The 57671-nt window shown below is 34.9% G+C and carries 51 protein-coding genes, 6 pseudogenes and 2 riboswitches (1 of these 59 running past the window's edge); of the genes and pseudogenes, 51 read left to right on the forward strand and 6 right to left on the reverse strand.

Annotation, left to right across the window (positions count from 1 at the left end; genetic code table 11):
* The 4 genes and pseudogenes from AC2CGN_RS23365 to AC2CGN_RS23380 form a co-directional block, all read left to right on the forward strand.
* Positions 1 to 226, forward strand: a pseudogene (locus AC2CGN_RS23365) (hypothetical protein); the annotation flags it as partial.
* 291 nt (positions 227 to 517) lie between these two features.
* Positions 518 to 841: a PadR family transcriptional regulator gene (locus AC2CGN_RS23370; protein WP_484516632.1), complete on the forward strand. Its 324-nt coding sequence runs from the start codon at positions 518 to 520 to the stop codon at positions 839 to 841.
* Positions 834 to 1403, forward strand: coding sequence for an HAAS signaling domain-containing protein (locus AC2CGN_RS23375; RefSeq protein ID WP_484516558.1), 570 nt, complete (start codon positions 834 to 836; stop codon positions 1401 to 1403). Before AC2CGN_RS23370 ends, AC2CGN_RS23375 begins: the two co-directional genes overlap by 8 nt.
* Entirely contained in the window at positions 1400 to 1960 is a 561-nt protein-coding gene (locus AC2CGN_RS23380) for an NDxxF motif lipoprotein (protein WP_484516560.1), read from the forward strand. The genes AC2CGN_RS23375 and AC2CGN_RS23380 overlap by 4 nt, the downstream gene beginning before the upstream one ends.
* 676 nt (positions 1961 to 2636) lie before the next feature.
* Here AC2CGN_RS23380 and AC2CGN_RS23385 read toward each other — a convergent pair.
* Positions 2637 to 2774 (reverse strand): transposase, encoded by a 138-nt coding sequence (locus tag AC2CGN_RS23385; protein ID WP_484516562.1) that lies wholly within the window; start codon positions 2772 to 2774, stop codon positions 2637 to 2639.
* Positions 2775 to 3084: 310 nt separating this feature from the next.
* Between AC2CGN_RS23385 and tnpA the strand changes: the two are divergent.
* Positions 3085 to 3560: pseudogene (gene tnpA / locus AC2CGN_RS23390) on the forward strand (IS200/IS605 family transposase).
* Between the two features lie 111 nt (positions 3561 to 3671).
* On the opposite strand, the gene AC2CGN_RS23395 reads toward tnpA, so the two are convergent.
* Entirely contained in the window at positions 3672 to 4034 is a 363-nt protein-coding gene (locus tag AC2CGN_RS23395; protein ID WP_484516564.1) for a helix-turn-helix domain-containing protein, read from the reverse strand.
* A gap of 150 nt (positions 4035 to 4184) precedes the next feature.
* Here AC2CGN_RS23395 and AC2CGN_RS23400 point away from each other — a divergent pair, with 150 nt between their 5' ends.
* The 12 genes and pseudogenes from AC2CGN_RS23400 to gcvPB all read left to right on the forward strand — a co-directional run bounded on the left by AC2CGN_RS23400 (position 4185) and on the right by gcvPB (position 13784).
* Positions 4185 to 5180, forward strand: coding sequence for a DGQHR domain-containing protein (locus tag AC2CGN_RS23400; RefSeq protein ID WP_484516566.1), 996 nt, complete (start codon positions 4185 to 4187; stop codon positions 5178 to 5180).
* Between the two features lie 527 nt (positions 5181 to 5707).
* Positions 5708 to 6085: pseudogene (locus AC2CGN_RS23405) on the forward strand (ATPase, T2SS/T4P/T4SS family); the annotation flags it as partial.
* Positions 6063 to 7136: a competence type IV pilus assembly protein ComGB gene (gene comGB / locus AC2CGN_RS23410; protein WP_429982405.1), complete on the forward strand. Its 1074-nt coding sequence runs from the start codon at positions 6063 to 6065 to the stop codon at positions 7134 to 7136. The pseudogene AC2CGN_RS23405 and the gene comGB, both read left to right, overlap by 23 nt.
* Before the next feature lie 10 nt (positions 7137 to 7146).
* Entirely contained in the window at positions 7147 to 7488 is a 342-nt protein-coding gene (comGC, locus tag AC2CGN_RS23415; RefSeq protein ID WP_429987673.1) for a competence type IV pilus major pilin ComGC, read from the forward strand.
* The gene (comGD, locus tag AC2CGN_RS23420; protein ID WP_484516569.1) at positions 7485 to 7931 is read left to right on the forward strand and encodes a competence type IV pilus minor pilin ComGD; all 447 of its coding nucleotides are present in this window, start codon (positions 7485 to 7487) and stop codon (positions 7929 to 7931) included. Before comGC ends, comGD begins: the two co-directional genes overlap by 4 nt.
* Positions 7924 to 8241, forward strand: coding sequence for a hypothetical protein (locus tag AC2CGN_RS23425; RefSeq protein ID WP_484516571.1), 318 nt, complete (start codon positions 7924 to 7926; stop codon positions 8239 to 8241). Before comGD ends, AC2CGN_RS23425 begins: the two co-directional genes overlap by 8 nt.
* On the forward strand, positions 8234 to 8659 hold the full coding sequence (comGF, locus tag AC2CGN_RS23430) for a competence type IV pilus minor pilin ComGF (protein WP_484516572.1): 426 nt from the start codon (positions 8234 to 8236) through the stop codon (positions 8657 to 8659). Before AC2CGN_RS23425 ends, comGF begins: the two co-directional genes overlap by 8 nt.
* Complete coding sequence (locus tag AC2CGN_RS23435) at positions 8637 to 8837, forward strand: hypothetical protein (RefSeq protein WP_286923665.1); 201 nt, start codon at positions 8637 to 8639, stop codon at positions 8835 to 8837. Before comGF ends, AC2CGN_RS23435 begins: the two co-directional genes overlap by 23 nt.
* 19 nt (positions 8838 to 8856) lie before the next feature.
* Positions 8857 to 9372, forward strand: a complete 516-nt coding sequence (locus AC2CGN_RS23440; RefSeq protein WP_286923664.1) for a shikimate kinase — start codon at positions 8857 to 8859, stop codon at positions 9370 to 9372.
* A 144-nt stretch (positions 9373 to 9516) separates the two neighbouring features.
* Positions 9517 to 9609: riboswitch (glycine riboswitch) on the forward strand.
* A gap of 243 nt (positions 9610 to 9852) precedes the next feature.
* Positions 9853 to 10956 carry a glycine cleavage system aminomethyltransferase GcvT gene (gene gcvT / locus AC2CGN_RS23445; RefSeq protein WP_484516574.1) on the forward strand — a complete coding sequence of 368 codons (1104 nt, stop codon included), beginning with the start codon at positions 9853 to 9855 and terminating at the stop codon, positions 10954 to 10956.
* A 25-nt stretch (positions 10957 to 10981) separates the two neighbouring features.
* The gene (gene gcvPA, locus AC2CGN_RS23450; protein WP_484516576.1) at positions 10982 to 12328 is read left to right on the forward strand and encodes an aminomethyl-transferring glycine dehydrogenase subunit GcvPA; all 1347 of its coding nucleotides are present in this window, start codon (positions 10982 to 10984) and stop codon (positions 12326 to 12328) included.
* Positions 12321 to 13784 (forward strand): aminomethyl-transferring glycine dehydrogenase subunit GcvPB, encoded by a 1464-nt coding sequence (gene gcvPB, locus AC2CGN_RS23455; RefSeq protein ID WP_369593215.1) that lies wholly within the window; start codon positions 12321 to 12323, stop codon positions 13782 to 13784. Before gcvPA ends, gcvPB begins: the two co-directional genes overlap by 8 nt.
* Positions 13785 to 13986: 202 nt before the next feature.
* On the opposite strand, the gene AC2CGN_RS23460 is transcribed toward gcvPB, so the two are convergent.
* The gene (locus AC2CGN_RS23460) at positions 13987 to 15216 is read right to left on the reverse strand and encodes a DUF418 domain-containing protein (RefSeq protein WP_484516577.1); all 1230 of its coding nucleotides are present in this window, start codon (positions 15214 to 15216) and stop codon (positions 13987 to 13989) included.
* Between the two features lie 183 nt (positions 15217 to 15399).
* Here AC2CGN_RS23460 and AC2CGN_RS23465 point away from each other — a divergent pair, with 183 nt between their 5' ends.
* The 3 genes from AC2CGN_RS23465 to AC2CGN_RS23475 all read left to right on the forward strand — a co-directional run bounded on the left by AC2CGN_RS23465 (position 15400) and on the right by AC2CGN_RS23475 (position 20758).
* Entirely contained in the window at positions 15400 to 16008 is a 609-nt protein-coding gene (locus tag AC2CGN_RS23465; protein WP_484516579.1) for a TetR/AcrR family transcriptional regulator, read from the forward strand.
* A gap of 98 nt (positions 16009 to 16106) precedes the next feature.
* A complete protein-coding gene (locus AC2CGN_RS23470; RefSeq protein ID WP_484516581.1) occupies positions 16107 to 17426 on the forward strand; it encodes a metal-dependent hydrolase family protein in 1320 nt (439 codons plus the stop codon).
* 161 nt (positions 17427 to 17587) lie between these two features.
* Positions 17588 to 20758 (forward strand): hypothetical protein, encoded by a 3171-nt coding sequence (locus tag AC2CGN_RS23475; protein WP_484516583.1) that lies wholly within the window; start codon positions 17588 to 17590, stop codon positions 20756 to 20758.
* A gap of 53 nt (positions 20759 to 20811) precedes the next feature.
* Here the strand turns inward: AC2CGN_RS23475 and AC2CGN_RS23480 are convergent, their stop codons facing one another.
* Positions 20812 to 21729 carry a DMT family transporter gene (locus tag AC2CGN_RS23480; protein ID WP_484516585.1) on the reverse strand — a complete coding sequence of 306 codons (918 nt, stop codon included), beginning with the start codon at positions 21727 to 21729 and terminating at the stop codon, positions 20812 to 20814.
* A gap of 242 nt (positions 21730 to 21971) precedes the next feature.
* Here AC2CGN_RS23480 and AC2CGN_RS23485 point away from each other — a divergent pair, with 242 nt between their 5' ends.
* From AC2CGN_RS23485 to AC2CGN_RS23535, 11 genes are all read left to right on the forward strand, one after another.
* The gene (locus AC2CGN_RS23485; RefSeq protein ID WP_429985666.1) at positions 21972 to 22463 is read left to right on the forward strand and encodes an Lrp/AsnC family transcriptional regulator; all 492 of its coding nucleotides are present in this window, start codon (positions 21972 to 21974) and stop codon (positions 22461 to 22463) included.
* A 344-nt stretch (positions 22464 to 22807) separates the two neighbouring features.
* Positions 22808 to 22966: a competence pheromone ComX gene (gene comX, locus AC2CGN_RS23490; protein WP_429985665.1), complete on the forward strand. Its 159-nt coding sequence runs from the start codon at positions 22808 to 22810 to the stop codon at positions 22964 to 22966.
* Positions 22957 to 25296 (forward strand): sensor histidine kinase, encoded by a 2340-nt coding sequence (locus AC2CGN_RS23495; protein ID WP_484516587.1) that lies wholly within the window; start codon positions 22957 to 22959, stop codon positions 25294 to 25296. The genes comX and AC2CGN_RS23495 overlap by 10 nt, the downstream gene beginning before the upstream one ends.
* Before the next feature lie 164 nt (positions 25297 to 25460).
* Positions 25461 to 26138 carry an endonuclease V gene (locus tag AC2CGN_RS23500; RefSeq protein WP_484516634.1) on the forward strand — a complete coding sequence of 226 codons (678 nt, stop codon included), beginning with the start codon at positions 25461 to 25463 and terminating at the stop codon, positions 26136 to 26138.
* 59 nt (positions 26139 to 26197) lie between these two features.
* A complete protein-coding gene (locus AC2CGN_RS23505; protein ID WP_484516589.1) occupies positions 26198 to 26722 on the forward strand; it encodes an SMI1/KNR4 family protein in 525 nt (174 codons plus the stop codon).
* Positions 26723 to 26751: 29 nt separating this feature from the next.
* A complete protein-coding gene (locus AC2CGN_RS23510; RefSeq protein WP_484516591.1) occupies positions 26752 to 28272 on the forward strand; it encodes an SMI1/KNR4 family protein in 1521 nt (506 codons plus the stop codon).
* Between the two features lie 140 nt (positions 28273 to 28412).
* Positions 28413 to 31265 carry a hypothetical protein gene (locus AC2CGN_RS23515; protein WP_484516592.1) on the forward strand — a complete coding sequence of 951 codons (2853 nt, stop codon included), beginning with the start codon at positions 28413 to 28415 and terminating at the stop codon, positions 31263 to 31265.
* Positions 31266 to 31461: 196 nt separating this feature from the next.
* Positions 31462 to 32784: a hypothetical protein gene (locus tag AC2CGN_RS23520; RefSeq protein WP_484516593.1), complete on the forward strand. Its 1323-nt coding sequence runs from the start codon at positions 31462 to 31464 to the stop codon at positions 32782 to 32784.
* A 343-nt stretch (positions 32785 to 33127) separates the two neighbouring features.
* The gene (locus AC2CGN_RS23525; protein ID WP_484516595.1) at positions 33128 to 34351 is read left to right on the forward strand and encodes an MFS transporter; all 1224 of its coding nucleotides are present in this window, start codon (positions 33128 to 33130) and stop codon (positions 34349 to 34351) included.
* A 32-nt stretch (positions 34352 to 34383) separates the two neighbouring features.
* On the forward strand, positions 34384 to 35799 hold the full coding sequence (locus tag AC2CGN_RS23530; protein WP_484516596.1) for a M20 family metallopeptidase: 1416 nt from the start codon (positions 34384 to 34386) through the stop codon (positions 35797 to 35799).
* 81 nt (positions 35800 to 35880) lie between these two features.
* Positions 35881 to 36849, forward strand: coding sequence for a glutaminase (locus AC2CGN_RS23535; RefSeq protein ID WP_484516598.1), 969 nt, complete (start codon positions 35881 to 35883; stop codon positions 36847 to 36849).
* 99 nt (positions 36850 to 36948) lie between these two features.
* Here the strand turns inward: AC2CGN_RS23535 and AC2CGN_RS23540 are convergent, their stop codons facing one another.
* The gene (locus tag AC2CGN_RS23540) at positions 36949 to 38298 is read right to left on the reverse strand and encodes an amino acid permease (RefSeq protein ID WP_484516600.1); all 1350 of its coding nucleotides are present in this window, start codon (positions 38296 to 38298) and stop codon (positions 36949 to 36951) included.
* Between the two features lie 156 nt (positions 38299 to 38454).
* A riboswitch (glycine riboswitch) is annotated at positions 38455 to 38531 on the reverse strand.
* 394 nt (positions 38532 to 38925) lie between these two features.
* Here AC2CGN_RS23540 and AC2CGN_RS23545 point away from each other — a divergent pair.
* On the forward strand, positions 38926 to 39840 hold the full coding sequence (locus tag AC2CGN_RS23545) for a tetratricopeptide repeat protein (RefSeq protein WP_484516602.1): 915 nt from the start codon (positions 38926 to 38928) through the stop codon (positions 39838 to 39840).
* Between the two features lie 181 nt (positions 39841 to 40021).
* Here AC2CGN_RS23545 and AC2CGN_RS23550 read toward each other — a convergent pair whose 3' ends face one another.
* Positions 40022 to 40405: a rhodanese-like domain-containing protein gene (locus AC2CGN_RS23550; RefSeq protein WP_283868640.1), complete on the reverse strand. Its 384-nt coding sequence runs from the start codon at positions 40403 to 40405 to the stop codon at positions 40022 to 40024.
* A 253-nt stretch (positions 40406 to 40658) separates the two neighbouring features.
* Between AC2CGN_RS23550 and AC2CGN_RS23555 the strand changes: the two genes are divergently transcribed.
* The 19 genes and pseudogenes from AC2CGN_RS23555 to AC2CGN_RS23645 all read left to right on the forward strand — a co-directional run.
* Positions 40659 to 41489, forward strand: coding sequence for a lipoate--protein ligase family protein (locus AC2CGN_RS23555; protein ID WP_429982319.1), 831 nt, complete (start codon positions 40659 to 40661; stop codon positions 41487 to 41489).
* Positions 41490 to 41693: 204 nt separating this feature from the next.
* Positions 41694 to 42485, forward strand: a pseudogene (locus tag AC2CGN_RS23560) (ribonucleotide reductase N-terminal alpha domain-containing protein); the annotation flags it as partial.
* A gap of 209 nt (positions 42486 to 42694) precedes the next feature.
* On the forward strand, positions 42695 to 43546 hold the full coding sequence (locus AC2CGN_RS23565) for an LAGLIDADG family homing endonuclease (protein WP_484516605.1): 852 nt from the start codon (positions 42695 to 42697) through the stop codon (positions 43544 to 43546).
* A gap of 76 nt (positions 43547 to 43622) precedes the next feature.
* Positions 43623 to 45404: pseudogene (locus AC2CGN_RS23570) on the forward strand (vitamin B12-dependent ribonucleotide reductase); the annotation flags it as partial.
* Between the two features lie 147 nt (positions 45405 to 45551).
* A pseudogene (locus AC2CGN_RS23575) lies at positions 45552 to 45706 on the forward strand (TnsA endonuclease N-terminal domain-containing protein); the annotation flags it as partial.
* Positions 45707 to 46854: 1148 nt separating this feature from the next.
* The gene (locus AC2CGN_RS23580) at positions 46855 to 47370 is read left to right on the forward strand and encodes a kinase (protein ID WP_484516606.1); all 516 of its coding nucleotides are present in this window, start codon (positions 46855 to 46857) and stop codon (positions 47368 to 47370) included.
* Positions 47371 to 47594: 224 nt separating this feature from the next.
* Positions 47595 to 48029 (forward strand): hypothetical protein, encoded by a 435-nt coding sequence (locus tag AC2CGN_RS23585; RefSeq protein ID WP_484516608.1) that lies wholly within the window; start codon positions 47595 to 47597, stop codon positions 48027 to 48029.
* Between the two features lie 333 nt (positions 48030 to 48362).
* A complete protein-coding gene (locus tag AC2CGN_RS23590) occupies positions 48363 to 48629 on the forward strand; it encodes a hypothetical protein (protein WP_484516610.1) in 267 nt (88 codons plus the stop codon).
* Entirely contained in the window at positions 48607 to 48951 is a 345-nt protein-coding gene (locus AC2CGN_RS23595) for a PfkB family carbohydrate kinase (protein ID WP_484516612.1), read from the forward strand. The genes AC2CGN_RS23590 and AC2CGN_RS23595 overlap by 23 nt, the downstream gene beginning before the upstream one ends.
* A gap of 784 nt (positions 48952 to 49735) precedes the next feature.
* Positions 49736 to 50395 (forward strand): CPBP family intramembrane glutamic endopeptidase, encoded by a 660-nt coding sequence (locus AC2CGN_RS23600; RefSeq protein ID WP_484516614.1) that lies wholly within the window; start codon positions 49736 to 49738, stop codon positions 50393 to 50395.
* Between the two features lie 588 nt (positions 50396 to 50983).
* The gene (locus AC2CGN_RS23605; protein WP_286923631.1) at positions 50984 to 51511 is read left to right on the forward strand and encodes a sigma-70 family RNA polymerase sigma factor; all 528 of its coding nucleotides are present in this window, start codon (positions 50984 to 50986) and stop codon (positions 51509 to 51511) included.
* Positions 51501 to 52508 (forward strand): LCP family protein, encoded by a 1008-nt coding sequence (locus tag AC2CGN_RS23610; protein WP_429985645.1) that lies wholly within the window; start codon positions 51501 to 51503, stop codon positions 52506 to 52508. Before AC2CGN_RS23605 ends, AC2CGN_RS23610 begins: the two co-directional genes overlap by 11 nt.
* A 518-nt stretch (positions 52509 to 53026) precedes the next feature.
* Positions 53027 to 53209, forward strand: a complete 183-nt coding sequence (locus AC2CGN_RS23615) for a helix-turn-helix domain-containing protein (protein ID WP_283868624.1) — start codon at positions 53027 to 53029, stop codon at positions 53207 to 53209.
* Positions 53199 to 53897: a response regulator transcription factor gene (locus tag AC2CGN_RS23620; RefSeq protein WP_484516617.1), complete on the forward strand. Its 699-nt coding sequence runs from the start codon at positions 53199 to 53201 to the stop codon at positions 53895 to 53897. Before AC2CGN_RS23615 ends, AC2CGN_RS23620 begins: the two co-directional genes overlap by 11 nt.
* Before the next feature lie 2 nt (positions 53898 to 53899).
* Entirely contained in the window at positions 53900 to 54823 is a 924-nt protein-coding gene (locus AC2CGN_RS23625) for a sensor histidine kinase (protein WP_484516619.1), read from the forward strand.
* Positions 54824 to 54920: 97 nt separating this feature from the next.
* Complete coding sequence (locus tag AC2CGN_RS23630; protein WP_484516621.1) at positions 54921 to 55700, forward strand: ABC transporter permease; 780 nt, start codon at positions 54921 to 54923, stop codon at positions 55698 to 55700.
* A 15-nt stretch (positions 55701 to 55715) separates the two neighbouring features.
* Entirely contained in the window at positions 55716 to 56639 is a 924-nt protein-coding gene (locus AC2CGN_RS23635) for an ABC transporter ATP-binding protein (protein ID WP_429982300.1), read from the forward strand.
* On the forward strand, positions 56632 to 57369 hold the full coding sequence (locus AC2CGN_RS23640; protein WP_484516623.1) for an ABC transporter permease: 738 nt from the start codon (positions 56632 to 56634) through the stop codon (positions 57367 to 57369). The genes AC2CGN_RS23635 and AC2CGN_RS23640 overlap by 8 nt, the downstream gene beginning before the upstream one ends.
* Positions 57370 to 57371: 2 nt before the next feature.
* Positions 57372 to 57671 carry the 5' portion of an ABC transporter permease gene (locus AC2CGN_RS23645; RefSeq protein WP_484516625.1) on the forward strand. It continues 438 nt past the right edge of the window, so the window shows 300 of its 738 coding nt (coding positions 1-300); its start codon is at positions 57372 to 57374; the stop codon falls past the right edge of the window.

Genomic DNA, 57671 nt, shown 5'->3' on the forward strand with positions numbered 1-57671 from the left:
AGGTCTTATAAATGCATTGAATAAAATTATTCCTGAGGTTTATAAAGAAGATAATTATAAAGGTTGGAAAATAGAAACCATAGCACATCTTTCAAAAGCACCACATCCGGAAGCATATTATGCAATGGCGAAATATTATTGTGGGGAGGAAATAGCTAACAATTCTTGGTTTGTGGAAGTACTATTTCTACAGTATTTACCGGCATATGATGCATCTCACAGATAAATTTTTGTGACCAAAAACAAACAAGGACAATTGTTTGCTTGGTTTAGATTTCATTAACCATTCCACAAATGGGCGCTTTTCCGTAATAAGGAAAGCGTCTTTATTCATGGAAAGGGCCATTTTGCGGTATGACACTTTTAAAGAGGGTTTGGTTATATACTGTACCTTGCAATATACAGTACCTATTGTTATACTATAACCACTTACTTTATTTTTTAGATAGGTACTGTTTATTAAATAGTACTGTTTATTAAAGAGTATAAAACAATGAAGAGACGAGGTGAGTATACGTTGAACGTGCAATTTAAAAAAGGCGTTCTAGAACTATGCGTGCTTGTACTGCTGGATAAGAAGGATCGATATGGATATGAACTCGTCCAGAAAATTTCTGACCAAATTGAAATATCGGAGGGTTCTGTTTATCCTTTATTAAGAAGGCTAACAAAAGAAGAATATTTTACTACATATTTACAAGAATCCAGTGAAGGTCCCTCAAGAAAATATTATAGGCTTACAGAAAAAGGTCGTGCATATTTACATCACTTAGTGGACGAGTGGAGGGAATTCTCTGAGGGAGTTAATCAATTAATTAAGGAGGGAATCTCCCATGAGTAAAAAACAATTTTTATCAATTTTGGAAAAGTATTTAAGGAAGCTACCCAAAAATGAAAAAGAGGAAATCTTACAAGATTATGAGGAATATTTTACGATTGGTGTAGAGGAAGGAAAAACAGAAAGTCAGATTGTAGAAGCCCTTGGTTCACCTAAACAATTAGCTAAAGAATTAAACGCTGTTTATTCTATTAAGAAGGTTGAAGAGAATAAGAGCATTAGAAGTATGTTTTCAGCATTGTTGTCAATTATGGGATTAGGTGTAATGAATTCTATTATTATTATTATGAGTTTATTTATGCTACTAATGCTCTCACCATTTATATTAGCTTATATCATTGGTGTACCCATTATGATTCTATCTCCACTGATTTTAATTGTAATGGTATTTGTTAATGGATTTAGTACAATTGGATTTGGAGAGGTTTTCGAAGCCGGAAAAGGGTTTATTTTAGGTTCTTTTTTCGCATTCCTAGGTTATTATATAGGGAAATCTTTTGTTAGACTATTTATTAAATACTTGAGATGGAACACATCAATTGCAAGGAGGAAGAAATTATTATGAGAAAATTGTTTTTTAGTTTTTTTATTCTATTTATATTAAGCGCATGTTCGCAGAGGGAAAATATTGATGCTATTGAGGATGAAGAAGAGGATGAAGTTCTTTCTATACAGGATGTGAAGATTCCTAATGTTATTTTTACTTCTGAAAAACAAAATAGTGTAATTAATGAAGAGGAAATGAAATTAAGTATAAAGACCTATCTAGATAGTTTTGAAGAGTTATCTAATGCTAGTGAACCATTTCAAGATTATATAGATGAAGAAGAAAAATTAACTACAGAAGAACTAGAGAAATTAGACAAAATTAACAAACTTACAAAAGAAAATGATGAGAACTTTTCTAACTATATTTTAAATAATACATTACCTGAAGGTTATCTAGAAGAGTCAGAAAGAATTAGCGAGTACATTACAGCTTTAAATGAGCTCCTCCCAAAAGTAAACATTAAATCAATAATTGACAAAGGTAAAGTAGTGAATGGCAGAGAACAAAAAAAAATAGAAGATTTCCTTGATAAGAAAAATATTGATACTAAAGCATTTGGACGGGAACATTAAGATGTAGCTTTGTAATAAAGTTTGATCAAAAACATCTCACAAACCAGCATTTTTCTATAAATAAAAAGACTCCATTTTGAAAAAAGTTGTATAGCCCCTGTAATTGAAGTATAGGAACGATAAAAAAATGCTGGTATACAGCTTAATAAATTGTCTCTATATACAGGTTTTATTCAGATAACACACTCTGAAAAATCTCGAAAAGTTTATCGTAGCTATGTTTATATAGATTTCTAAACTCAACTGCCTTGATATTCAGTTGGGTTTTTATTCTTTTAATTTGGCATTTTATAAAAAATCTTGTTGAAGGTTATGGAAGGGGGAAATCATCACCCGCATTTGCAGTTGCGAAGGGAGAGGAAATGCATGTTAGAACGAACGTACCGAATGGCAAGTTCGCTGTGCATTTTAACGCCTTTTGTAAACGAGTATTGAAGAAGTTAACAAGGAACTTTCATTAGAGTATGACTAATGAGTATAGGATTTAATAAACATCTTAGTTATTCCATTAAAGGGCGCAATTGTGGAACAACATAGCTGAAAAATGATCAAACTTTTTTATAAAAATCTCATACTTATCTAAAGAGAGTAAATCCATTTTGATCAAACTTTTTTCAAAATGGAGTTTTTGATGTTGCTATTAGATAAGGATTAAGGAATATTTTTTAATCAATCTTTATTCCAAAGCTACAATCGGATCTTTTGTTGGGCGACCAATGCTGTATGGATAAAAAACTTCCAATTGTTTCGATACAAAATTCCAGTCCATCACTTGATCCATCTTCACTAACTGATGCGAGGAGGCGTACATCATCTCGTAGAACTTTCGATTCTCCTCAATCTCTTCTGGAGTATGTAACGTACATAAAAAATCCCCTCACTTCACTTATTTCATTAATGAGAGGATTTTATTGGAATGTTCACATTTTGTCTATAGACGATTTTGTTTTTCAACAGAATGTAGCTTGTGATTATAAAAATCACAAGCTATTTTATTGTATCTTTTGAAAACCCCTTGCTATGCGAGGGGTTCTAAAGAGCTTCTAGCTATGGACAAGAAAAAACCCCCAGCCGTACAATGAATTCAGGTCTGGTCAACCGACTTCGTACGAAAGGGGATCCAAATGGATAATAAAAGTTTAGCACACACAACATGGAATTGTAAGTATCACATCGTTTTTGCACCAAAATATAGAAGGCAGATTATTTATGGACAAATTAAAGCAGATGTAGGTAGAATTCTTCGTCAGTTATGTGAAAGAAAAGGAGTAGAAATTATTGAAGCAACCGCCTGCCCTGATCATATTCATATGTTGGTAAGTATTCCACCAAAATTAAGTGTTTCATCGTTTGTGGGTTATTTGAAAGGAAAAAGTAGTTTAATGATATTCGATCGACATGCGAACCTGAAATATAAATATGGAAACAGGAAGTTTTGGTGTCGCGGATATTATGTAGATACAGTAGGAAGAAACAGAAAAGTCATTCAGGAATATATAAAAATCAATTGCAAGAGGATATTCTTGAGGATCAAATGAGTATGAAAGAATTTATTGATCCATTTACAGGAGAAGAAATAAAAGCAAAGAAGCGAAAATAATAAAACCACTTTAGTGGTAGCGTGAAAACGGAGTGCGGTTGGCGGACCTTTCAGTGTGTCTTTAGACATGGGCCAGTACCCCAGCGTTTCACGCGTAGAGCAAACCACCAGTTAGACTGGTGGTTCTGATTCGTTTTTATACCTCATAAAGATTTCGTTGGATATATTTAGCAACATTCTTATATCCTCTTCATTTTTATCCTCAAGAGAGTTTAATAGAATTTGTAATAATTCTTCTCTTATATTTTCGTTTTCTATTCTGTTTTCTGGAATTAGCACACTACCTGGATTCACATTTAAAGCAACTAATATTTTAGTTAAAGTTTGTAAAGTAATATTTCTTTCTCCACGCTCTATGTCAGATAAATATGGGGGCTGAAAATCACATTTTTCGGCCAGTTCATCTATTGTTAAATTTTGGGATTTCCTGATAGCTCTAATATTTCTTCCTACTCTTTTTGTTAAATTATACATGAAATCACCTCACTTTAAGATTAGGTGAGGTCAAATAAATGTGACATCCTATTAAAATATAATAAAAATAACTTTAAAGTTATTTTTGATTGATTTATATTATCTTTTAGTATTAAAATGATATTGAATATAATAAAAAGGAGAAATCAAATGAATAACGATTTAATTTCAAATATAGCAATAGAAAATGTTATTCAATCAAAAATGCGTGGTAGAGTAGCGTATCAAGGTTTTGTATCTTCACAAGTAGCTGTTACATTTTCATATTCCAAGTTGTACAACGATCCTTCAGGGAAGGGATATCAACGACCAATTAATAAGAAACGTTGTCATGATTTCGCAAACTATTTATCACAGGGAGAAGATTCTTTATATACACCTATTTTGTTAAATGCAGCAGGAAATTGGGATTTTCATGCCTATGATAAGCATCGTCCTAACCTAGGGAGATTAATCTGTAAAAAGAGAGCAACTTTAATGGACGGGCAACATCGCCTTGGAGGAATTAAAGAGTATATTAATGAAACGGATAGTACATTAAATGTCCCTTTTTTAGCATTTCATTATTTAGATGATGACGAAGAAATTAAATTATTTGATGTAATTAATACCAAAGCAAAAGGAATTGGAACATCTTTAAGCCGTTATTTAAATCGAGATAATGATGATATTAGTTGGATAGCAACGAATTTGATTTTAAAACCAGAAAGCCCATTTTTTAATAAAGGAACACTTACAGGAAAGCGGAGTAAGGAAAAGAATATCACTTTACAAAACTTATATAATATCGTGAAACTTTTAACAAAAAAATCCCAATTAGATAAATTGTCGAAGGAAAAGAAGCTTAACTTATGCTTGTTTTACTTCAATACGATAAAAGAGTTATTTCCGAATGAATGGGACGATAATAAACTTTATAAAATGACACATATAACTTGTTTAAATGCTCTTGCAATAACGGGCAATAAGATAATAAATGAAAACTATTTATCGAAATCACAACAACCAGATTCAGTTAAAATCGCTCAGATTCTATTAAATTTAAAAGAAATTGACTGGTTATCGACTGGAGACTTGAAATATCTAAAGGGAGCAGCAGGCTCAAAAATTTTAGCTAATGATATTTTGAACTGTTTAACATCATAAAAAATATAAAACACATTTGGATAATATTAAGAAGACGTGGCTAGTATGATATTTTACAAGTATTAAAATCCTTATTATTTGTTTGAGGATGCAAATTTGCTTTTGATTTTAAGTCATTTTACAAGGTTGGTGATAATGTTGTTCCTTATACAAGCACATATAGCACATCTTTGACTGTAGTATGGGGAGATTACAGAAAATCTATCATTAAAGTGTTTATTTTAAAATAGCACTTTATTATATTGTTTATAGATTAATTTATATTAAAATGATAGTATAAGAAATATACTAAACATTTTTTTTTGCAGACTTCTTATGTTCTGCGATGACTCAACAATTTCCAGTCTTTGTGACTGATTCATTTAAGGGATTACTATGCCTTTTATATGAATAGTCACAGAGGCTTTTTTGTATTTATCTTCATATAAAACGTATATCTAACCATTGGATATTGGGTGAAATTCATATAACAGTTGAAACTATTGAATGGAATAAAATTAACCTTTTTATTTGCATATATAACCACGGTTATTATGATTGGTGAAATACGTGATAAAGAAACTGCCAAAATTGCAATAGAGGCGGCCTTAACAGGTCATTTAGTGGTAAGCACCATTCATGCTAAGGATTCGGTCAGCTGTCTTTATCGACTAATCGACTTAGGTGTTTCTGTCGAAGAACTTCGTCAAACAGTAATAGGTATTGTTGCACAAATACTTTTCCAGTCACCAATTATTCAGGAAGAACGTCGCGCATTGTTTGAAATTTTAAGCGACAGTCATCTTCAAGAGGCCATTAAAGCAATCATGAAAAATACTACCTATGAGCTGCCATATGATTTAACACTTGCAGGTCAAAGAGATTTAATAGAGGGGCAAAAATATGCAACTACGAAAATACACTGACAAGATGTTAGTTGAATACAAAAAAGCTACAAAATGGCGGGTAAAGGAGCAAGCACATTTCTTTAGCCGATTAAGTGTGCTAATGCAAGAGGGTTACTTATTTCCTCAAGCAATTTCAATCCTCCTACCACACCATATTGAGGCACATGAAGAAATTCAGCAACGAATCGACGAAAAACTTAGGCAAGGGATAGGTGTTACAGGAATTTTGGAAACATTAAGGCTTGCAAGGCATCATTTAGTGGCGATTGCAGTTGCTGAAAATAATGGTCATATGATTGAGGCTTTAAAAGGAGTAGCAAAGCAAATGGCTGTAAGTGAGGCAACTAAGAAAAAATTATTGCGACTTCTCTTATATCCGGTAGTACTCATTGTATTTTTGTTGCTATTGTTTTTTGTGTTTCGTACGGTATTTTTTCCAAATATAGAAAAAATGATTTCAAGTCGAACTCCTAGCAATGATCAAACAATGATTGGGCTATCAAAAATGTTCTTGCATTTCCCAGATGCTCTTGTCTTATTAGGCATAGCTTCGATTGGTAGTATTCTGTTTTTTCAGCTCTATCTTAAACGTCAGTCAATTGCCCGTCAGCTTACAATCATCTCAAAAATCCCGCTGGTCCAAATTTATGTGCGATTATCTTTAACTAGGCAATTTGCTGCCTATTTAGGGAGTCTACTTGAAAGTGGTTTTTCATTACAGGCCAGTCTGCAAATATTGGAAGAGCAACGATTACAGCCACTTTTACAGCATTTGGCTCGATGTCTCAAAGAGCGTGTTGTTTTTGGAGATACTTTGACACAGGCTGTTCAATTAACAGCTGTTTGGCAGAGAGATTTCTCCATATTTGTTGAGCATGGTGAGAAAAGTGGCTATTTAGGAAAAGAGCTTTTACTCTATAGCGAATTATTGACAGATAAGCAGGAGCAATTATTGCACCGAATACTTGCATTTGTACAGCCAACTTTTTTTATCATCATTGCTATCTGTATCGTTGCTGCATATGTTAGTTTGCTATTACCGATTTATCATATGATTGAACTAGTATAGGAGGATAATAATGAGAAAAATAAAACAACAAGCTGGATTCACGCTTATCGAAATGTTAATTGTACTTCTAATTATCTCTATCTTAATTTTAATCACAATCCCAAATGTGACGAAGCATTTTGCCACAATCGATGAGAAGGGCTGTAAAGCCTATATCAGTATGGTACAGGGGCAGGTAGAAGCATATCGGGTGGATTTTATGGCTTATCCAACAATCGAGGATTTAGTAACAAAGGGGTATCTAAAGGAAAATGAAACGAGCTGTCCGAATAAGGAAGAAATTATGATTACAAATGAGGGGGAGGTTAAATTGGCAAATGCCTCTTCAGGATCGGACTCTAGCGGCGGATGAACGTGAACAGCTTAAAAAATGATCAAGGATATACGTTGCTTGAAATGTTAATTGTGTTATTTTCTGTGATGTGTTTAACTGCGATTGTCATGAAGTACTCATTGAAACAAGCAGAAATAAAAGAACTTGAGCGTTTTTTTACACAAGTGCAATTGGATATTCAATATATTCAAACCTATAGTATGCATCATAGGGAATACATCTCGATGAAGTTTGAAAGTTCGACAAAACGCTATATTATCAAAAAAGATTTTTATACTCATTTATATGACAGACCTTTTCCGAAAGGGGTTGAATTAATGCCGGCTTCGAGTTCCGTGCAAACCATTATGTATAACTATAGTGGCAATGTCATGACTGCAGGAACTGTAACATTTAAAACACCTCAAGGCATTAAAAGAGTTGTGATTACGCTTGGACGAGGGAGAGCTAGAGTTGAATGAGTCAGGCTATTCATTTGTAGAAACGATTTTATCCATCGGCATCCTTATGTTACTATGTGTGGCATTATTACCAATTAGCTATTCAATGAAAACAAATCTATCTAACAAAAAGCTAGAGGTTATCGCAGCAGAGACTGCCTATGAGGGTTTAAAGCAATATTGGCATTCACGGCAACAGGAAGGTTCAAAAACAATTGAAAATGTGAATTTTCATTGGATATTTGAGGGACAGGAAATATGTGTAACCTTTAAAAATACACGTGAAATACGTGAAAAATGTATACAGCTGACAGGTGAAGTCAATGAATGAGAAAGGGTATACATTACTTGAAGCTTTATTTCAATTAGTCGTGTTAGTACTAGTTATGCAGCTTGTTGTGTTAGTTATGCTTTGGTATGCCGAGATGAAAACGACAGTATTATCTGATGAACAATCAAAGTGGGAGCTATTTGTGTACGATTTAAATAGTTATTTTGAGAATATTAGTTTTTTTACGATTCGACAGAACCAAAAAAGGATAACCTTTGAATCGGGGAATACGATTCATAATATTGATTGTTATAATAATTTAATTCGTGACCAAGTAAACGGTGGGCATGTACCGATGTTAATTGGTATTAATAAATGCCAATTTCAATATGAAAATAATAGGGTCACTGTAGCTGTTGAATTTCCAAGTGGTATCCAAAAGGAGCGAACCTTCTATGTACCAATTATTGAAAAATGACAGAGGGGCTATTTTTTTAATCGCAATTGCATTATTATTTTTTGTAACTACTTTTGTTCTTACGTATTGTACGTCTTATGAAATTCAGTATCGAACATATGATTCGCTTGAAGAAATGAATGTTCGCGCTACGATAAATTTATTAGGACAAATTTTGTCAGACAGTGTAGAATCGTAGTTATAAGAAGGTGATTCGAATGCGAAAAATATATTTAGTTGGCTTTATGGGCTGCGGGAAAAGTGCGTTAGGAAGACGTTTAAGCTATTTGTTAAAGATGCCCTATTATGATATGGATCATGAAATTGTGAGACAACAGGGTATGACAATTCCTCAGATTTTTGAAAAATACGGAGAGACACGGTTTCGAGAAATAGAAACAGAATTTTTGAAAAATTTCCGTGATGAAGCTTGTATTATTTCAACTGGTGGTGGCGTTGCCGTCAATGCTGAAAACAGGAAAATAATGAGACGCAGTGGACTAGTGTTTTTTTTAGATGCGACATTCGAAGATATTTATAAGCGAATACAGCATGATCAAAACCGACCGATTGTGCAAAGTTCAACGAAAGAAGAGCTAGAGAAGCTGTATCATTACAGAAGGAAGTTTTATCGTGATGCAGGACATATTCAAGTGTTAACAGAGGGGAGAACGATCCGCCAAATTCTTGAGTATTTAGTATTCCAAGTTAAAAGGTTAAAAGGCGAACGATGATTAGTGAAAATAACTATAATATTCGTCATTTATTATAGTTTAAAAAATGTTTGCCTTTTCAATATATTTAATGTTAGGATATAGACAAATAAGTAACTAAATGTTCATTGAATACTAAATAGTACCAAGATGAATCTTGGGCGGATGATTGTGCGGGGAGAGCGCGTAGAGACGCCGCCGAAGGAGCAAGTAGCAAAGGGCTATGAATCTCTCAGGTAAAAGGACTCGTACAAGACGCAACTCTGGAGAGAGCTGTAGTATAACAATAACAGCCACCAAAGGGGAAAGCCGGCTGATTGGCAAAGAGACAATGCGAGCCAGTCTGGTGTAACTTTCAGGTGCAAGGACAGAGAATCCCGAAAAAGGGGTTCGTCTGTCTTTTTTTATGTCTTTATACGGCAAGTATAGACTGTATTCATACAAGAAGCAGACGAACTACTACTAAGTAGAATGTAACTAACAATAAGGGGGCAAAAATGAATGGCGAGTGAATTAAAACGTACACCTCTATTTGAAGAATACGCAAAATACGGTGCTAAAACAGTTGACTTTGGTGGATGGGAATTACCAGTTCAATTCTCTTCTATTAAAGAAGAACACGATGCAGTGCGTAATCGTGCAGGCTTATTTGATGTATCACATATGGGGGAAATTTTAGTAACAGGACCCGAAGCATTAGATTTTTTACAAAATCTTTTGTCCAATGATATTTCGAAAATTGCAGTAGGTCAAGCGCAATACAATGCAATGTGCTATGAAGATGGTGGTGTTGTCGATGATTTATTAACGTATAAATTAGCAGACAATCACTATTTATTATGCGTCAATGCCGCAAATATTGAAAAAGATTATGATTGGATGATGGAGAATCAACATCAATATGATGTGACGATTGACAATCAATCAGATGCCTATGCACAAATTGCTCTACAAGGTCCATTAGCAGAAGAGGTTCTTCAATCTTTAACAACGACTGATATTAGTGCCATTAAATATTTCCGCTTCCAAGAGGATGTAGAGGTTGCAGGACATAAAGCATTAGTTTCTCGTAGCGGTTATACGGGAGAAGATGGCTTTGAATTGTATGGTGCTCCAGAAGATATTAAAGCTTTATGGGGTAAAATTTTAGAGGCTGGTCAAGACAAAGGGGTTGTTCCTGCAGGTCTAGGCTGTCGTGATACACTTCGTTTCGAAGCGGGTCTCCCACTATACGGACAAGAGCTATCAGCAACGATTTCGCCACTAGAGGCTGGTATTGGCTTTGCTGTGAAATTGAATAAAGAGGACTTTATCGGTCATGATGCATTAGTAGCTCAGAAGGAAAATGGTCTTCCACGCAAACTGGTAGGAATTGAAATGATTGATAAAGGAATTCCGCGTCATGGGTACAAGGTATTTAAGGATGGTCAGGAAATCGGTGAAGTGACAACTGGTACACAACTTCCTTCCTCTAAACGTAATGTTGGTCACGCATTAATTGACAGTCAATTCGCAACAATCGGAACTGAGCTTGAAATTGAAATCCGTGGAAAGCACTTAAAAGTAATAACAGTTGAAACACCGTTTTACAAACGTTCAAAATAATAGTTGAAAAGAGGGACCTACATTTATGAAACATCGTTATTTACCAATGACGGAACAAGATCAAAAAGAAATGTTAGACGTAATCGGTGTATCCTCAGTTGATGAGTTATTTGAGGATATCCCTGAGAAAGTCCGTTTTAAAGGCCTTTATGACATTAAGGAAGCAAAATCAGAATCGGCTTTATTAAAAGAATTAACAGCATTAGCTGCCAAAAATAAGGATACAAATGCCAATGTATCATTTTTAGGTGCAGGTGTTTACAACCACTATAAACCAGTAATCGTGGATCATGTCATTTCTCGTTCAGAGTTCTATACAGCTTATACACCATATCAACCAGAGATTTCACAAGGGGAACTACAAGCGATTTTTGAATTCCAAACGATGATTGCTGAGCTAACTGGTATGGATCTCGCTAACTCTTCTATGTATGACGGTGGTACGGCATTAGCAGAGGCGGGTATGCTGGCAGCTGGTCATACACGTCGTAAGAAAATTTTAGTGTCTGAAACGGTGCATCCAGAATACCGCGATGTTGTGGCTACATATGCCTATGGTCAATCGATTGATATCGTGACTGTTCCACACAAAGATGGTGTAACAGATATTGACGCATTAAAAGCGTTGATTGATGACAACACAGCAGCTGTTATTGCACAATATCCAAACTTCTTTGGTCAAGTGGAGGACATTCAAGTAATTGGAGATATTGCACATGAAGCAAAAAGCTTATTTGTCGTTTCTTCTAACCCACTTTCATTAGGTATTTTAACACCTCCTGGTAAGCTTGGAGCTGATATTTGTGTAGGTGATGCACAAGTTTTCGGAATTTCTGAAGCATTCGGTGGTCCACACTGTGGTTTCTTTGCGGTAACGAATAAATTAATGCGTAAGGTTCCAGGTCGTCTGATTGGTGAAACAGTGGATGGCGAAGGTCGTCGTGGCTATGTATTAACATTACAAGCGCGTGAACAACATATACGTCGTGATAAAGCAACATCTAATATTTGCTCAAACCAAGCACTACTTGCACTTGCAGCTTCTGTAGCAATGACAGCTCTAGGTAAACAAGGTATTCGTGAAATGGCTATGCAAAATATCGCGAAAACACGTTATGCGAAAAATGCCTTTGAAGCAGCAGGCTTTACAGTAGCATTCCAAGGTGCACACTTTAACGAAATCGTTGTGAAAACGAATAAGTGTGTGAAAGAAATCAACAAAGGCTTAATCGAAAAGGGTATTATCGGTGGATATCCTTTAGGTCAAAATTATGACTCTCTTAAACAACATGTGCTGATTGCCGTTACGGAATTACGCACAAAAGAAGAAATTGATGCACTTGTTGCAGAAATGGGGGCTCTTCATGCATAACGAAAATCAATCACTCATTTTTGAAATTTCAAAAGAAGGTCGCGTTGGCTATAGCTTAGAAGCACTGGATGTACCTGAGGTTGACCTAGCCGATTTATTACCAGCAAACCTAGTACGTGCTGAGGCTGCGGAATTACCTGAAGTATCTGAGCTAGATATTATGCGTCATTACACGGCACTTTCTCGTCGAAACCATGGGGTAGACTCTGGCTTCTACCCACTTGGCTCTTGTACGATGAAATATAATCCGAAAATTAACGAAGCAGTTGCACGTCTTTCAGGCTTTGCCAATGTTCACCCATTACAGGATGAGTCAACAGCACAAGGTGCAATGGAGCTGCTTTATGATTTACAAACTTCTTTAGTAGAAATTACAGGAATGGATGAAGTAACATTACAACCTGCAGCAGGTGCTCACGGTGAATGGACAGCATTAATGATGATTCGTGCGTTCCATGAAGCAAATGGTGAGGGGCATCGTAATAAAGTGATTGTTCCTGACTCAGCTCATGGTACAAACCCAGCATCAGCAACAGTTGCAGGCTTTGAAACAATCACTGTTAAATCTGATGAGAATGGTCTAGTAGATATTGAAGATCTTCGTAAAGTAGTAGGTCCTGATACAGCTGCATTAATGCTAACAAACCCTAATACATTAGGTCTATTTGAAGAAAATATTATTGAAATGGCAGAGCTTATCCACTCTGTAGGCGGTAAAGTGTACTATGATGGTGCTAACTTAAATGCCGTTATGAGTAAAGCACGCCCCGGCGATATGGGCTTCGACTGCGTGCATTTAAATCTGCACAAAACATTCACAGGTCCACATGGTGGTGGTGGTCCAGGTTCAGGTCCAGTAGGCGTAAAAGCAGATTTAATTCCATTCCTACCAAAACCGGTACTTGTGAGAACAGAAGATGGAACATTCCACTTCGATTACGATCGTCCACAATCAATCGGACGTGTGAAACCTTACTATGGTAACTTTGGTATCAACGTACGTGCGTATACGTACATTCGAACAATGGGTCCAGACGGCTTAAAAGCTGTTACAGAATATGCTGTATTAAATGCAAACTACATGATGCGTCGCTTAGAGCCATTCTATGATCTACCGTATAACCGCCACTGTAAACATGAATTTGTTTTATCGGGTCGTCGTCAAAAGAAACTTGGCGTACGTACATTAGATATTGCAAAACGTCTGTTAGACTTTGGCTACCACCCACCAACAACATACTTCCCATTAAACGTGGAAGAGGCGTTAATGATTGAGCCAACAGAAACAGAATCAAAAGAAACGTTAGATGCATTCTGCGATGTGATGATTCAAATTGCAAAAGAAGCAGAAGAAAATCCATCCATCGTTCAAGAAGCACCACATACAACAGTCGTATCTCGTTTAGACGAAACACGCGCTGCTCGTACACCAGTGCTTCGTTATCAAAAGGCATAGAACTACAAGCGTCCGATAAGTATCCGTACTTATTGGACGCTTTTCTTATGGTTTCTAGCGGATAGAACAGTTAGAGTGGTGGATAGAATGAGCAAAGTGGTGGATAAGAGCGATAAAGTGGTGGATAAAATGAATAGAGTGAAGGATAGAAGAGGCAGATCTTGCTGGACAAGTTTGTAGGAAGCATAAAAAAGAGCAAGAATTATTTGCTCTTTTCTTTTATACCTAAATAAGTAAATGACCTCCAAATATACTCTAATGGTCCGAAGCGGAATTTGGATAACCATAGCTTACTAAGTATTATTTGTAATACAAAAATAACAATGGCAATTAAGATAGCTGTCGTTAAGTGTAGTTTGCCGTAAACACCAAACGCAAATGGTCCAAATAAAAACGTACAAATAACGGATTGACTGATATAGTTTGTAAAGGCCATTCTTCCTGGGTATGCGAGCCATTGCAATACTTTCTTTCCATGTAATGTTTGATAAATGAAAAGGAGGCTAATGGCATAAAAGATAGTAAGAAGTGGTGAGCTCATATATTGAATCAATGGTGTGGCTGATGGATTGTCTAAAACGAAGGGAAGTATCCAACTCAGTGTTCCACCCAAAATTAAAGTGATGAGCCACGTAATGAAAAAGCCTTTTCGTAACTCTTGAAAACGATGAATCCATTTTTTCTTTGCAACCGCTGCCCCAAATAAGAACATAAGTAAGAAGGGGAGATTGGTGAATATATACAATAGAGGGTTGCCTAAATAAAGAACGTAGAGCCCATTTCGCATTGTATAAAAAATTCTTTCCATTAAATTTGCATCGAGTAATTCTTGGATAGTCCCGTTTTGATGGGCATCTATCGTAGCTTGCATAAGCTGACGATTTTCCTCTGACATCGTCATGGTCATCGTTGGATCAGTGGATAGAGCACCCAGCGTTAAAAGCCCAAAAAGTAAACTATATAAAGCAACACTGATAAGTAGCATAGCATTTGGCTTTAACTTATGCATTAGAAGGAGTAATAATCCTAAAATCGCATAGTCTGTTAAAATGTCCCCAAACCAAATGAAATAGGCGTGGATACAGCCGAAGATAAATAAGGCAATAAGGCGTCGACTATATATGCTCCAAAAATTTAATTGTTTTGCAACGGCTCTTTCCTGCATAATCACCATTCCAAAGCCGAATAGCATGGAAAAAAGCATTACAAACTTACCATCGATAAACATAGCAAGCAAATCCTTCACTAAATAATCTGCCTGGTTCCAAAAAGAGGTCCATTCATTGTTAAAGCTTGGATCCTCCTGCATGTAAACGGGGTAAAGAAACCAAACAATATTCGCAAGTATGATTCCTAGTAAAGCGAACCCTCTTAAAATATCAAGTGCTTCTATCCGCTCTTTGGCAGATATAGGAGAAAGCTTTTGTTTCATTTCCATCCATCCTTTTGTTGTAATTTGATTTTTTATCTATTTAGTGATTTTAAATCCTATTTATCAGGATTTTATAAGGAAGAAATGATTTGGTTCAAAATTTTAACAGATTTATTGACAAATAGATGACGAATAATTAATATAATAATGAATATATTATTCATTATTGAGAGGGCGTTTATATTGCAAGCAAAAAAGGATGAAGTGAAGAATGAAATTGAGTCTGCTGCACTCAAGCTGTTTTTTAAAAAGGGCTACATAGATGCTAAAATGAGCGATATAGCGAAGGAGATTAATATCTCAGTCGGAAATATTTATACCTATTTTAAAAATAAAAAGGAACTGTTTTATGCTGTTGTCTCACCAACACTAGTGGATTATTTAAAGAATGTTTTAGTGGAAAGCATACATCTCTATAATCAGGCATATTTTGATGGAATTAAAATTGCTGAAAACGTTGCATTGTTAGAAGAACAAATGAATGCCTTAACCAAATATCGTATGCAGATTGTTATTATTTTTGAGCGAAACAAAGGAACAATCTATCAAAATTCTAAAAATGAGCTAATTGATTTAATGCTTGAAACGAAAAGACCCTATTTAAAAAATAGTTATAAGAGCTATGAAATCAGTAGTGAGGAAAATATAATTTTGTTGGATATTATCTCGAATAATGTAATAGATATGCTGTTAGATTTATTAAAACGGGAACTAAGTGAAGATAGTCGTAAACGAATTTTTGAGGCATTGACTATCTATCGATTATATGGCATGAAAAATTTAAATGAATAGTTTAAAAAATGTAGGTGAAAAACCTCCACCTACATTCTATTTTAGCTCAAAAATGAATTAATTATTCATTTTTGTATACTACTTAATGGAGGATTAATATGAACAAAAGATTAGCATTGAAAAATTGTCATATCATTCATGGAGATAGTAATAAGTCTATTGAAGATAATATGACCATTTTAATAAATGAAAATGGCATCATTGAACATATCGGAAAAACGAAGGAATTGAAGATTTCTAAAAACTATAAAACCATCAATTTAGCTGGTAAATATGTGATGCCAGGATTAATAAATGCACATGTACATCTTTTCTCAGATGGAAAACCATTTACAATGTCATCGAATGAAAGCATGTTGAAAACGGGGCATAAGCTGTTAGATACAAAAATGGGTAGAGCATTATTAAAGAAACGAATGAAGAGAAATGCCCTAAATGCTTTACATGCTGGTATTACAACGATGCGTAGTGTGGGTGAATTCTTTTACACGGATGTGCATTTACGGGATGAAATCAAGGCAAATAAATTTATTGGTCCAAATTTGCTTGTATCCGGTTATTTTCTTAGTGTTACTGGAGGGCATGGTGCACCATACTTAGCACTAGTAAGTGATTCACCATGGGAAGGAAGAAAAAATGTAAGAATAAATAGTAAACATGGTGTTGATCTAATAAAAATTTGTGTGACAGGTGGTGTGACCGATGCAAAAGCGATAGGTGAGGCTGGTAGGTTACAAATGACGGAAGAAGAGGTAGCTGCTATTTGTGATGAGGCACATAAAATGGGTTTACTCGTAGCAGCCCATGCAGAAAGTACAGAAGGTGTAAGAATCGCCTTAAAAGGTGGGGTGGATACAATTGAGCATGGAGCTGAAATGGATGAAGAGATTATTGCCTTATATCAACATAATCCAAAAGCTTTAAGAGGTTATTCTGCTTTAATTCCAACTTGTCAGGCTGGATATCCTGTTGCGACTCTTGATCCAGCAATAACGAAGGTCAATCATATTGTCAAAGAGAATTCCAAACTAGTTTATGAGGGAATGCTTATTAGTTTAAAACAAGCCATTGCAAATCAAATCAAAATAGGTGTAGGAACTGACGCTGCTATGCCCTATGTTACACATTATGATTTATGGAGAGAGCTCAATCATTTCTTAAAGTATACAAGCCTTAGTCCAAATCAAGTTATTGATTGTGTAACGAAATCCAATGCAGAAATTTTAGGAATTGATCATATTACTGGAACTGTAGATATTGGAAAACAGGCTGACTTAATTGTTCTAGAGCGAAATCCATTAGAGGTGATACAAACATTATCAGAGGTAAAGATGGTCTTGATAAAAGGGCATTTGATAAAAAATCCTACTGTTTCTAGAATTAATAAAGTTGATAAATTGTTAAATTCTAAATTTTAATGAGAATAAATTAGCTTTTAAAAACCTACTTTTTTACTATCGATATCAATAAAAATACCTATTTATCTATGACTAGATGACTTAGGCAATTATTGCTAATATGCAAAAAATATTGCTATAATGGGTATTGATTGATACATAGTAGTAAGAGAGGCGAGAAAATGGATAAAGCTAAACTATTTTTAATGGCAGCAGCTCCAGTGGCTCTAATTGTGCCAATGGAAGTACAAGCGGCTGATGCGAGTATTGTAAAAATTACTGGAAATAATATTGAAGGGTCTGAAATAACAGCCGATACTTCATTGATTCCGAAAGATAAAGAAATTGATGCCTATCAATGGTTTTCTGTTGAGGGCGAAAACCAAACTCAAATAGGTGTAGGTCATAAGATATCGATACCAGCAGGTGCTGCTGATAAAGCCATTATTGTGAAAGTGACAACAAAAGATGGAACGGAGTATTTAAGTAACAAAATGATCGTCCATGCTACCTTGCAAGTAGCTGGAAATACCTATGTAAACGGTAAAATCTATCCGGAAATTAATAATCTCAATCCTAAACCTGTAATGAAGAGCTACCAGTGGTATTTCTTTGACAATGGTAAGAAAACACCAATTAAAGGTGCAACAAATATAGAGCTTACCGTTCCAGTTGAAGCGGCGGGGAAACAGTTAGTTGTTGAGGCAAAATCAGAGGATGGAAAAAACTATACAAGTACACCAATCTCAATCGATGCGCTACAGTTGAAGTTAGATCCTGATCCCTCTATTACGCCATTACAAATTAATGGGTATTCACCAGAAAAATTTGTATTGCCTGGAGATACATTATCCGTTGTGACGCCGACTGTTAAAGATGATACGAGAGATTTAAAAGCAGAGCAGGTTTCGTATGCTTACCAATGGATGTATAAAATGGGTGATTCCTATTCCTTTATTGCTGGAGCAACAGGTGCTACCTATAAGATTCCTACAGACGCATTAGAAAATCAAATTAATAAAATTGTAGTCCGTGTGATAGTAACGGTTGGCACAACGGAAGCAGGTCCTAGTTACTCCGAGGTGGTAGAAGTAGCAAATAATCCAGCTGAAGGATTAATGAAATCTATCGACGAGTTATTAGAAAGGAATTCAAATAAGGCTATTGTCTATAAATCTTTAGGCTTTACGCAATTTGGTAATGAGCTAACAAGCCTAACAAGTAAATATACAGCATTAACAGCAGCAGCTAAGACAAATGTGACCAATTATGATATTTTAAAGCGTGCTATAGATGATTATAAAGTAGTGAAGTCTTTAAAAAATCAAATACTAGAGGCACAAAAATTAGTGGATGGTACGGCTAAAATCCAAAAGTTCAAAGCGTTAGATTCAGAATATGAAAAGTTAGATTTATTGCAAAGAAGTATTGATATGAGCATGTATACTGACATTCAGAGTGGCTTAGGAAATGCATCACAGAATACAGATATTGCAGAGGTAATAGAGATTAATAAATTAATTTTAGGGCTTTTAGATTCACTGGTAAATGGATCATCCTATGAATTAGTAAAATATAAAAATTCACTTTCTGATTTACAGAAAAACATTAAGGCGATAGAGGATCGTATTGCCAAGCTTTCCAGTGAATATAAATCGACTGTTCAAAATCTGGATATTTTAAATACAGCAAAGGCCGATATTAAAAAAGTGCAGGCCTTTTTAGATAAAGCTAATAAAATAGATGTCAATACTACTGCCAAAAAACAGGTCGCTGCAGCAAAAAACATCCACACAGCCTACGAAAAGCTTAATGTGAAACAGCAAAGCCTAGTACCTAGTACCCTTTTCGATGTGGGTAGTAATCTTGCCAAAGCAGAGACGGCTGAGGAACAAGATGTTACCAATATTCAAAGTGTGATAGATAAATATATTACATTAGGGCCAACTACTGCGTATAAAGGAATTAATACGATAGAGGACACCAAGGAAATCAATAAAGCTCTTACAATGTATAAAACGCTGACGAAGGAAAATGCCAAAAAGATAACAGGCTATACAGAGCTTTTACAATTGCAGAAGGATATAAAAGCTGCAGACAAGGTGACGGCACAAATTGAAAAATATAAGCAACTGCTGAATACAGAAGGTATCAGTTATTCCAAACTAAATTCAACGTATAACAGTACATTGAGTGCACTCAATAAATTAACGACGCTGCAAAAATCCTTAGTGAAAAATAGTGATACATTACTCTCACCTTCAACATCTGAGCAGCCACCAGGTGGTAAACCATTGCCAGAGGCTGAGGTAAAGGCAAAGGAATTGGGAACTGCCTTTGTGGCTAAAATCAATCTTATTATTGCGGTACCAAACAGTAATTTTGCAAGCTATGCCCAAGATATAGAAAAATTAGTGAATGAGTATAAAAGCGGACTTACATCAGCAGCACGTAAATATGTGACAAATTATAATGAATTAAAAGCGGCGGAAAAAGATGTGAAAGCGGTGCAGTCATTTATAAAGAAAGCTGAAACGGCAGCAATGGAGGCTGATTTGAAAAAGCGTTATGCAAAAATTCAAGGTGTCCAAAAGGCTTATTCAAGCTTATCCGCCAACCAGCAAAAGCTTGCTGGTGCAGATGAAACCTATAAAAATTTAATTGCTTCTTTAACAAATAATGAAATATATACAGATTTGACCGAGTTAGATCAAGCGATTGCTAAGCTTTCTGACGGTAATGCAAGTATAGAGGAGATTAAACAACTAGAAGGTAAGTATAAAAATCTTTCAGCAGCGGAGCAAAAGAAAGTTATCAATTATTCAATTTTAAAACAAGCAATGGCTGATGTAAAAAAGGTAGAGGCTTTCATTACTCAATATAATAGAATGCAAGAAAACCCTGCAAAAAATAGTCCAAATGTGATAAAAGCCTTTAATGCACTGACATCACAGCAAGCAAATCTCGTTCCAAGTCAAATTCGAGATACAATTATTCAACAAGAAAAACAACAGCGTGAATCAAATGATGTAGCATTGGGGTTAGTAAGTAAAATTGACAATTTAGTGAGCTCTGGCATATATATAGCCAATCTAAAGATGGAAGTTGGTAATTTGCGCAGTGAATATGAAGGACTTTCAACAATTCAAAAAAGCTTAGTGAAAAATTATTCAAAGCTGACAAAAGCGGAAAATGATTTAGCAAAGGTTGCTGAAGTTCGTACATTAGAGGAGGCAATTTTAAACGCCGATGACAAACAGGCTGCTAGAAAGGCCTGGCAAAATGCCTTCAACAAACTCTCTAATCAGTTAGAGAAATTATATATAGAAGAGTATCCTACAAGAATCGAATAATCATATCTATAAAACCGTTATTTTGAAAAAAACATCAAAATAACGGTTTACTATTATTTTCTTTGATCCGTTAAGCTAAAATTGTCAATAGAAACTCCTTTTAATTTTTTAAAGTATGTGAATAAATAGCACCCTAAAATGACCATTAATCCTCCAACACCTTGTAGCCAAGTCAATTGTTCGCCTAAAAACAAAAACGCAAGGATGGCGGTGAAAATGGGATTGAAATTTAAGTAAATACCAGATGCTGTGCTACCTAATTTTTGTATGCCAATATTCCAAAGGACAAGGCAAACAACAGTAGAGATAACACCTGTATATAAAATTGATAAAATAAAAGAATAATTGATATTATAAATATGAAAATCAAAGATATTCATGGGTAGAAGAATAAGAAGGCCAAATAAACCTGAATATAAGGTACACATTAGGGGAGAAGTCGTTTTCATCGCCCATAAGCTACATACGGAGTATATCCCCCAAACACCTACAGCTAGTACCATCTGTAAATCCCTCATATTATAATCTGCTGAAAATAGTAAATTAATCTTTCCCTTGGACAGAACAATCAGGACACCTAAAAGTGAAATCATCATAGATAAAACTTGGCGTATATTGATTCTTTCTTTTAAAAAGAAATATGAAAAAATAGCAATGGAAATAGTATTTAATGCTGAAATTAACCCAACATTGGTTGAGGTAGTTTGTTCTAATGCTGAAAATTGGAGAAGGTTAAATAGCGCAACACCTGAGATGCCCATTAAAATTAATGGTAAAACTGCATGTGAAGAAGGGATTATTTTTTTGTCCTTCCACCAAACCATAGGCAGTAGAACAGCAATAGCAATGATCCACCTTAAGCTCGTTAATGTCAGCGGTGAAGCATGATCTACTAGAGATTTGCCAACTACAAAATTTCCTCCCCAAAGCAAGCTTGTTAAGAGTAACAATAACAAATAAAACTTTGACATATCATTTAGCTCCTTTTATTTTTCATGCTTTAGCTGAAAAATAGAAGCCATTGTGCACAATGACATTTCCTATATGAATTTGTTAATTATTATATTGTTTTTGTTGATTTTAAGGAATACTATTTTGTATAATTCAAAAAAAACGAAATAAAAGAAAATGAAATGTGTGTTTAAGGAAATAAAATTAATTTGAAAGCTATTTTTAAGCTTGTTTTTAGAATAAACATAAAAGGAGAATGTAAGTGGAATCATTTGTCAGCAAAATTTTAGATGCACTCGATATACAAATTTTAGATATTTTACAAAAGGAATCTCAAATAAGTAATGCCGAACTTGCAAGACGTGTTAATTTGTCCCCACCAGCAACACATACAAGAATAAAACGCTTAGAGAGTGAAGGGTTTATTAATAGACAGGTAGCGATTTTAAATCAGGAGAAGCTTGGATTTGATTTACTGTGCTATGTTTTTATCAGCACAAATATCCATCAAGCTGAACAATTAGATATTTTGGAAAATGCTTTAGAGGCAATGCCAGAAATATTAGAATGTCATTGTTTAACAGGGGAATACGATTATCTGCTAAAGGTAGTAATAAGAGACAGGAGGGAGCTCGATAGCTTTATAAGAAAGTTAAATAAGCTTGGTATATCAAGAATTCAGACTAATTTATCATTAAGAGAAATCAAACATTCTACAGTTTTGCCTATAACTGACGTTGAGTTTGGAAAATAGCTACAGAGTTTAATAGAGTAGTTTACTGAAAAAGTAACGGCAGATTTATTTAAAAGCTTATCTACCGTTACTTTTTCTATTGGTATGAGTCTATCTTTTTCAACAAAAATTTCAATTCATATTGAGTGTACTAATTTTGTCTTAGCATACAAATTGGCATATTAAGCAGAATGAGCACATAATCTATTATTTTTTAGGAATTTTTAGAAAATATTGTTGTGAAAATGTAAAAAGATAGTATAATGAAGGTGTAGTTACAATGTTGGTTAAAAATACCTTATTAAGGATATTATTAACATATAAATAGGTGTAACTATAAAAAACATATGAAATGAGGAGATTTTATGATTAACATGATTCAATTTTTGGAGCAAAATCCGTCAGTAGTATCTTTGTTAAAAGAAAATAAGGCTTCTCTTATTGGCATTACAGAACTTGAACAAAAGGCGATCTTAGATTCGTTTAATGAAGAACTGTGTATAGAAAATCGTTTGTGGAACTAAGGTCAACTAAATTTAAATGGTTTTGGCTTACTATAGGTATATATGTAATAATAGGGATTTATTTATTATTTACATCTTATAGTAAGCCCTTTTTAAATATTGAAATAGAAGAAAAAGACGGAAATTGGATAGTAACAAATCCATACTACAAGGATTGGGCTAACAAGTTTAAAATAGTGCCTGGAGATATTATATTAAAAGTAGATGGGAAAGATATAAAAAATATTTCCAATGTAAAGTATGAATTCGTAATACGTACAGCAAATAAATTAACTTTAGAGAAACCTAATGGTGATATAGTACATGTAAGGATAAAACCATTCGATATTCCTCAACAATTTTATTATGTATTTGTTGTACCTACTATATATTACTTCTTATCGTTAATACTTTCCGTATATTTGTACCTTAAACAGAAAAATACACCATTATTAAATCTATTAATCTTATTTATACTAACAGTTTCATTAGCATATGTAAGTATAGGTGCGTCTGGAATATTAAACAATGTGGGGATTATTGTAAATCGTAGTAGTATGTTGCTATGTCCTGTACTTTTAATACATTTTTTAAGGCTTTACTTTGATTTTTTAAATATAAAATGGTTGTTTATCAATAATATAAAGATTCTGTATGTACTCCCTCTATCAGTAGTATTTTTAAGCATTTATGGTATTACAAATAGTTCTACTCATGTTGCGCTTTCAAATATAATCTTAGGGATATTTTTCTTACTACTTATCATAATTCTTGGGATTATGATTTCAGGGAATTTTAAATATAAAATACCACAATTAAAAATATTATTGAGCAGTATTATTATTCCTTTTATGCCCTTTCTGTTTCTATACGCGTTACCAGAAGTTATCTTTCATAAACAAATACTTTCGGCAGATATTTGTTCTCTTTTTTTAGTATTAATACCTTATAGTTTTATTTGTACACAGCTCACTGAACGTCTATTTGATATGGAATACTTCATTACACGCTTACGTCATTATTTTAATTTCTCCTTTGCCTTTACGATTTGGCTAATGATTGGTCTTTATTGGATTACTGATTTATCGATTTCAAGAATGACAGAAATCTTCTTTTTTACTTTTTTGTCTTTAATCGCTCTTTTTTATATAAAAGAGAAGATCGATTATCGCAAGCGAAAAATCCTGTTTTCCACAAAGGGAGATTATATCCATCGATTGTATACAACTGTTGATAGTATAGGTAGAGTGGTGAAAATTGAAGATTTACTAGAAAGATTTGTTCAGGAAGTCTCCCTGCATCTTGAAATCCATCATGTTTATGTACTCACCTATGATTTTCATACACATGCCGTTACTTCAACGAGCAAATTAAAAGAATATACACAAAATCAAGTGGATGAAGTATTCATTGAGCAGCTACGGTTAGGGGATATTAAGAAAACGGCTCATTTTTACGTTGCCTTTATTCATCAAGATACGAATTATAAAAGAATTCTAGTTGTGGATCATAATCAATCTATTTATCTAAAAGAAGAGGAATTATTATGGCTAGAGCTAGTGCTTCTGTATTTAAATAATTTTATTGAAAATACGAAAATGGTTGAGGGTCTATTAGAACAGCTAAAGCATATGAAAGCAGCGGATAAAAACCAACTGCCATGGCTCAATAAATTACTTTGGCTGCGTTTTGAAGAAGAAAAATATCAATTGGCACAAGAATTACACGATACAAACCTACAAGAACAGCTACATATCGCTAGAGAAATGGATGTGCTTGTCCGTACGAAGAATACGGATGATCTTCAAACAAAGCTTTCGAAGATTCATGAACATATGCTAGCTTCTTTAAATGATTTAAGAGGCTATTGTGAAAATTTAAAGCCTCCTTTATTAGATACATTGGGCCTAAATGCTGCCCTTGAGAAGCTTATTCAAAAAATTCATAAACGTGCTGAATTTGTTTTAGTTTATGCTATTGATCGCCTTTACTTAGAGGATGAGCGTTTAAACTTAATGATTTATCGTCTTTTCCAAGAGCTATTGAATAATGCCTTGAAGCATTCATATGCTGATACGGTTGAAATTAATCTATTTGAAACAGACGATGGATTTGAGATTAATTATTCTGATAATGGTGTGGGCTGTAAGATGGATGATATTATTCTTGCTGATTCCATGGGGATTAGGGGAATGCAAGAACGGGTACAGGCTTTTAATGGTCAGTTCTCGATCAATACGAATTTAGGGGAAGGAATGTCCATTCGAATTATAGTGAATGAAGGAAATACTTCCACTACCTATGACTACGATATCTGTAATAAAAGGCATGCTCATAGAACCATAGGATAATCTATGAATAGTAAGCAAAACATGAATCATTTTCATACCTTCTAATCTTTTCTAATGTGCAAAATCAAGCACAAGTAAAGATTAGAAGGTTTTTGCTTTGAAATTAGGAAATTTTATGCTTAGTTAGTAGAAGAGAGGGGTTGTTAGTCTTGGAAAAAGATGAAATGGTACAAAACTTTATCGCACAACAAAATGATTTAAGAGAGCATATTTCTCTACAAAATCATTTCTTAGAGAACCAAATTAGCCTTGTAGCTGGCGTAGATATTGCCTATTGGCATAAAAATAATAAAGAATATGGAGCCTGTTGTATACAAGTTTTTGATTTTAGATCAAAAAATTTGATAGAGCAAGTTTCATATATAAATGAAATTACTATTCCTTATATTTCTGGGTTCTTAGCTTTTCGAGAATTGCCTCTTATTTTAGAAGCTGTGAAAAAGCTGAAGACTCAACCAAGCCTATATATGTTTGATGGGAATGGTTATCTACATAAGCGCCATATGGGAATTGCCACACATGCTTCTTTCTACTTAAAGAAACCAACAATAGGAGTAGCAAAAACTTACTACAAAATTGAAAATATTGATTTCACGATGCCTGAAAATATTGCTGGAGCATTTACTGATATTGTCATTGATGGAGAGGTATTTGGGCGTACGCTTAGAAGTAGAAAGAATGTGAAGCCAATATTTGTATCATGTGGAAACTGGATTGATTTAGACACAGCCACAAATATAACAATGCACTTTATTGACAAAGATAGCCGTCTACCAATCCCTGTTAGATATGCAGATATAGCTACTCATCAGGCGAGGAAATTGCATCAAGATGATGTGTGAACATGTCGATATATGTGAGAGATGTGAATGAATCTTTTTTAGAGTGAGGGGATTTGAAATTGAAAAGTCAAGCGGACAATTTATGGAAATGTATCATTGAGAAAAAGGATAGGGATGCATTGAATCTCCAGCCTGGCGCAACGGCAGAAGAAATTCAGCTAATTGAAAATACCTTAGGTGTGATTCTTCCAGAGGAGATGAAAAGTTTTTATAGTGTTTATAATGGACAAGCATGGGACGTGGGTGTAGAGTCTTTTGTTAGAAATCTAACACTTTCCTCTCTTGCGGAAATTATGGATAATTGGTTATTCCTACAGGAGGAATTTGACCCAGATGATCTGCTTCCAGATATAGAGTATGGCGTTGAGGTTCAACCATTGCTTTGGCATAAAAAATGGATTCCTATCGCTGAAAATGGTGGAGGCGATTATCTTTGTCTTGATACTGATCCCACTGAACAAGGAGTGGTGGGACAGGTGTTGTATTTTTGGCATGATTGGGGGAAGCGAACAACTGATGCAAAGAGTCTTTTTGAATTTATTGAAAACTGTTTAAACGAAGAAAATGATTCGAATTTTGAATAGGGAGGTAAACGACTATGATTAAGTTGACAATGGAAAAATTAAAGGTTCAGTTAGACCAAATATTTTCGCCCTTTTTAAATCCACCAGCCTCAGAGGAAGAGATACAGAGGGTTGAAAATGAGATGGCTATAAAATTTCCTGATGAAATAAGAGAGCTCTATCTAATACATAATGGGGAGCGGGAAGATGGACCAGGTTTGTTTTTCGGATTACCGTTTTTACCATTAAATGATGTTTTGCAGGAATGGCATGTATGGAAGCAGTTAGAAGACGAGTTTGCAATGACAGGGAGTTCATATTCAGTCCCAACTGGATATATAAAAGAAAGGTATATTAATCGTTTTTGGATACCTATTAGTAAGGATTTTGGCGGCAATAATATTGGCATTGATGTCGATCCAGATCATCAAGGGCGAATAGGCCAGGTCATTAATTTTGGTCGTGATGAAGAAGTAAAGTATGTAATAGCTACTCAATTATCAGATTTTCTAGAATTTATTGCTGAAACCATTTTTCAGGGAAATTATCAAATTGAACAAGAAGAGGACGATATCTACTGGAATTATAAAAACAGCACCCATTTTTTGGATACGCTAAAAACCCTTGAATTGCCTGTTCTGCACCCTGAATCTCAAACTTTCAAAGAGGAAACTGCCAAATGGATGCAAGATTTAGATTTTGGATGGAAAGAGATAATACAAGAAGAGTATTCTAATCCAGAGAATTTTATCAAAAGAAAGCAGCTTTACTTAATTGGGAAAAAACTCACGCATATTAAACCATTACAATTTTGTACAGAAGTAAAAGAATTAATTTTAACCAGCAATGAATTGACTGATATAACCCCTTTAAAGAACATGCTTTCTTTAAAAAAACTTTATTTAGTTAAGAATCCGCTAAGTGATTTAACGCCATTACAGAACCTTGAGCATTTGCAAGAATTAAATATTAATGATACACAGGTTTTCGATATAACCCCGTTAGTTAGTATCTCACAATTAAAAAATCTAGAAATGGATCAAACAGATGTTAAAGATTTTTCAATCCTTCAACAATGTCAGGCACTAGAATCCTTATCCATTTCAATCGTAAATATAGAACAGTTAAGACAAATCACTCAAATTAGCAATTTAAAACAATTAGGTATCCATCAATTGAAAAATATTGAAGAGGTGGATTTATTGCAGTTAGGTCACCTTGAAAATTTGCAAGTAATAACATTTGAAAATTGCTATTTGAAAAATCTAGATTGTTTATCATCCAGTCGTCAGCTGCGAGAAATTATTTTAAAAAATACCGTACTTGAGGATGGAACTGCAATTGGTGCACTAAAAAATCTCAAATGCTTAAAATTAGATGGGACAACAATTGAGAATCTTAAGGTGATTGCAAAATCTTCCTCGCTTCAAATATTTACAGGATCATTTGAACAATTTAATTACTTAAAAGACCTATTTCATCAGGCGATTGACTTTTCTACTATTGTTGGTGGAATGACAGCTGAGGAGCAGAAAGTTTGGCATCAGTATTTAAACACTCATAAGGTCTAAGTATAGAAAAAATCATAAAAATATTATTTTTTATTTAGAAATAGGAGAAAATACACTTTTTAGAAATATCTCGTAAAACGAAGGAAATTCCAAAATTTTGACCGATATAATTGAATAGATGGATAGAGGAGGTAAAAAAATTGAATAAAAAATTATTTTTCACAGTAGCCGCTATTCCAGCAGCTCTTATTGTACCAACAGTGGCAGGTGCAGAGGAAGCAACAGTGACAGTGTTAGGACAAAATATGGTAAATGGTGTGTTAAAGGCTTCTATTGAGAATTTACCAGCGAATTCAATCGTGAAAGGTTACCAATGGTATTATGTTGAAAACGACAATACAAATAAACCAATCTCTGGTGCAACTGCTGCATCCTTTACAGTACCAGTAGAGGCAGCCGGGAAAACAATATTTGTAGAAGCCATTACAACGAATGATAGTAAATATAAAAGTGCGCCACTAACAATCAATACGCTTCAACTGGCAATTGCAAAGCCGACATTTGCCGTTTCTTCTAAATATGTTGTTCCTGGGGAAGTGTTAAAGGCCACAGCCGAAGTGACGGATGCTGCAGGAGCCAAATTACAAAGTAGTCAAATTACATATAGCTATCAATGGTTTTATAAAGTTGGTGAGTCCTTCACGATCATTGACGGGGCTACTAGCGGCACATATACAATTCCAAAAGATGCTTTAGATAAAAGCATGCAAGAGATTATGGTTAAGGTAAAAGCAAAAGTTGGTTCTGCAATTGTAGAATCAGATTTTTCTGATGTCATCACAGTATCGAATGAACCGACAAATTCAATGATTAATGAAATTAAAACATTGCTTAAAAACGACCATCAATACAATGTTTCAAGCCTAGAAGCATTTAAGGGTGAAGTAACAGCGATGGATGCTAAGTATCAGGCATTGACAGCTCCTGCGAAGGCAAATGTGACAAATTACGATGTTTTAAAAAGAGCTGTTGCTGATGTTGAATTAATTAGTAAACTTGCTGAAAAAGTAGATAAGATAAAAGAAGTTAGTGAGAAGGATTTACAGAAGTATTTGAAAGATATTGAGGACTCATACGATAAGCTGGATTTATTACAGCGAAGCTTGGATGTGAATGATAGTTTATATACTAGCATTAAAAACCTTCTAAAAGATCCATCCGATATTGAGCAAATTAATGAGGTAAGAAGATTAAATCAAGCTATTGTAGGCTTATTAAAATACGAAAATGCTTTTGTTAAGTATGTTCCTGCAAGTAAAGAAGCTTTACAAACGGCTGTAGAGGCAATTGAAAAGGATAAAGCCAAACTAGCGCAAAATTACCGCTCAACAGTGCAAAATCAAGCTATTTTAAATGATGCAAAGGCGGATATAAAAAAGGTTGAGCAATTTATCAAATCATTTGAGAAATTATCACCAAATAATACGCCTAACAAACAGGTTACTGTAGCCAAATCCATTCGATCCGCCTATGAAAAGCTGACATTTAAACAATTACAATTAGTGCCATCCAATTATGTGACAGCGTTACTTCAAGCTGAAGACGCAGAAGATAATCAAATCCAAAAGCTGAATATAGACATAGCAGGTTATATAGGTGGCGCTATCGATAGCTATCCGATAGACCCGTCCGTTTACTCTTGGCAGAGTCATGTTAATAATGTAAACCGCATTATAAATGAGTATAAGAGCTTAACGAAAAATTCTGCAGCAAAAATTATTGGGTATGAGGATATCCTGACACTCCAGAAGGACTTTAAGGCAGCTGAAAAAGTGATAAAGGACATGGATGCTTATAAGAAGCTAAGTCAAACGACTGGTGTAGCGGAAAGTAAACTAAATTCAAACTATACTAGTATATTGAAAGCTTATAATAAATTAACGAATCTACAACAATCGCTTGTATATAATGCTGACGATTTTTTATTGAATACACCAAAGGTTACAGTTGACACAAATGGCAAGGAACCTACTGATAAGGCTGCTGCCGAAGCATTAAAGGGAGATATTGCGAAGCTTGCTGATGTTTCAAAATATTCATTTACACAATTCGAAACAGCTGTCAATGCAGCAACAGCAACCTATAAAAATCTATCTTCTCCTGCACGAAAATTTGTGACAAACTATTATTTATTAACAGCTGCTAGTAAGGATTTGTCTGGTGTGAAATCCTTCCATAAAAAGGTGCAAACGGCTAGAGAGGAAACGGATGCTACAAAGCAGGCTAAAAAAATTCAAACAGTTGAGACGGCATATGCAAAGCTGCCTGCAAATCAGCAGCATTTAGCAAAGCAACAATATGATGATTTACTGAATAATCGTTTAGTAGATGGCAGCGCACCTGATATCTCCAAGCTAAATAGTGAGATTGCAACAATTGTTACGAATGATATGTATATCGTTTCTATCGATAAAATTAATCAGCTTTCAGCCCAATATAGTAAGCTGAGTTCTAGTGATAAAAAGCGTATTACGAATGCCTCGATTTTAACCACTGCCGTTTCTGATGTGAAGAAAGTAGATTCCTTCATGAAGCAGTATGAAAAATCATTTAATAGCAACCCGACAACCGTTATAAAAGCCTATGCGAAACTTACTGCTAAACAAATGAGTTTAGTTAGCCCTGCGATAAGACAAGCTATTCTTGATAAAGAAAAAGGGCAGCAGCAATCGAATGATACAGCTTTAAATTTAATTGAAACGATCAATGGATTGCTTGAAAATGGTGAATATATAGCTAATTTGGAGACGAAGGTAAAAGAAATCCGTACTCAATATGATGCCCTTAGTGCCTCTGAGAAAAAAGTTGTAAAAAATTATTCGAAGCTAACGCAGGCAGAGAATGACTTGAAAAAGGTAGCAGAGATTCATGCACTTTATGTTCCTGCCGGTGAAGGAAAAGAAGAAGCACGTAAAGCTTGGCAAACAGCCTATGGGAAGCTCTCGAAGAAACTAGAAATTCTGTATAAGAATTTGTATAGCAATGATGTTTAAGATACTTTAATTCAATATTGTGTTAATCAAACCTCGAATATGCTTATTATTCGGGGTTTTTTGTAGAGGAAAAGCATAATCTTCTGTAGAATTTATAGCTTTCAATTGTCTAGGCTATAACATATTCGCTATACTATTTACAGTAAATAGTAGGAGTGCTAAATGCACGGAGTAATTGATAGAGAAGGTAGGAGCTATGATGTATAAAATAGGTGTTGTTGGGCCAATTAAATCCGTGGAAAAAATTATCGAATTAGCACATGAAATTGATCAGGATATGACGTTTATTCCATATATTTATAGTATCGCCACTGAAACGAAAGATATTGTAGAGAGCCATAATCAAGATGTAGATTTTTGGCTTTTTTCAGGATACATACCTTATAAAATTGCTAGTCAGACAAGTATTTCACAGGATAAGCTGGCACATATTATTTTTTCGGAGGCAGCTATCTATAAAGGTTTTTTAGAGGAATCCTATAAAAGAAAAAAATTTATCGAGAATGTTAGTATTGATATTATTCCATCTCCTGCACAAATGGCCACAGAAGGATTAGCGGACATTGAACAAAATGTGAGGAACATGTATCTTAAAGAATTTGATGTCGCCATTGATCCGAAGGAATTATTTGAGTTCCATTTTGGGCTTTGGCAAGAAGGAAAAATTGATTTTGCCATCACCTGTTATCCGTCAGTAGATGAGCAATTAAGAAGGATGGGGGTTCCATCATATTGGGTTTCTCCTACAAAAACGGAAATTTACCATACTGTGCAGTTGTTTACGGAAAAAATTAAAACATCCTATTATAAAGAAACACAGATTGGTGCTGTTATGCTGGAAATAAAGGATTTCGACTCTTTGAAGGAGCGAATGAAGCAGGGCTACCGTATTCAATATTTGGAATTACGCATAAAGGAAAATTTATTGCAATTATGCGAACGAATTGATGGCTCTTTAGTGGTGGAAGGAAATGGGAGATATACAATTTTCAGCACTAGGGGAGCTATTGAAGGTCAAATTCAGTTCATCACAGAGAAAATGTATCAGCTGTCTATTGAAATGGAGGGGAAGGTAACAGCAGGGATTGGCTTTGCGCAAACTGTATTTAACGCAGAATTACATGCACATAGAGGTTTACGTCAAACGAAAGCAAATGAATCTATTGATATTGTTATGGTACAGGACGATGGTACGATTATTGAATCCGTTGGGAATATAGAAGAGTTATCCTATTCCTATCGAGCGGAAGATCCAGATATACTTGAAAAATTGAAAAGAGGTAGTATTAGCATCAAAACCTATACGAAGATACAGGCTTTAGTTCAAAAGATGCGTTGGAAGCATTTTACGACAAAGGATTTAGCGACACAGCTTCAAATGAGTGAACGGAATGCTCAGCGTATTGTAGCTGATTTATGTAGTGTAGGTTTAGCAAAGATCGCTGGAGAGGAACTACAGCATACTCGAGGTAGACCTATCAAAATGTATCAGCTTGTTATGCATCGTCCTACTTATTAAATAAAGAAATATCCCAAACCATTTACGGTTTTGGGATATTTTTTTTGTTCCATATTTATAAGGATTTAAGCGTGGTTTTTTAGATGTCTTATAGCCTTCTTTACGTTTTATCTAGTAGGAATTTTCAAAAAAATATTGTCATTTCATAAAAATTTGATTATTATACGAATATATAACGAAATTGTCGTTATTTAAGGGGTTTTGATTTTATTAGACGGGAGAGATGGATAGCCAAAGTTGGTAGGTTGCAAAGGAAAGCGAAAGGATACAATGAAAATTTAGACGATCATCATTTTGCACAACTATTGCAGCAATAGAGCTACAAGATATGGGAGGGAATGTAATGACAATGAATTCGGTAACAAAAAAATCCAGAAATTTAATACTTGCACTTTTATTTTTAGGATGGTCGTTAGGAAATTTAGATCGATACATTATGAACTATGCGGTTGTATCCATTACAGGTGATTTGAGCTTAGATGCCTCTTCTACAGGAATTATTTTAAGCGCTTTCTTTTTAGGCTATGCCATTATGCAAATTCCTGGTGGATGGCTTGCCGATAAATTTGGCGCTAAGCGAGTTTTATTGATGGCTGTTATAATGTGGTCAATTTTTACAGGTTTGACCGCTGTTGCATGGTCATTAACGGCTATGATTGTTATTCGCTTTTTATTTGGTATTGGAGAGGGGGGCTTCCAGCCGGCAAGCTCTAAAATTATTGCAACAATTTTTCCGAAGGAGGAGAGAGGGAGAGCTATGTCCATTATGCTTACCTCTGGAGGAATTGTATCACTGATTGTACCATTACTAGCTGCTTATTTATTAGGAACAATTGGCTGGCGCATGATGTTCATCATTATCGGAGCGATAGGGGCCATTATTGCCTTGCTCTATTGGAAATATATCAAGCTACCACAGGAGCAAGCCGTTCAAGTAGAGAGGGGTGAGAATGTTTCCCCGAAAGTGAGCTTGAAGGAATTATTTAAGACACCACTGATGTGGAATTTAATTATTGCTTATTTTTGTATCTATGCCGTGAACTGGGGATTAGTTTCATGGATTCCTACCTATTTACAAAAAAATCGAGGTCTTGATTTAATGTCAATTGGCTGGGCACAAACAATCCCTGCCATCACAACAATTATAGGCGTTTATGGTAGCGGTTTGATCATTGATAAGTTACCACGGGGGATGGACAAAATCTTAGGCTCCATTTCATGTGCAGTCATTGGCATTTTATTGTATTTAATGTTTACAGCAAAATCTGTATCACTATTTATCAGCTATCAAACGGTAGTCTCTATATTTATTGCCTTTGTTATTACCTTGCTCCCTGCTATTGTGCTAAAGAAATTGCCATCATCCATTACAGGTTCAGCAATGGGCGTTGCCAATACAGGTGGTCAATTAGCGGGCTTTGTAACACCGATGGCAATTGGCTTTATGGTAGATGCCTTTAATGGGTCCTTTGATGCAGCCTTTTGGATGTTAATTGGATTTGCAGCAATCTGTATTATTTCACTGTTAACATTAAATGATCAAAAAGGGAAGCTATTGAATTCATAGTTGAATCCCATTTTCTAAGGAGGTAAAAAAAGATGAGTTTTCAAGAAAAAATTTCAATATTAGTCGAATCAAAAAGAGAGGCGAGCATTGAATTAAGTAATGCTATATGGGCAGTACCTGAGCTTCATTTTCAAGAAAAAAAATCGGTACAATTTATGGAAGAAGCCTTAGAGAGAGAGGGCTTTGCAACTGAGATTGGGGTAGCAGGTCTTGAAACAGCACTAATGGGCACATTTGGTTCTGGGAAGCCTGTTATTGCTTTTCTCGGTGAATATGACGCTCTTCCTGGACTAAGTCAAAAAGGTGGTGCCACTTCTTACGAGCCACTAGAAGAGGGTGGTAGTGGTCATGGATGTGGCCATAATTTATTGGGAACAGGTGCATTTACTGCGGCTGTGGCTGTGAAAGATTACTTAGAACAACATAATCAATCAGCGACGATTCGTTTTTATGGCTGTCCCGCTGAGGAAAATGGTTCAGGTAAGGCATATATGGCGAAGGCAGGTCTTTTTGATGATGTTGATATTGCCATATCGTGGCACCCTGGAACATTTTCAACAGTCATGACTTGTAGCTCTCTCGCAAACTATGCAGTTACTTTTAAGTTTACTGGAAAAAGTGCACACGCAGCAGCAGCACCACATTTAGGAAGAAGTGCATTGGATGCTGTTGAACTTATGAATGTTGGGGTAAACTATTTACGTGAGCATATTATTCCAGAGGCACGCGTGCATTATGCCATTACAAATTCAGGAGGAACATCTCCAAATGTTGTACAGCCATATGCCGAGGTAACTTACTTAGTAAGAGCACCCAAAAAACAGCAAGTACAGGAGATTTATCAGCGTGTTGAAAATATTGCTAAAGGTGCCACACTTATGACTGGAACATCATTAGAAATCGAATTTGAAGGCGCTGCGTCAAATCTTATTCCAAATAAAACACTTTATGATGCAATGTATAAGCAATTACTTGAAATCGGTATGCCAACTTATACAATAGAAGATGAACAGCATGCACAAGCTATTTTTAAGACATTTTCACCCGACATTCAGGCCTCTGCTTTAATTGGCTTATCGAAAGAGGATACGATGTTGTTAAAAGATCAAGTGATTGCACAACATATTCCAGGTATTCTACCAGAATTTATTTTGGGCGGATCTACAGATGTTGGAGATGTTAGCTGGAATGTTCCAACTGTTCAATGTACAACGGTATGTATGGCATTGGGGACGCCGCTTCATACGTGGCAGGTTGTATCACAGGGCGTTATGCCGATAGCACATAAGGGGATGTTGCAGGCTGCAAAAATTATGGCTTGCACCGCTATAGAGTGTATTCACAATCCAGCACTGATTGAGGAGGCTAAAAAGGAATGGGAGGAACGTTTGGATGGAGAGACTTATGCATCCCTAATTCCTGAAGGTACAAAACCTCCAAAGCGTTAGAATAATAGTATAGATTCGGATAGAGCCTTCATAGGTGGACTATGAAGGCTCTGTTTTTTCAAATATGAGAGGAGTTAGATTATGGTAACCGAACATACAAATTCACAACAACAACTTGTCTCTGGCTGGGTCGAGGAGTTTCGTCCCTTTGCAAAAAATGGACAGTGCGCAAACTATATTCCAGCACTTGCCGAAAAAAATCCTCTCCAATTAGCTATTTCAATTGTTGGACCATCTAGTAATGAAATGAAGGCAGGGGATACTACTGAACTATTTACCCTCCAGAGTGTGTCGAAGGTAGTTACATTTATTTTAGCGTGTATGGATCGAGGATTATCCTATGTTTTAGAACGAGTAGATGTTGAACCAACAGGTGATACCTTCAACTCCATTATTCGCCTGGAAAGCCATCGCCCAGGGAAGCCATTTAATCCCATGATTAATGCGGGTGCTATAACAGTATCCTCTATGCTTTCTGGAAATTCACCACAGGAGAAGTTAGAGAAAATTCTCTATTTTATAGAGCAAATGGTTGGTAAAAAATTGAAGGTGAATAAAGAGGTTTTTCAATCTGAATGGCAAACAGCTAATCGAAATCGATCTTTAGCGTATTATTTAATGGATTCTGGTTTTTTAGATTGCCCCGTAGAGGAGGCATTGGAGGTATATTTAAAACAATGTGCGATAGAAGTCAATGTAACTGATTTAGCGATGATTGGATTAGTAATTGCCAATGATGGCTACCATCCCCAATTAAAAACACAGCTTTTCCCAAAACAGGTCGCGAAATTAGCGAAGGCCTTGATGGTTACTTGCGGTATGTATAATGCGTCTGGAAAATTTGCTGCATTTATCGGGCTACCTGCTAAAAGCGGTGTTTCTGGAGCAATTCTTGCAGCTGTGCCTAGTCACGCAAGCTTAAATTCTCCATTTCCTGATGGCTGTGGTATTGGTATCTATGGACCAGCGATTGATTCAATCGGCAATAGTGTGGCAGGAGTAAAGCTATTAAAGCATCTTGCAACTGAATGGGATATGAATATATTTTAAAGCCATATAATTGACGTGATTTTAGTGTAGGGAGAAACTTCACTTTTTTAAAGAAGCCCTGGATAGGTTCACTTTTGTTAATTATCCAGGGCAGTTATCTTAGCCTATAGGTTTAGTCCTTTTCATTTTATAAATAAACGTGAGTAGTATAAACCAAATAGGTGTTAGCAGTAAGGCTGTACGTGTGGCCTCAGAGATGAACATTACTACTAATAAAAATGCGAAGAAGGCAAGCACTAAGTAATTAACGAATGGCGTAAAAGGTGCCTTGAAACTAGATGCTTCATGTAGTGCCCGTTTCTTTCGTTTATAGATGATATGGGAGATTAATATAATACTCCATACCCAGATAAAACAAATAGCACTAATGGTTGTTACAACACTAAAGGCGTTTTCTGGCATTAATTTACTTAATAAGGCGCCAATCGATACCACAATTGCCGACACGATAAGCGCGTTACTTGGTACACTGTTTTTATTAAGCTTGGCAAATGATGCTGGCGCTTGCTTATTGTTGCCCAGATTATAAAGCATGCGGCTTGTAGAGAATAGACCACTATTACCTGCAGAAGCGGCAGATGTGAGAACAACAAAATTAATAATCCCAGCTGCGATTGGGATTCCTGCTAAAGTGAATACTTGTACAAATGGACTGCTTGCAGCAGACATTTCATACCAAGGGTTAATACAAAGGATGACAAATAATGCCCCTACATAAAATAGTAAAATACGTAATGGTATTTTGTTAATGGCTGAAGGAATATTTTTTTTAGGATCAGCTGTTTCTGCAGCCGACACGCCAACTAATTCGACACCAACAAAAGCGAAAACAACCATTTGGAATGCCATCAAGAAACCGTTAACACCATTCGGGAACATTCCACCGTGTGCCCAAAGATTTTCCACTGACACAGTGCCTGAGCTTGTTTGAAAGCCTGTAAATAGCATGATAAGCCCAATAATAATGAGTGCAACAATCGTGATAACTTTGATAAGGGCAAACCAAAACTCTAATTCCCCAAATAATTTTACCGTTAATAAATTTAAGATTAATAGTAGAACTAAGCAGCCTATCGCTGGTATCCATTGAGGTATATCAAACCAATATTTCGTATATACACCAACAGCAATAATGTCTGCCATGGCTGTCATAATCCAGCAAAACCAATACGTCCAGCCTGTGACAAAGCCTGCCCAAGGTCCTATATATTCTGTTGCAAAATCAGTAAATGATGTATAACCAGCTTTTGATAATAATAGTTCACCTAATGCACGCATCACAAAAAATAGAGCGATGCCGACAATTAAATAGGCAAAGATAATGGCAGGCCCAGCGAGTGCTATGGCTTTCCCAGATCCTAAAAATAAACCTGTACCGATTGTCCCTCCAATGGCAATAAGCTGCACATGGCGATTCTTTAAATCTCGTTTTAATTGCTGTTGTTCCACGTTAATCCCCCTCAATGATGTAGAAAATATGACTGGAAAATAAAAAAAGACTAGTCATGACACTAGTCTCGTAAACGTCAGAATAACAAATACCATTTATGGATGTTGACGATAAGGTAAACATTCGGTTGGTATATCTTTCATGATGAAAGTTGATATTACTCCTCTGTCCTTTTGCCTGAGATAGTGAACCCTTCGGCGACGCAAGCTGCGCTCTCTCCAGAACTGCTCCTGCTATAGTTTAATCCATAGCATTCATAGCTTATATTGTCGTGATGACATTATTTTAAGATATTATACATCCTATCAATGGTTGCATCATTATTCAAGAACAAATTTTAGCTATTTTCAGAAAAATAGAAGAATGCGATTTAGATAGAGAAATAAATTATAGAAAATAGTATTTTTAGGTCATACAATTGTTTTCTTAATTTTGGATTGATACGATGTGAGAGTGATTACATTGGAAATTCGAATGCTTAAAATAGGGGGGAGAGAGGACAATTGGAGAGTACGAGCGGTCAAAAAAATGAGGAGAGTCATCAAATGAAGAATTCAAATGTTCAACAAAGAGGTAAAAACGTCCAATGATATGGTGCATTAATAATCTATTCATGAGGTGAGTAAATGGAACGAATAAAGATGGCTGCAGAGATATTGGCGAAGGAAGGAGGGTACGAACAGGTTAAACATATGCTGTTAGATGTGCTGGCTGAAGATAAAAATGTTATAATCCTCCATAATTTAGCCGATTTATTGAAGGAAAATGAAGATTATGAAGAATCGTTAGACTATGCCAAACAGGCTGTTGCTATGGAACCTAAAACTTATTATCCGTATGCATTACTTGGCGAATTGATGATGCGACTTGTGAACGATGAAAGTGCACAGCCATGGCTAGAGAAAGCCTATACTTTATTTGAGTCCCCAGTTGTCGCTCATAATTTAGGATGTATTTATAAACGGCAACAAAAGTTTAACGAAGCGGCTACATATTTTATCCAATCCTATAAATCAGAGGATTATGGGCTAATGAGGGCTGTTGAATGTTTTGTCTTGGCTGGGGATACAGATAGTGCTTATAAATGGATTGATGTTATTAAGCGGGATCAGGAACGCTTTATTGGAGAAGTCGAACTAGCGGAGTTATATAAAAGCCTAGGTCACTATCAAGAGGCCGCCGAATGGTATGCTAAAGGTTATCAGCATTATGCACATACGGCTTGCTGGATCTCCAATTATTTATGGGTACTGCATCAACTGGGGCATGAAAAGCAAGTAAGAGATATTCGCGCCGCTTTTCTGGAAACATTAACAACAGAATTATTGAAATTACCAGAGGATGCAGTGGAATATGAAATGACATGTGAGGAAATGAAGGAAGAGGAGCAGAGATTGCTAGCGGATATGGAGCATGTGAGAAATGCTCATTTGCAGGTTGGCCTCTCGAATGATGATGAGCTGTATATTGCATCTCGTTGCTTTACCTTTTTCTGCCCAATGCATGATCAAAGTTGTGGTGAGCAAGAGATAGGTGAGTAATTGTATGTAATGGACATAATATAGTAGAAACTCTGAATTTTTTGCAAAAAGGAAACCATCTCATAGTCATTTGGGATGGTTTCTTTTTGTCGAAACGACGCAGCGTAGTTAAATATGTTTAAATCTACTTCTCGATTGAGAAAGAACGCGGTCCTCGCGCCTTAACGATTCTGCTACATGCTTATTTTTTTGATTTTATTTTACCTGTCCAAGTACGGAAGCCGCCTTGAAGCTGGTAAATTTGGTTGTAGCCACGCTTTTTAAGAAACAATGCAGCACGTGAGCTACGGCCTGTATTTTGACAGTATAAATATACTGGTAAATCTGGGCGAATTTCTTTATAACGTTGACGTAGTGTAGTTGAAGGAACATTGCGGGCACCAAGGATATGACCAGCATCAAATTCTTTCTGCTCTCGTACATCAATAAGCTGAGCTTTACGATAGCCTTCAATAAATTGTTCTTGTGTTAGGTTTGTCACTGCTTTTTTTAGTCTCATTGCATTTATTCCGATATATGCAATTAGGACTACTAAAACAACACCGATTGTGATAAGTATGTCCAAGATTTTCTTACCCCTTTCTATCTTCTTTATTATTATAAAAGATGCGCTAGCGATAGTCCATTGAGTTTGATAAAATTAACTAGATTGTGGCTAGAATTAAGATAACTATATGCATTGGTTTACGTGGATGTAGTTCATCAACGCTACAGAAGTAGATGAGTGTCACTATTTATGATAATTCGACATTGAATGTTATGGTATATTTTGACGCCCTTTCGCTAAGATTAATTAAATAGTTGTGGGAGATGAAAATATGACAACTTGGTATTTTCTAAATTCAGGAAAATGTAGTCCATCTTTTAATATGGCATTAGATGAGGCATTGCTTGATTGGCATAGTGAAGGATTGATTCCACCCGTTATTCGTTTTTATGAGTGGGAGCCAGCTACGCTTTCCATTGGTTATTTTCAACAAGCAAAGCGAGATATTAATATAGAGGCAGTGGAGCAGCAAGGACTTGGTTTTGTTCGTCGTCCAACAGGGGGTAGAGCCGTTTTACATGAGCATGAGTTGACATATAGCGTCATTGTTACTGAAAGCTATCCAAATATGCCAGAGTCGGTGACAGAGGCCTATCGAGTGTTAAGTGAAGGTATACTACAAGGCTTTCATAATCTCGGGATGGATGCATATTTTAGCGTACCGGACACAGAGGAAAAAAAGGCAGATTTAAAAAATCCGAAAAGTGCAGTTTGTTTTGATGCTCCGAGCTGGTATGAACTTGTGGTAGAGGGGAAAAAAGTTGCTGGTAGTGCACAAACACGTCAAAAGGGTGTTATTTTACAGCACGGAGCCATTTTACTAGATTTAGATCAGGAAAAATTATTATCCGTTTTTAATTTTTCAAGTGAAGAAGCGAAGGACCGTATGCGTAGAAAGCTACCAGAGAAGGCCGTTGCTATTAATAGTCTTGTCAAAGAACCTGTAACAATTGAACAATGTGTGATAGCTTTTCGGGATGGCTTTGCAAAATCGTTGCAAATTGATTTAAAACCATTTACACTTTCTGAGGAGCAATTAGAATATGTCCATGCACTAGAAGAAAAAAAATATGCATGTGACGATTGGAACTTCAAAAAGTAAAAAATGGTATAAGAAAAATATTTTTTTTATCGTTCAAACCTTGTGATGACAAGCAGTTCTGATTCTATTCCAAATTGCAAGAGTTGAATTAAAAAACTATATATAGTATCTTTTTTAAAGACAAATACACAATATGTAGTGTTTAACAACACATGATATTGTGTATTTATTGTGTGTAAGGCAGAAAATAAGGGAGGCAAAACGATGGTACTCACAAATCATCAACCCGAAGTAAACAAACAAATTGAACAGTTAAACAAAGATATTGAGCTATTTCCTCAGGTTCACCCTGTAACACCTGATATGCATATTACGCATAAGGGTGTATCAAGGCTTGTCATGATCGATCGCTACTCGTTTAAGGATACGGAAAAGAAAACGCTAAAAGCTGGTGATTTTGTCGTATTAACAGTGAAGGCAGATCCAAAATTTCCTGCCCGTGGTTTAGGGACAATTCAGAAGTTGGACATGTCTGCAAAAACAGCAGATATTTTGATTGAGGAAGACTACCGTAGCGCTTTAGATAATCCAAAAGAGCAAGAAACAGGTGTGATTACGCGTTCAATTGACGTGTTAGAAAAGCCTCTTGAAATTTTTTATGAACAAATCGCAAAACGCAATGCAACAGGGCTTGCTGCTGTTGAAAAAACACCAGAGAAACGCCAAGAATGGTTTGAGAAGTTTTATGATCAGTTAGTATCATTAAAATTTATTCCAGCTGGACGAGTTATTTATGGAGCTGGTTCTGAAACAGATGTAACCTTCTTCAACTGTTACGTAATGCCATTTGTAGCAGATTCACGTGAAGGGATAAGTGATCACCGTAAGCAAGTAATGGAAATTATGAGCCGCGGTGGTGGTGTAGGGACAAATGGTTCGACATTACGTCCACGAAACACTTTAGCACGTGGTGTAAATGGTAAATCATCTGGTTCTGTCTCATGGTTAGATGATATTGCCAAACTGACTCATCTTGTTGAACAAGGTGGATCCCGTTAACCGATAACGGCGGGATTAAAATCTCGTGAATTGCTGGAACACCCTTAGAGCTTTTCTTGCTACAACGTAAGCTGCGAAGCTAAGCGTGAATGCTTGAAAAAAGAAAAGATTGGGCAATCAGCAGCGAAGCATCTATGGAAACGTAGATGAACGTTCAACGACTATTGAACCTTCCTAAACTTTTGGACCACATCGGAGGTGGAAGCATGGAAGAAGTAAATCGTATTGTACGGAGACGTCCTTATGAGGCGCGAGACAAGGAACGATTGATTAAAAGAATTATTGAGTTGCATGAAAATGGTATGAGCCAAGTGGATATTGCAAAAACACTTAACATAGGAAGAGGAACAATCCTTAGATGGAACAAAGAATTAGAGCTTTTTAAAGCGAGAAAGCCTGGTCAAGCGGGAAAGCTGAAAAATAAGAAGTATCATTACGATGAAAACTACTTTAAAAATATTGATACAGCAAATAAGGCTTATTTAGTAGGTTATATTACAGGTGATGGTACTATATATGACCGTGGTAAATCGAAACGTCTGATTTTATCACTTGCTGAGCAGGACCGGCAATTGCTTGAAGATATCGCAAATGAATTGTCTATGCAAGAAGCGATTAAATTCCGTAAACGAAGTGCACCAAATGAACAAAACAAATACTCTTTAATAATTAATTCAACAGAAATGTGCAATGATTTAATGAGGTTGGGAATTAAACCTCGAAAAACAGGCTTTGAAAGTTGGATTGATTTTAAAAATGAGGATTTACAATGGACCTATTTAAGAGGTTTTTTTGATGCAGATGGCCATTTTTCCAAGCGTGGGAGAATAGGTTTTACGGGTAATCGCGAAATGCTTTTATCATTACTTCATTTTTTGCATAATCAACAACTGGCTTTAACGGTCCATAAACTTTACCCAAAACAAGGATGCGTTGACTTATTTATTTATCGAAAAGATGATGTGTTAAAGATTATTCGTAAGTTATATGAACATGGTTCCATACAACTCAATAGAAAGTATGAAAAAATCAAATCCTTCTTTGATGATATAGTCTGATCTTATGTGAAAGCATAAGAATGTGGCAGAAATGACCACATCCTAAAAGTATCTTAAAATACTTTTTTGTAACAAAAAGCGTGGGGCACAAATGATTATGCTGGCAGATTGGCATCCTGATATTGTGGAATTTATTATTTCAAAAATGCAAAATCCACGTATCTTGAGATACCTAATCGAAAATACAACGGATGAAACAATCATTCGACTAGCTAAAGAAAAATTAAACTTTAAGCCTCTTTCTTTCCAAGAAGAAGCTATGTACCAAGGCATTGTCAACTATAAAAGTATCGAGGGATTAGGCGGTTTTGATACAGCAATTATCCGTGAAGCGGAAAATAAATTGCGTGATGGTGGTACGTATACAGTTCATAATCCAGAATTCTTAACAGGTGCAAATATTTCTGTTACATTAACAAAAGAATTTATGGAAGCTGTTGAAAATGATACTGACTTCGAGCTTCGTTTCCCAGCAGTTGAAGAATATTCGAAAGAAGAAATGAACGTTTACAACACGGAATGGCATAAAGTTGGTGATGTTCGTGAATGGGAGAAAATGGGCTATAAAATACGCACATACCGCACAATTAAAGCTAAAGAATTGTGGAATTTAATTAATGTATGTGCAACATATTCTGCAGAGCCAGGTATTTTCTTCATCGACAACGCGAATGATATGACCAATGCGAAGGCATATGGTCAAAGCGTTGTAGCGACAAACCCGTGTGGGGAACAACCACTTGCACCATATTCTGTGTGTAACTTAGCAGCTGTGAACTTAGCACAGTTTGCGAATAAAGAAAATCAAACTGTGGATTATGAAGCACTACGTGAAACAGTTCGTGTTGGTGTTCGTATGCAAGATAATGTTATTGATGCCACACCTTACTTCTTAGAGGAAAACCGTGTACAAGCTCTTGGTGAGCGACGTGTAGGTTTAGGCGTTATGGGCTTAGCTGATTTACTGATTTATTGTGAGAAGGAATACGGTTCAGAAGCAGGTAATGAGCTAGTAGATAAAATCTTTAAAACAATTGCTGAAACGGCGTATGAGGCTTCTACAGAGCTTGCTAAAGAACGTGGTAGCTTCCCATTCTTAGTAGGTGCTACAGACGAAGAAACAGCTCGTTTACGTAAAGCCTTCACAGAGACAGGCTTTATGCAGAAAATGCCTGCTCATATTAAGGAGCAAATCTTAGCGACTGGTATTCGTAACTCACATTTATTAACAGTTGCGCCAACTGGTTCAACAGGAACAATGGTAGGGGTAGCAACAGGTCTTGAGCCATACTTCTCATTCACTTACTACCGTTCTGGTCGTCTAGGTAAATTCATTGAAGTAAAAGCTGAAATTGTTCAAGAATATTTAGATCGTCACTCAGAAGTAAACGAGCAAGAGCTTCCTGAATGGTTTGTCACTGCGATGGAGCTTAAACCAGAAGCGCATGCTGATGTACAATGTATCATCCAAAAATGGATTGATTCATCCATCTCTAAAACAGTAAACGCACCAAAAGGCTATACAGTACAGCAAGTAGAAAAAGTATATGAGCGACTCTACAAGGGCGGCGCTAAAGGTGGTACGGTCTATGTAGATGGTAGCCGTGATTCACAGGTGCTTACACTAAAAGCTGAAGAAAATGATATGGATCAGCTATCATTCGAGGAAGAATTAGTAGAAGAACATACAAAACGTCCAGTCGTATTAGTAGATACAATCCAAGCGTTAGAGTCTACAACGGTTATCGGCTCAGACGTAGGGAATACATGTCCAGTATGCCGTAAAGGAACAGTCGAAGAAATGGGTGGCTGTAATACATGTACAAACTGTGGTGCACAGTTAAAATGCGGTCTATAAGATAATAAAAGGGCCATCTGTTGTAGATTTGAAATAAAGTCGTACCGTTTATAAAAAAGATGTACCGTTTTGCCCCTTTGGATAATAGAAATCTAAAGGGGTATTTTTATATCAAAATGAACTAGAACATCTAAATTCGAAAAGTGGATTAAAGAAGGTCGTGGCTCTGGAGTTGGAGAGGGTTATAAACCATGGTTAAACATTCAAGATGTGTCTTCGAAAGGTCGCGTTTAAAAGGTATTAAAACAAATAAACAGCACGAATTTCTATCAGATTTGGAACGAAATCACTTTTATTTAACCATGAAGGAAAACGCTTTTTATTTTATAAAAAGAAAAACTAAATAAAGAAGTGCATAGATAGGAAGTGCGGTTGTGGTTAAAATATACAATGACATTTCAGATTTAGAAAGTTTTCTTTTCCACTTAGTAAGTGTAAGTTTCCTACAATAAATCGCACTAGAAATAAAAATAATAATTAAAGCTAAATTCATTACGTTTTCTAAAAAGGTAATCATATAATCGGCTCCTTTATGGTTACTCAATCATTATCGTTTTGATATATTACATGAGTAATCGATAAAGAATCTCATATTTTAAGGATAGTAAAATATGAGATTCCTTGTAAATAGACAGCAGTTTTTTTATCCAGCTTTTTCAGGACCACATGTAGCTACAAATATTGCAATTGTAATAGGCTAACGGATATTTCTAAAATAAAGAGAAGGGTAGCAGCCTCTGACCAATAATTCCACCATCAATTAAGGCCTTTATTTCATTATATGCACCTGCACTGATTCCTAATGTTGAGTAATAATAAAGTTAAATTGAATTTAAATTTAAACCCACGAATTTTGATCAGTCTTTGTCAAAATACGTGGGTTTTTCTATTCTCGATTGTTAGGATTATTTGTATCCAATAAAAAAGTACTATCTTTTCTTATTAGGTATTTTGGGATTGAGAAACCCATCTGTCATACGGGAAGGGATTTTCAATTCAATTTCTATTTCCGAAAATGGATAATCAATAGACATACTAATAAGGTGTTTTATTGAAGATTAGATTACAGAAAAGGATCAAACTTTTTTATAAAAATTAAACAATACTTCACAGAGGACGAATCCATTTTGATCATTTTTTTTCAAAACAGGTTCTTTTTATTTAACGTAAAATGATAATTTGTGAGGTGTTTTTGATCAAGCTTTATTTTAAATCAACAGTATTTGTGGCTTTGAAATAAAGTTGCGATGTTTATAAAAAAGACAGGATGTTTAAAACAAAGTCCGATATTTATAAAAAAGTTGCGAAGTTATACCCCTTTAGATACGCTTAGACTAAAAGTTTTTTATAAAAAGTCATTATTTCGCAAACGGGTCATTTAATTACATAATAAACTTTGGAAATATGCTTTTATTTACGGAGATGTTATTAATGACCGCAGGGGGGAAATATGGAGTCAAAACTAATTATCATACGGGGAAACTCTGGAAGTGGAAAAACAACGACTGCGAAAAGTCTTCAAAATTATTTGGGAAATGGAACGCTATTGATTTCCCAGGATGTTGTGCGCCGTGAAATGTTGAAGGTCCAGGATAGAGAAGGGAATCTTTCCATTGATTTAATTCGCCAAATTGCGGAATACGGAAAAGATAAATGTGAATTTATTATTGTGGAAGGGATTTTATATAAAGAGCGTTACGGGGAAATGCTAAAAAATTTAATTCAGTTCTATGACCATGAGGCTTATGCTTTTTATTTTGATTTATCTTTTGAGGAGAGAGTCTTACGACATAACTCTAGGAAAAAAAAGATGGAATTCGGAGAGGATTCTTTACGTGCCTGGTGGAATCCAAATGATTATCTTGGCGTAGCCGGAGAAATGAAATTGACTGGTGATATGTCACAAGATAGGGTATTGAAATTAATTTTAAATCAACTACCAGCACAAGTTGATTTGAAATATTAACTTGTTTGTTCAACTAAAGGGGCTTTTCTTTATAAGGAATGCGTCTTACTTCATCTAAAGGGCCAGAATATGGAGGAAACAGTAAGAGTAAGAATACTGATTAAAGATTATTTGTGAAGTGTTTCACTTAAACTAAGTGCTTTAGTTCAATAAGAATTTAGAAGGGAAAAATGAAACTTCATCGAATTATCTTTTATAAAAAACAAACATTAAGGGTGAAAAGGATGATGAAAGACAAAAAACGTTTCAAAAAGACAAATAATAGAGTAGTACATGGTAAGACACCAGAAGAACGTTTTAAGGAAATACGAGGAATGACAATAGAGGAATGGAACGAACAACAATTCAAAGCTAAAACTGGAATGACACCCGATGAATGGTATATTAATGAGGCGAAATCAACAACACCTTTTAATTTTATAAAAGAACGCTACGGTACTGTTACCGAGGATGATATAAAGCTTGTTAAGGATTTGCAACTAATGGGATTAAAAGATGACGTTATATATGTATTACTTGATTATGTAGCAATTGTAAGTAGAATCGGAATGGTTCACCTGTTGGTAAAAGAGATGGGAGAAAATTGGTTTAATGAAAAAATATTTACAATTGAAAAAGCGATTTCTTACGATAGGGAACAACAGAAGAAATATATGTGATTACAATTAAAATGGAAAGTTTGTGAAACATTGTTCTTAAAAAAACGGGCGCGATTCTGTAATAAGGATCAGCGCTCTTTTTCATTAAAGGGCCAGATTGTTATAAAGGTTAGCATAAAAGCCCCCTTCATTTTGAATAATAACATTCGAGGGGTGATGAATCATGTATTATTTAAGAGTTATTATTTACATGTGTTTTTTAGGAATATTGATACACGCTCAAATATCATTTGCTGAAACAGATGAGGAAGTACCCTTTTAATTGACAATGGTAAGTGTCCGAACGCGCAAAGTTTGGGACATGTCCGTTCAGATAAAGGTCTTATAAATGCATTGAATAAAATTATTCCTGAGGTTTATAAAGAAGATAATTATAAAGGTTGGAAAATAGAAACCATAGCACATCTTTCAAAAGCACCACATCCGGAAGCATATTATGCAATGGCGAAACATTATTGTGGGGAGGAAATAGCTAACAATTCTTGGTTTGTGGAAGTACTATTTCCACAGTATTTACCGGCATATGATGCATCTCACAGACAAATTTTTGTGACCAAAAACAAACAAGGGCAATGGTTTGCTTGGTTTAGATTTCATTAACCAAACCATTGCGTTAAATCCTTCTCCAATAAGTGATTCTATTAAGAATTTAGACCTTTCAAAAATCGATTTTCTGATACTGAATGAGATTGAAGGACAAGAAATTAGTGGGGAAAAATCACTTAACAGAATACCCGATCACTTACTATCGAACTATAATCATTTAAAGATTGTGTTGACTTTAGGTCCAAATGGCGTCATATATAGAGACAATGTACAAGAACACAAGCAAGAAGCCTATAAAGTCAAAGTGAAAGACACAACGGCAGCAGGTGATACTTTCTTGGGTTATTTCCTAAGCATGATTTCATCAGAAACATGATATTAAATTTGCACTTACAATTGCCTCAAAAGCTGCTTCACTTGCAGTATCTAGAAAAGGCTCATCTTCTTCTATCCCGGTTTTGGCAGAGGTACTCGGTAAATAGTTAGATATACATGATAGGTAGGAAAGGAGCCGATTATTGAAGATAAGGACATTGCTTTTCCCACATGGTTATGTGAAGGTCATTTAGAGCCACTTTCATGGAGAAACGTACACCAAATGTATAAAAGAATGTAGAGTAATCCATCTATACAGAAGGCGGTAATGAATATATGGAGATGTCCGGATTTTTATACGTAAGTGAAACTAACGTAAAAACCGCTGGATGTAAGGCCATCATCCAAAGTTTCGCTGCAAGCAAATGGAAATGCGAAATGGTTTACGATCCCGCCTGAGTATGGAAAGATGAGGGGATATTTTAAGCTTAATGTACATTCAATATATTGTGGTTTGTAATATTATCGCTTGGTATAAAAATTCACATAAATCAATCCCGCTCCAAATTGTTGTTTTCTAATGGAAAAGTCATACCTGATTGAGGATGAAAAGCCACTAATTAAAAGTAATCTTATTTATCGTATTCTAATAGGAAGAAATAACATAGATTTATTTTAGAAACAAATCACTAGCGTCGCATTAGAATAGTTTAACGAAGTAAATGAAACTGAATTTTTCGTAACTATTTTTAGTACAATCGCATGGATAAGTTTACACGAAAAACCTCATAACCTACTTCAACTTCAATTGTATTAAAGATAAAACGTGAAAGAGGTGGGCATACTTGAGTACCACATTCAAAGAAAAAAATAATGATATCAATATAATTATAGGCTTTCTAGTCTTTTTTTACTTAACTTGGACCATTAAAGAATTATGGTTATTGGAATACATATATTCATTCGGTGAAATAATATACCCTCTAGTAGAGGCATTGGTTAAGAGTCTCATTTGGATTGTTCCAGTGTCGATTTATATAAAAATCCATTTACATTCAGATCCAATCAGCTATCTAAAAATGAAGGTTAATGTGAAGGTAGGGGTGTTTTGGGGAATTCTTCTTTCGCTACTGTTAGGAGCCGTTTTAATTTTAGAAGCATTCCTCTTTAATGGTGTTTCTTTTCATTTTTCATTATCTTTTGATGACTATCTAAACACTGTTCTAATGGCGGGGCTTGCTGAAGAGATTGTATTTAGAGGATTAATTTTACAAGAGTTCAATAAAAAATTAGCTTTTTGGAAAGCGAATATAATGACGGCTTTATTATTTTTAGTCATACATTATCCAATTTGGATATACAATAATATCATTTTTCAATTTGGTTCTCATATTTACATTTTTCTCATTGGCTTACTATTTGGATTTGTTTTTAAAAAGACGGGTTCATTATGGACTGTCATCTTACTACATGCATTTCATAATTATGTTCTTAGCATCATTTAATCAAAAGGATTTATTATAAAGAGGAATTATTCAATTCACCTCTATGGATTTTTTAGAGGTGAATTGATTTTTTTGTTGGATATTTAAGTTAACATCATCTATCTTAAACGAATGGAGTAGGATAGTTGGAGAGTGTTAACTTGTGTTCAACAATCTGGCCATTTGATTAATCTGAGAAGACTGTCCAAATAACAACAAGGAGAGAGGTAAAATTTCACCATTTAAAGCATTCTCATTCACCATTGTTTGTTTATTCACCCTTTAATCGATTGTTACCATTCTCTTTTCCTTTTTGAGATATAAAGATCATCTATTTATAATCGGTATTTAATGTAATTATTACATTTAATACGATTTTCCTATCTTATGTATAGGGATTTGATGCTTACTTAAAGTTCTTTGGGCTGCTTAGACAGCTCTTTTTGCAGTTTGGTAGAATAAGGAATAACTATAAATAATAAGCCTGTAACGATTACTTAATAAATCTAACTTTGGTAAAAAGAAATATTTTTTAAAAATTGAACCTATTATGATTTGGTAATCGTCTAATAGCAGAATTTAAAGTAGGTTGAAGGGGAGGGTAGTAGATTGGACAGAGAAGAAAAAGATTTTATATTAGAAAAAATAATGATTGAATATGGTAATGAGTTGGTACGATTGGCATTTTCTTATGTAAAAGATACAGAGATTGCTAAGGATATGGTTCAAAATACGTTTATCAAATGCTACAAAAACCTTGAGTCGTTTCGATTTGATGCACAAATAAAAACATGGCTCTATCGTATAACAATCAACGAATGTAAAGATTATTTAAAAAGTTGGAATTACAAAATGGTACAGGTGAAAAGTTTTATCAATGAAACAGCAAAATCAATATTACCATCAACAGAAAAAACGGTTATCAATAAATACAATAATGAAGAAATAAAAGATACTATCTTTTCTCTTCCAAAAGTGTATCGGGAAGTGGTTTATCTATACTACTATGACTCATTAAACACAGAGGAAATTGCCAAAGTTTTGGATATTCCAGCTAATACGGTGAAAACTAGATTAAGAAGAGCAAAACAAAGATTAGAGTCGATGATAAAGGAGGCAGAACTGAATGGAAGATAAACGATTAAGAGATAAATTATATAATATGTCTGAACAAGAACTAAGATTTACGAAAGAAGACCGTAATGAAGTATTTAAACAAATTCATAAACTCGAGAAGAATAATACGCAAAAAAATTCTCTTGTTTCTTCTTCAAAAAAATTCGCACCACTGACAGTTTCTTTATTAATAGTAGGCTTGTGTATATTTTTGTTTATGCCATCGATTCTTTCGGGAAACTTTAATGAAAAATCTAACACAAATGTTGCAAGTGAACCTGTCGTTGAGGAAGCTGGATTTGTAACCACTTTACTTACGGTGAAGTCGAAAGAAATGGATAATCGAATATATCTTAACCTTTTACTTTCTTATAGTAAAGATAAAAAGACAATGAAAGTTTTATCGATTCCTCATTTTACGTATGCGCCAATAGCAGATAACAATGATGGAACTACTTTGTACGATAAATTGTTATTTGCTTATAGTTTTGGTGGTGCTGAAAATGTAAGAACTACTGTTTCAAAACTATTAGATTTACCAATTGATTATTATGCAGTAATCGATTTAGAAACCATTTCAACGTTAATTGATTCAGTGAATGGTATCGATTACAACTTGCCAGAAGATATTCGAGTAAGAGCGATAACTAGAGTAGCATTTGACTTCGAAAAAGGACCGCATCGTTTGAATGGAGAAGAAGTTGTGGCATTAATGATGGCTGCTACAGTGGGAGAGGGAAGGGGCTTAGATGAAGAAAACCTATTAAACATACTGAATGCTGTTATGAATAAAACAGAAAACGAAATTCCACCGACACAATTAAAGGAACTGCTTACTCAAATAGAAGCAAATGCATCACTAGATTATTGGTTAGAGAATCAAATAGAAATCAATTCTATAAAACCGTTATCTTTAATTGATGGAATTAGAGATGATATGATAGATGGTAAATACTACATGGTGTTTGACAAAGATTTTTTAAATTCAATTTCAGAAGAACTAACCACATTTAACTAAATAGGAAATTTTTTTGTAATACTTATGGTGCGTTAATGAAATGTAGATTAACGCTTTTTTTGAAACATTTGGTTATGCCAAACTTGATGGTGTAAAAACGACAACAAGCCGTATCTATTGATTGCTGGCTTCGACCAAAACACCTATGACCATTTACCAATTACACTCACTTCTGGTCGATTACCTAAAAAGACACGGAAATTCTCATTCCCTATGAAAAAGGAGGAACAGATGGATGTAATTTGAAACAAATTTTAAAGAGCCTTGCTACGTAGAATGTAGTAAGGCTCTTAGCTTTTATTAATCAATATTCAATAACTTTATTATCATTATACATCTTTTTTTATTAGTCAAACTAACTGTAAAAAAGTGCATGGAATTATACTATAAAACTAAAACACTTTTCTGCCTACAAAATAGCCTTCATTGATATAAAATGCGGGCTCAATAGTTTTATTATGATTTTTTTGTATATTTCGGATAAACGAAATATACTGTATATTATCGGAGGGATTACAATGGACTACATAACAACGAAAGAAGCAGCGAGTATATGGGGTATTTCTGACAGAATGGTTCTTTATCATTGCAATTCTGGACGCATTGATGGTGCTATAAAGATTGGAAATACGTGGTTGATACCAAAGACAGCAACAAAACCTCAAGATAAAAGATTTAGGAGGAAAAATCATGACAAATAAGATACTCATAATAGATGACGATATAGAATTATGCTCTCTAGTTAAAAAATGTGTATCACAGGTTAACCTAGAAGCAGATGTTGCTTATAACGGGCAAACAGGGTTACTGCAATTGATGAATGAAAAGGACACATACTTACTTATCATTTTAGATGTTATGTTACCAAATAAAGATGGATTTCAAGTTTTATCTGAAATAAGAAAATATAGTAACGTTCCTGTCCTTATGCTAACTGCTAAAGGAAGTGAGCCAGATAAAGTAACAGGTCTTAGTCTTGGAGCAGATGATTACTTGACAAAGCCATTTAGCATTAACGAACTTATCGCTAGGGTACAATCTCTCATTAGAAGATATACTACTTTTAATTATGGAGATTCAGTCAGTATTCTTACCTTTAAAGGTATGGTTATTGACAAAGAAACAAGGACTGTTTATGTTCAAGAAAAACCAATTGATTTAACTGGAAAAGAGTTTGATTTGTTGGTGTTTTTAGCAACAAACAAAGGTCGTGTCTTTACAAAGAAACAAATATACACACAAGTTTGGGAAGATGACTATGCTTTTGATGACAGTAATATTATGTCCTTTATAAGTAAACTAAGAAAGAAAATAGAACCTAATTCAGACCAGCCATTTTATATTTTGACGGTACATGGTGTAGGTTATCGTTTCAATAAGGAGGCATAATCATGAACTGGATTCACATTCTACTTATTATTTTAATTCTTTGCTTTGTAGTTATTGTTTACTTGATTTTAAAACTCTCTAAGGTTTCTGAACAGCTTTCTATTATTGAAGATTCTTTAGATGATATTAAGCAAGGAAACTTAAATCGTCGTATTCTTGTTAGAGAAAATGATATGACGAAAACAATTTGTTATTCCATCAATGATATGGTTACTAATAATCAAGTTCAGCTCATTAAGTTAAAGCAATCTGAACAAGCCTATAAACGACTTATGACCAGTCTTTCCCATGATGTAAAAACTCCTTTAACTTCATTAGTTGGATATTTAGAAGCAGTTCAAGAGCGTATTGTAACAGGAGAAGAAAAAGAAGAATATTTAGAGGTGGCTTTGACTAAAGCCCACCATCTTAAAGGATTTGTAGAATCTCTGTTTGACTGGGTAAAACTTGACGCAAAAGAACAGGGCTTCCAACTTGAACGACAAGATATAAACGAATTAACTCGTAACATATTAACAGATTGGATACCAACCTTTGAAGAGAACAATTTTGAGTACAACATTGATATTTCTGATACAGAGTGTTTTATTCAGTTAGACCCTAACGCATATATAAGAATTATCAATAATTTGCTTCAGAATGCTCTCACTCATAGTGAGGGAACACAGATTGATCTGCAAATTGATGATAAAGATCATGATGTTATTGTTCAAATAAGTGATAATGGGAAAGGCATTCCAACAAAGGACTTACCACATATTTTCGATAGATTATATCAAAGTGATGAATCACGTTCGGTAAACGGAAATGGTTTAGGACTTGCTATTGCTAAAGAACTTGTTCTTCTACATAATGGGTCAATCAGTGCTAATAATTCATTAAATGGCGGAATGACATTTACCATAATATTTCTTAAAGCTCTTTAATTTTTGAGAGCTTTTTTTATTTGCAAGAAACAAACAAGATTTCTGCAAGGTTATGGCAAGATTTCTTTGATAAACTGGATTTGAAAGGAGGAACAACATGTTTACTATCATTCAAGCAGAGATTTCTAAATTAAAGCGAAAAAAGATAAAAACTGGAATATTTGTTTTTACGACTTTACTTGCTGTCTTTGCAGTAGAGCGGGCTATTCATATACCTAGAACTAGTGAGATTATGGATAGCTTTGGAGATTTATATACTTTAGCTTTTAAGAATATGAGTGTTCTATTTCTACCTGTTGTTCTTGGAATGTTCGGTACTTCGCTATTCTTTGACGAATATTCAGGTAACACACTTAAAGAATTGTTAATTATTCCAATTACTAAGACACAGATTTATTTTTCAAAGATTACTTTGGTATTTGGGTTATCATATCTAATCTGTATGTATACCTACATTATAACGATAGTAGGTGCAAATATTGCTGGTGGTTTTCCAGATTTTAATACACAGACAATACTAGAAGCGTTCATTTTGTTTTTAGAGGGTAGTATCTTAATTCCTTTATCAATGCTTCCAATTATTGTTTTCGCAGTAACAGGGAAAAGTTATTTGCTACCAATAGGAATTACACTTATGTATATCCTACCTGTGATTGTTGTACCCGCACCATTAATGGGATTGCACCCGTTAGCAAGTTCACTATCCATCTATAGTTATTCCTCGTCTGTAGCAAATGATATGGTTGTTAGAATGACACAAATAAGTGAAACAATGATTACAATACCTAGTTACACAGTCAGCATTATAAGTATTTTGGCAATTGCAGGTTTGTCTTTAGTATTTTCTCTTTATCTCTTGAAAAAACAAACTCTTTAATGAAAGGATTTAATTATGACGAAAAATATTATTGAAACAAAAAATCTTACTAAGATATATGGAGAGCAAAAAGTGGTTGATAATGTCAATCTCCATGTTCAAAAAGGACGTATTTATGGATTGCTTGGACGTAATGGTGCAGGAAAAACCACGATTATGAAAATGATTTTAGGTCTTACGACAACCAATTCAGGTGAAATTACAGTTTTCGGCAACTCAATAACAGGAAATGAAAAACTAATCTATCCACGCATTGGAGCGATTATTGAAACTCCTGGATTCTATCCAAACTTAACAGGGACTGAAAATCTTGAAATATTTGCTAAGCTTCGTGGGACTGCAAAACCAGATGCAGTCAAGCACGCATTAGAAATTGTTGGTTTACCTTACAAAGATAAAAAAGTATTCAGTAAGTATTCCTTGGGTATGAAGCAACGTTTAGGTATTGCTAATGCGATACTTCATGAGCCCGAGTTACTGATACTTGATGAACCAACAAACGGGCTTGATCCTATTGGGATTGCAGAAGTTCGAAAGTTCATTCGTAATCTATGTAATGAACGTGGAATTACTATTCTTATTTCTAGCCATATCTTATCTGAAATTGCACTTTTGGCAGATGACATTGGTATTATTCATAATGGTGTTTTACTTGAAGAAAATAGTTTAGCTCATCTACAAAAAATGAATGATAAATATGTTCAATTAGAAGTATCTGATACTGCAAGAGCAGCGGTTATTTTAGAACAAAAACTTGGCATATCAGAATACTCTGTTCAAGCAGATAACATATTACGTATCTATAAAGCTCATATTGATATGGCTTTAGTAAATAAGACTTTAATGCTTGAGAATATATCCGTTATTAGTTCGCAACTATGCAATGACACTCTTGAAGATTATTTTAAGAAAATAACAGGAGGAGAGGGAATTGCTTAGTTTAATTCAAACTGAATTTCTAAAATTGAAACGAAAAAAGTTTATTTGGTTTATGTTTATCCCTGCTTTGCTCATGCCACTCGTTGCTGTCCTTTATTTTAAGGCAGGCAGTCAAGTGGATCTGACACCTATTAAGTTTTATAGATGGACGGCATTTTCATATACAACTTGGCTTATTCTTCCGTTTGTATTGGGAATGTTGATTACAATGTTAGTTTATCAAGAAGTAGAAAACAATTTATTAACACAACTGTGGATTGTTCCAGTTGGAAAACTTAGATTTATTATTAGCAAATTTTGTGTTATGTGGCTTTACTCCATTTGTTTCATGCTGATATGTGCCAGTGGCTCTATAGTCATAGGAAGTGTTTCGGGGTTAATAGAAATTACAAACACTAGTGTTCTTAATCTTATACTGAAATGCTTAGAAATAGGAGCTTTACTTCCCTTTGGGATGATTCCTATTCTTGCTCTAGCAACAACACAAAAAGGATACATTCTTCCTGTGTCTACCACAATAGTTTATGTCTTTTTTGGATTTATTTTACTTATGGGAAACATGTACCTCCACCCATTATCAAGTGTTATTGGTATTCTTATGAGAAATATTGAAGGCGTTATTATGAAAGACCCCGTACAGATTTGGAAAGCACTATTGTCTATTACTCTTTGGTCTGGCACCTCAATCGCATTGGCAATAAATGTTTTAAGAAAAGGAAAGGTGCTGTAGAAATGACACTATATTTATGGGCTGAAAGGTTAAAATTAAAGAGGTCTAATATCTTTAAGATTGCTATATTTTCAACAATAATCGTAGCTGTGATTGTATTTATGCAAGGACAATTCATATATTATGGTGAGAGATACATCGATGAGCCTGAATGGTATTTAACAGCTATACAATCTTTGGGAAGTTTTTATGTATTTCCTGCAATTATTGCTTTGATGGGAACATATATCATTTGTAGAGAAATTCAAGATGATACATTGAAATCACTTGTTCTCATTCCAGTGAGCATATCGAAAATGCTT

The sequence above is a fragment of the Lysinibacillus sp. DFXJR4 genome (assembly GCF_057196045.1).

Excerpts from the sequence above, each read along its gene's own strand:
- AC2CGN_RS23375 (WP_484516558.1), top strand. The coding sequence starts at position 834 with ATGAGTAAAAAACAATTTTTATCAATTTTGGAAAAGTATTTAAGGAAG.
- AC2CGN_RS23380 (WP_484516560.1), top strand. The coding sequence starts at position 1,400 with ATGAGAAAATTGTTTTTTAGTTTTTTTATTCTATTTATATTAAGCGCA.
- AC2CGN_RS23385 (WP_484516562.1), bottom strand. The coding sequence starts at position 2,774 with ATGATGTACGCCTCCTCGCATCAGTTAGTGAAGATGGATCAAGTGATG.
- AC2CGN_RS23395 (WP_484516564.1), bottom strand. The coding sequence starts at position 4,034 with ATGTATAATTTAACAAAAAGAGTAGGAAGAAATATTAGAGCTATCAGG.
- AC2CGN_RS23400 (WP_484516566.1), top strand. The coding sequence starts at position 4,185 with ATGAATAACGATTTAATTTCAAATATAGCAATAGAAAATGTTATTCAA.
- comGB (WP_429982405.1), top strand. The coding sequence starts at position 6,063 with ATGCAACTACGAAAATACACTGACAAGATGTTAGTTGAATACAAAAAA.
- comGC (WP_429987673.1), top strand. The coding sequence starts at position 7,147 with ATGAGAAAAATAAAACAACAAGCTGGATTCACGCTTATCGAAATGTTA.
- comGD (WP_484516569.1), top strand. The coding sequence starts at position 7,485 with ATGAACGTGAACAGCTTAAAAAATGATCAAGGATATACGTTGCTTGAA.
- comGF (WP_484516572.1), top strand. The coding sequence starts at position 8,234 with ATGAATGAGAAAGGGTATACATTACTTGAAGCTTTATTTCAATTAGTC.
- AC2CGN_RS23435 (WP_286923665.1), top strand. The coding sequence starts at position 8,637 with ATGTACCAATTATTGAAAAATGACAGAGGGGCTATTTTTTTAATCGCA.
- AC2CGN_RS23440 (WP_286923664.1), top strand. The coding sequence starts at position 8,857 with ATGCGAAAAATATATTTAGTTGGCTTTATGGGCTGCGGGAAAAGTGCG.
- gcvT (WP_484516574.1), top strand. The coding sequence starts at position 9,853 with ATGGCGAGTGAATTAAAACGTACACCTCTATTTGAAGAATACGCAAAA.
- gcvPA (WP_484516576.1), top strand. The coding sequence starts at position 10,982 with ATGAAACATCGTTATTTACCAATGACGGAACAAGATCAAAAAGAAATG.
- gcvPB (WP_369593215.1), top strand. The coding sequence starts at position 12,321 with ATGCATAACGAAAATCAATCACTCATTTTTGAAATTTCAAAAGAAGGT.
- AC2CGN_RS23460 (WP_484516577.1), bottom strand. The coding sequence starts at position 15,216 with ATGAAACAAAAGCTTTCTCCTATATCTGCCAAAGAGCGGATAGAAGCA.
- AC2CGN_RS23470 (WP_484516581.1), top strand. The coding sequence starts at position 16,107 with ATGAACAAAAGATTAGCATTGAAAAATTGTCATATCATTCATGGAGAT.
- AC2CGN_RS23475 (WP_484516583.1), top strand. The coding sequence starts at position 17,588 with ATGGATAAAGCTAAACTATTTTTAATGGCAGCAGCTCCAGTGGCTCTA.
- AC2CGN_RS23480 (WP_484516585.1), bottom strand. The coding sequence starts at position 21,729 with ATGTCAAAGTTTTATTTGTTATTGTTACTCTTAACAAGCTTGCTTTGG.
- comX (WP_429985665.1), top strand. The coding sequence starts at position 22,808 with ATGATTAACATGATTCAATTTTTGGAGCAAAATCCGTCAGTAGTATCT.
- AC2CGN_RS23500 (WP_484516634.1), top strand. The coding sequence starts at position 25,461 with ATGGTACAAAACTTTATCGCACAACAAAATGATTTAAGAGAGCATATT.
- AC2CGN_RS23510 (WP_484516591.1), top strand. The coding sequence starts at position 26,752 with ATGGAAAAATTAAAGGTTCAGTTAGACCAAATATTTTCGCCCTTTTTA.
- AC2CGN_RS23520 (WP_484516593.1), top strand. The coding sequence starts at position 31,462 with ATGATGTATAAAATAGGTGTTGTTGGGCCAATTAAATCCGTGGAAAAA.
- AC2CGN_RS23525 (WP_484516595.1), top strand. The coding sequence starts at position 33,128 with ATGACAATGAATTCGGTAACAAAAAAATCCAGAAATTTAATACTTGCA.
- AC2CGN_RS23530 (WP_484516596.1), top strand. The coding sequence starts at position 34,384 with ATGAGTTTTCAAGAAAAAATTTCAATATTAGTCGAATCAAAAAGAGAG.
- AC2CGN_RS23535 (WP_484516598.1), top strand. The coding sequence starts at position 35,881 with ATGGTAACCGAACATACAAATTCACAACAACAACTTGTCTCTGGCTGG.
- AC2CGN_RS23545 (WP_484516602.1), top strand. The coding sequence starts at position 38,926 with ATGGAACGAATAAAGATGGCTGCAGAGATATTGGCGAAGGAAGGAGGG.
- AC2CGN_RS23555 (WP_429982319.1), top strand. The coding sequence starts at position 40,659 with ATGACAACTTGGTATTTTCTAAATTCAGGAAAATGTAGTCCATCTTTT.
- AC2CGN_RS23565 (WP_484516605.1), top strand. The coding sequence starts at position 42,695 with ATGGAAGAAGTAAATCGTATTGTACGGAGACGTCCTTATGAGGCGCGA.
- AC2CGN_RS23580 (WP_484516606.1), top strand. The coding sequence starts at position 46,855 with ATGGAGTCAAAACTAATTATCATACGGGGAAACTCTGGAAGTGGAAAA.
- AC2CGN_RS23585 (WP_484516608.1), top strand. The coding sequence starts at position 47,595 with ATGATGAAAGACAAAAAACGTTTCAAAAAGACAAATAATAGAGTAGTA.
- AC2CGN_RS23610 (WP_429985645.1), top strand. The coding sequence starts at position 51,501 with ATGGAAGATAAACGATTAAGAGATAAATTATATAATATGTCTGAACAA.
- AC2CGN_RS23615 (WP_283868624.1), top strand. The coding sequence starts at position 53,027 with ATGGACTACATAACAACGAAAGAAGCAGCGAGTATATGGGGTATTTCT.
- AC2CGN_RS23620 (WP_484516617.1), top strand. The coding sequence starts at position 53,199 with ATGACAAATAAGATACTCATAATAGATGACGATATAGAATTATGCTCT.
- AC2CGN_RS23625 (WP_484516619.1), top strand. The coding sequence starts at position 53,900 with ATGAACTGGATTCACATTCTACTTATTATTTTAATTCTTTGCTTTGTA.
- AC2CGN_RS23630 (WP_484516621.1), top strand. The coding sequence starts at position 54,921 with ATGTTTACTATCATTCAAGCAGAGATTTCTAAATTAAAGCGAAAAAAG.
- AC2CGN_RS23635 (WP_429982300.1), top strand. The coding sequence starts at position 55,716 with ATGACGAAAAATATTATTGAAACAAAAAATCTTACTAAGATATATGGA.